Annotated in this window: 50 protein-coding genes and 1 tRNA gene (1 of these 51 only partly in view); 22 read left to right on the top strand and 29 right to left on the bottom strand. The window is 71.9% G+C overall.

All coding sequences use genetic code 11. The features are described from left to right. The 6 genes from K7787_RS21435 to K7787_RS21410 all read right to left on the bottom strand — a co-directional run. Window positions 1-188, bottom strand: the start of a protein-coding gene (locus tag K7787_RS21435; RefSeq protein ID WP_223002597.1) for a DedA family protein. Its footprint begins 967 nt before the window's first position; the window shows 188 of its 1,155 coding nt (coding positions 1-188); the start codon lies at window positions 186-188; its stop codon lies beyond the left edge, outside the window. Window positions 189-371: 183 nt separating this feature from the next. Continuing rightward, window positions 372-1,133 carry a MerR family transcriptional regulator gene (locus K7787_RS21430; RefSeq protein WP_169439757.1) on the bottom strand — a complete coding sequence of 254 codons (762 nt, stop codon included), beginning with the start codon at window positions 1,131-1,133 and terminating at the stop codon, window positions 372-374. Window positions 1,134-1,260: 127 nt separating this feature from the next. Beyond that, window positions 1,261-1,902: a PadR family transcriptional regulator gene (locus K7787_RS21425; protein ID WP_223002596.1), complete on the bottom strand. Its 642-nt coding sequence runs from the start codon at window positions 1,900-1,902 to the stop codon at window positions 1,261-1,263. 155 nt (window positions 1,903-2,057) lie between these two features. After that, window positions 2,058-2,600: a DinB family protein gene (locus tag K7787_RS21420; RefSeq protein ID WP_223002595.1), complete on the bottom strand. Its 543-nt coding sequence runs from the start codon at window positions 2,598-2,600 to the stop codon at window positions 2,058-2,060. A 196-nt stretch (window positions 2,601-2,796) separates the two neighbouring features. Next, window positions 2,797-4,257: an aldehyde dehydrogenase family protein gene (locus K7787_RS21415; RefSeq protein ID WP_223002594.1), complete on the bottom strand. Its 1,461-nt coding sequence runs from the start codon at window positions 4,255-4,257 to the stop codon at window positions 2,797-2,799. 135 nt (window positions 4,258-4,392) lie between these two features. Next, window positions 4,393-5,229: a Sco1979 family transcriptional regulator gene (locus K7787_RS21410; RefSeq protein ID WP_504740003.1), complete on the bottom strand. Its 837-nt coding sequence runs from the start codon at window positions 5,227-5,229 to the stop codon at window positions 4,393-4,395. A gap of 341 nt (window positions 5,230-5,570) precedes the next feature. On the opposite strand from K7787_RS21410, the gene K7787_RS21405 reads away from it, so the two are divergent. Beyond that, window positions 5,571-6,053 carry an ATP-binding protein gene (locus K7787_RS21405; protein WP_009189860.1) on the top strand — a complete coding sequence of 161 codons (483 nt, stop codon included), beginning with the start codon at window positions 5,571-5,573 and terminating at the stop codon, window positions 6,051-6,053. Between the two features lie 344 nt (window positions 6,054-6,397). Here the strand turns inward: K7787_RS21405 and K7787_RS21400 are convergent, their stop codons facing one another. After that, entirely contained in the window at window positions 6,398-6,667 is a 270-nt protein-coding gene (locus tag K7787_RS21400; RefSeq protein WP_019982546.1) for a DUF397 domain-containing protein, read from the bottom strand. Window positions 6,668-7,637: 970 nt separating this feature from the next. On the opposite strand from K7787_RS21400, the gene K7787_RS21395 reads away from it, so the two are divergent. Together K7787_RS21395 and K7787_RS21390 are read left to right on the top strand one after the other, a co-directional pair. After that, entirely contained in the window at window positions 7,638-8,165 is a 528-nt protein-coding gene (locus tag K7787_RS21395; protein WP_223002593.1) for a hypothetical protein, read from the top strand. A 92-nt stretch (window positions 8,166-8,257) separates the two neighbouring features. Further along, entirely contained in the window at window positions 8,258-8,800 is a 543-nt protein-coding gene (locus K7787_RS21390; protein ID WP_223002592.1) for a DUF4232 domain-containing protein, read from the top strand. Between the two features lie 474 nt (window positions 8,801-9,274). On the opposite strand, the gene K7787_RS21385 is transcribed toward K7787_RS21390, so the two are convergent. Next, window positions 9,275-10,387, bottom strand: a complete 1,113-nt coding sequence (locus K7787_RS21385) for a DUF2786 domain-containing protein (RefSeq protein ID WP_223002591.1) — start codon at window positions 10,385-10,387, stop codon at window positions 9,275-9,277. Between the two features lie 215 nt (window positions 10,388-10,602). Between K7787_RS21385 and K7787_RS21380 the strand changes: the two genes are divergently transcribed. The 3 genes from K7787_RS21380 to K7787_RS21370 all read left to right on the top strand — a co-directional run bounded on the left by K7787_RS21380 (window position 10,603) and on the right by K7787_RS21370 (window position 14,556). Beyond that, complete coding sequence (locus tag K7787_RS21380) at window positions 10,603-11,469, top strand: Clp protease N-terminal domain-containing protein (RefSeq protein WP_223002590.1); 867 nt, start codon at window positions 10,603-10,605, stop codon at window positions 11,467-11,469. Between the two features lie 79 nt (window positions 11,470-11,548). Beyond that, window positions 11,549-13,267 carry a bifunctional 3'-5' exonuclease/DNA polymerase gene (locus tag K7787_RS21375; RefSeq protein WP_223002589.1) on the top strand — a complete coding sequence of 573 codons (1,719 nt, stop codon included), beginning with the start codon at window positions 11,549-11,551 and terminating at the stop codon, window positions 13,265-13,267. A gap of 329 nt (window positions 13,268-13,596) precedes the next feature. Then, window positions 13,597-14,556 (top strand): D-2-hydroxyacid dehydrogenase family protein, encoded by a 960-nt coding sequence (locus K7787_RS21370; protein WP_009189853.1) that lies wholly within the window; start codon window positions 13,597-13,599, stop codon window positions 14,554-14,556. A 154-nt stretch (window positions 14,557-14,710) separates the two neighbouring features. Here K7787_RS21370 and K7787_RS21365 read toward each other — a convergent pair whose 3' ends face one another. Then, complete coding sequence (locus tag K7787_RS21365) at window positions 14,711-15,064, bottom strand: hypothetical protein (protein ID WP_223002588.1); 354 nt, start codon at window positions 15,062-15,064, stop codon at window positions 14,711-14,713. Between the two features lie 565 nt (window positions 15,065-15,629). Here K7787_RS21365 and K7787_RS21360 point away from each other — a divergent pair. Both K7787_RS21360 and K7787_RS21355 read left to right on the top strand, forming a co-directional pair. Further along, entirely contained in the window at window positions 15,630-17,744 is a 2,115-nt protein-coding gene (locus K7787_RS21360; protein WP_223002587.1) for a KAP family P-loop NTPase fold protein, read from the top strand. 64 nt (window positions 17,745-17,808) lie between these two features. Next, window positions 17,809-18,597 carry an NUDIX domain-containing protein gene (locus K7787_RS21355; protein ID WP_223002586.1) on the top strand — a complete coding sequence of 263 codons (789 nt, stop codon included), beginning with the start codon at window positions 17,809-17,811 and terminating at the stop codon, window positions 18,595-18,597. On the opposite strand, the gene K7787_RS21350 is transcribed toward K7787_RS21355, so the two are convergent. Further along, a complete protein-coding gene (locus K7787_RS21350; RefSeq protein ID WP_504740002.1) occupies window positions 18,581-19,711 on the bottom strand; it encodes a helix-turn-helix transcriptional regulator in 1,131 nt (376 codons plus the stop codon). The genes K7787_RS21355 and K7787_RS21350 overlap by 17 nt on opposite strands. Before the next feature lie 703 nt (window positions 19,712-20,414). Between K7787_RS21350 and K7787_RS21345 the strand changes: the two genes are divergently transcribed. The 8 genes from K7787_RS21345 to K7787_RS21310 all read left to right on the top strand — a co-directional run bounded on the left by K7787_RS21345 (window position 20,415) and on the right by K7787_RS21310 (window position 26,140). Beyond that, window positions 20,415-20,684, top strand: a complete 270-nt coding sequence (locus K7787_RS21345; protein ID WP_223002585.1) for a DUF6284 family protein — start codon at window positions 20,415-20,417, stop codon at window positions 20,682-20,684. After that, the gene (locus tag K7787_RS21340) at window positions 20,681-20,983 is read left to right on the top strand and encodes a DUF6303 family protein (protein WP_308036420.1); all 303 of its coding nucleotides are present in this window, start codon (window positions 20,681-20,683) and stop codon (window positions 20,981-20,983) included. The genes K7787_RS21345 and K7787_RS21340 overlap by 4 nt, the downstream gene beginning before the upstream one ends. Continuing rightward, window positions 20,980-21,987: a DUF2637 domain-containing protein gene (locus tag K7787_RS21335; RefSeq protein WP_223002584.1), complete on the top strand. Its 1,008-nt coding sequence runs from the start codon at window positions 20,980-20,982 to the stop codon at window positions 21,985-21,987. The genes K7787_RS21340 and K7787_RS21335 overlap by 4 nt, the downstream gene beginning before the upstream one ends. Then, window positions 21,987-22,325, top strand: a complete 339-nt coding sequence (locus K7787_RS21330) for an RRQRL motif-containing zinc-binding protein (RefSeq protein ID WP_223002583.1) — start codon at window positions 21,987-21,989, stop codon at window positions 22,323-22,325. The genes K7787_RS21335 and K7787_RS21330 overlap by 1 nt, the downstream gene beginning before the upstream one ends. A 45-nt stretch (window positions 22,326-22,370) precedes the next feature. Then, window positions 22,371-22,871: a hypothetical protein gene (locus tag K7787_RS21325; protein ID WP_223002582.1), complete on the top strand. Its 501-nt coding sequence runs from the start codon at window positions 22,371-22,373 to the stop codon at window positions 22,869-22,871. Between the two features lie 18 nt (window positions 22,872-22,889). Continuing rightward, on the top strand, window positions 22,890-23,474 hold the full coding sequence (traA, locus tag K7787_RS21320) for a plasmid transfer protein TraA (protein WP_223002581.1): 585 nt from the start codon (window positions 22,890-22,892) through the stop codon (window positions 23,472-23,474). A 57-nt stretch (window positions 23,475-23,531) separates the two neighbouring features. Further along, window positions 23,532-25,532 carry a plasmid transfer protein TraB gene (gene traB, locus K7787_RS21315; protein WP_223002601.1) on the top strand — a complete coding sequence of 667 codons (2,001 nt, stop codon included), beginning with the start codon at window positions 23,532-23,534 and terminating at the stop codon, window positions 25,530-25,532. A gap of 158 nt (window positions 25,533-25,690) precedes the next feature. Further along, the gene (locus K7787_RS21310) at window positions 25,691-26,140 is read left to right on the top strand and encodes a hypothetical protein (RefSeq protein ID WP_223002580.1); all 450 of its coding nucleotides are present in this window, start codon (window positions 25,691-25,693) and stop codon (window positions 26,138-26,140) included. 49 nt (window positions 26,141-26,189) lie between these two features. Here K7787_RS21310 and K7787_RS21305 read toward each other — a convergent pair whose 3' ends face one another. Then, complete coding sequence (locus tag K7787_RS21305) at window positions 26,190-26,393, bottom strand: hypothetical protein (RefSeq protein ID WP_223002579.1); 204 nt, start codon at window positions 26,391-26,393, stop codon at window positions 26,190-26,192. Window positions 26,394-26,767: 374 nt separating this feature from the next. Between K7787_RS21305 and K7787_RS21300 the strand changes: the two genes are divergently transcribed. From K7787_RS21300 to K7787_RS21280, 5 genes are all read left to right on the top strand, one after another. Further along, entirely contained in the window at window positions 26,768-27,460 is a 693-nt protein-coding gene (locus K7787_RS21300) for a class I SAM-dependent methyltransferase (protein ID WP_223002578.1), read from the top strand. Continuing rightward, on the top strand, window positions 27,457-28,347 hold the full coding sequence (locus tag K7787_RS21295) for a bifunctional DNA primase/polymerase (RefSeq protein ID WP_223002577.1): 891 nt from the start codon (window positions 27,457-27,459) through the stop codon (window positions 28,345-28,347). Before K7787_RS21300 ends, K7787_RS21295 begins: the two co-directional genes overlap by 4 nt. Window positions 28,348-28,696: 349 nt before the next feature. Beyond that, window positions 28,697-29,842 carry a DUF3631 domain-containing protein gene (locus K7787_RS21290; RefSeq protein ID WP_223002576.1) on the top strand — a complete coding sequence of 382 codons (1,146 nt, stop codon included), beginning with the start codon at window positions 28,697-28,699 and terminating at the stop codon, window positions 29,840-29,842. A gap of 180 nt (window positions 29,843-30,022) precedes the next feature. After that, window positions 30,023-30,223 carry a helix-turn-helix domain-containing protein gene (locus K7787_RS21285; protein WP_164587031.1) on the top strand — a complete coding sequence of 67 codons (201 nt, stop codon included), beginning with the start codon at window positions 30,023-30,025 and terminating at the stop codon, window positions 30,221-30,223. 64 nt (window positions 30,224-30,287) lie between these two features. After that, window positions 30,288-31,673: a tyrosine-type recombinase/integrase gene (locus tag K7787_RS21280; RefSeq protein ID WP_223002575.1), complete on the top strand. Its 1,386-nt coding sequence runs from the start codon at window positions 30,288-30,290 to the stop codon at window positions 31,671-31,673. Window positions 31,674-31,717: 44 nt separating this feature from the next. Here the strand turns inward: K7787_RS21280 and K7787_RS21275 are convergent. The 11 genes from K7787_RS21275 to bldG all read right to left on the bottom strand — a co-directional run bounded on the left by K7787_RS21275 (window position 31,718) and on the right by bldG (window position 49,022). Next, a tRNA-Thr gene (locus tag K7787_RS21275) sits at window positions 31,718-31,794 on the bottom strand. A gap of 106 nt (window positions 31,795-31,900) precedes the next feature. Beyond that, window positions 31,901-33,514: an alpha/beta hydrolase gene (locus K7787_RS21270; RefSeq protein WP_223002574.1), complete on the bottom strand. Its 1,614-nt coding sequence runs from the start codon at window positions 33,512-33,514 to the stop codon at window positions 31,901-31,903. A gap of 128 nt (window positions 33,515-33,642) precedes the next feature. Further along, window positions 33,643-34,848: a DNA polymerase III subunit delta' gene (locus tag K7787_RS21265; RefSeq protein WP_223002573.1), complete on the bottom strand. Its 1,206-nt coding sequence runs from the start codon at window positions 34,846-34,848 to the stop codon at window positions 33,643-33,645. Between the two features lie 216 nt (window positions 34,849-35,064). Beyond that, a complete protein-coding gene (tmk, locus tag K7787_RS21260) occupies window positions 35,065-38,436 on the bottom strand; it encodes a dTMP kinase (protein WP_223002572.1) in 3,372 nt (1,123 codons plus the stop codon). Between the two features lie 172 nt (window positions 38,437-38,608). Further along, window positions 38,609-41,458, bottom strand: a complete 2,850-nt coding sequence (gene topA / locus K7787_RS21255; RefSeq protein WP_223002571.1) for a type I DNA topoisomerase — start codon at window positions 41,456-41,458, stop codon at window positions 38,609-38,611. Window positions 41,459-41,716: 258 nt separating this feature from the next. Further along, window positions 41,717-41,965 (bottom strand): hypothetical protein, encoded by a 249-nt coding sequence (locus K7787_RS21250; RefSeq protein WP_372456669.1) that lies wholly within the window; start codon window positions 41,963-41,965, stop codon window positions 41,717-41,719. 306 nt (window positions 41,966-42,271) lie between these two features. Then, window positions 42,272-43,792 carry a DUF7059 domain-containing protein gene (locus tag K7787_RS21245; protein ID WP_164387462.1) on the bottom strand — a complete coding sequence of 507 codons (1,521 nt, stop codon included), beginning with the start codon at window positions 43,790-43,792 and terminating at the stop codon, window positions 42,272-42,274. 258 nt (window positions 43,793-44,050) lie between these two features. Continuing rightward, window positions 44,051-44,674 (bottom strand): oligoendopeptidase F family protein, encoded by a 624-nt coding sequence (locus K7787_RS21240; protein ID WP_164387463.1) that lies wholly within the window; start codon window positions 44,672-44,674, stop codon window positions 44,051-44,053. Between the two features lie 235 nt (window positions 44,675-44,909). Next, window positions 44,910-47,321, bottom strand: coding sequence for a sodium-translocating pyrophosphatase (locus K7787_RS21235; protein ID WP_009189844.1), 2,412 nt, complete (start codon window positions 47,319-47,321; stop codon window positions 44,910-44,912). A gap of 821 nt (window positions 47,322-48,142) precedes the next feature. Next, window positions 48,143-48,574 carry an ATP-binding protein gene (locus K7787_RS21230; RefSeq protein ID WP_223002570.1) on the bottom strand — a complete coding sequence of 144 codons (432 nt, stop codon included), beginning with the start codon at window positions 48,572-48,574 and terminating at the stop codon, window positions 48,143-48,145. A gap of 106 nt (window positions 48,575-48,680) precedes the next feature. Continuing rightward, complete coding sequence (bldG, locus tag K7787_RS21225) at window positions 48,681-49,022, bottom strand: anti-sigma factor antagonist BldG (RefSeq protein WP_009189842.1); 342 nt, start codon at window positions 49,020-49,022, stop codon at window positions 48,681-48,683. 82 nt (window positions 49,023-49,104) lie between these two features. Here bldG and sftH point away from each other — a divergent pair, with 82 nt between their 5' ends. Then, window positions 49,105-51,609, top strand: a complete 2,505-nt coding sequence (gene sftH, locus K7787_RS21220; protein ID WP_223002569.1) for a DEAD/DEAH box helicase — start codon at window positions 49,105-49,107, stop codon at window positions 51,607-51,609. Here the strand turns inward: sftH and K7787_RS21215 are convergent. From K7787_RS21215 to ssd, 7 genes are all read right to left on the bottom strand, one after another. Then, window positions 51,606-51,920, bottom strand: a complete 315-nt coding sequence (locus tag K7787_RS21215; protein WP_308036417.1) for an Rv3654c family TadE-like protein — start codon at window positions 51,918-51,920, stop codon at window positions 51,606-51,608. The two genes, sftH and K7787_RS21215, sit on opposite strands and share 4 nt — an antisense overlap. Window positions 51,921-51,967: 47 nt before the next feature. After that, window positions 51,968-52,360 (bottom strand): TadE family type IV pilus minor pilin, encoded by a 393-nt coding sequence (locus K7787_RS21210; RefSeq protein WP_223002567.1) that lies wholly within the window; start codon window positions 52,358-52,360, stop codon window positions 51,968-51,970. Then, window positions 52,347-52,547, bottom strand: coding sequence for a DUF4244 domain-containing protein (locus K7787_RS21205; protein ID WP_009189838.1), 201 nt, complete (start codon window positions 52,545-52,547; stop codon window positions 52,347-52,349). The genes K7787_RS21210 and K7787_RS21205 overlap by 14 nt, the downstream gene beginning before the upstream one ends. Before the next feature lie 174 nt (window positions 52,548-52,721). Next, window positions 52,722-53,516 (bottom strand): type II secretion system F family protein, encoded by a 795-nt coding sequence (locus K7787_RS21200; RefSeq protein ID WP_223002566.1) that lies wholly within the window; start codon window positions 53,514-53,516, stop codon window positions 52,722-52,724. Continuing rightward, on the bottom strand, window positions 53,513-54,364 hold the full coding sequence (locus tag K7787_RS21195; protein WP_027758193.1) for a type II secretion system F family protein: 852 nt from the start codon (window positions 54,362-54,364) through the stop codon (window positions 53,513-53,515). The genes K7787_RS21200 and K7787_RS21195 overlap by 4 nt, the downstream gene beginning before the upstream one ends. A gap of 31 nt (window positions 54,365-54,395) precedes the next feature. Beyond that, a complete protein-coding gene (locus tag K7787_RS21190) occupies window positions 54,396-55,676 on the bottom strand; it encodes a TadA family conjugal transfer-associated ATPase (RefSeq protein ID WP_247721140.1) in 1,281 nt (426 codons plus the stop codon). Then, a complete protein-coding gene (ssd, locus tag K7787_RS21185; RefSeq protein WP_223002565.1) occupies window positions 55,673-56,776 on the bottom strand; it encodes a septum site-determining protein Ssd in 1,104 nt (367 codons plus the stop codon). The genes K7787_RS21190 and ssd overlap by 4 nt, the downstream gene beginning before the upstream one ends. Window positions 56,777-57,345: the final 569 nt, after the last annotated feature.

The following is a 57,345-nucleotide window of genomic DNA, read 5'->3' as shown; positions in this document are numbered from 1 at the left end:
AGCGGGAAGTCCAGCTGGTTCGAGGTGATCAGCAGCCCGCAGGTGAACAGCAGGGAGTCTCCGGGCAGGAAGAAGCCGATCAGCAGGCCCGACTCGGCGAAGACGACGAGGAGCAGGCCCCAGATGCCGAAGGTGTCTAGGAGGTAGTTCGGATCAAGCCAGCTCGGGCCGAGGGCGAGCGTCGTCACGGTACCGGGCTCCTGAGGGGGTGAGGAAGGACGGCGGCGCTGCGGCCCCCGTGGTACTGCCGCACAACGTATCAACGGATGGTGTACGGCCCAGGTTCCACCGCCTTCGCGGGGACCCGCTGTGCGCCGGCCGGGTCCCCGCTGTGCGCCGCCGCCGTCCCGTCCTCTCCCCCAGCCCCGCCGTCAGCCCCCGTGGCGGGCGGCGTTCGCGAGGATCGCGTCCTTCAGGTGCTCGGCGAGACCGGGCCGCAGGGAGTCGTAGAACGCCTTGAACCGCTCGTCGGCGACGTACATCTCCCCCAGGCACCGATGCATCTCGTACGGGCATGCGAAGTAGTACGTGCCGATGTGCCGGCGGTGCTCCTCGGCCAGGTCCATGGCCGCCTCCCCGGCCGGCGGCTCACCGGCGGCCACCACGGCGGCGTACCGCTGTCCCCACCCGTCCGCCTCGGCCTTGATCCGCTTCCAGTCCTCCTTGGTGTAGCGGGCCGCGCGGCGCTGCGACTCCGCGTACGCCTCGGTGCCGCCCCAGCGCCGCTCGGCCTCCTCCGCGTACTGCTCGGGGTCCTTGTCCCCGAAGACCTCGAACCGCTCCTCGGGGGTGAGATCGATGCCCATCCTGCGTGCCTCCATGGCCTGCTCCACGGCCGCGGCCATCTTCCGCAGCTTGTCGATCCGGGCGGTCAGCAGTTCGTGCCGGCGGCGCAGATGCGCGCGCGGGTCCGCGTCCGGGTCGTCCAGCAGCGCCGCGACCTCGTCGAGCGGGAAGCCCAGCTCCCGGTAGAACAGGATCCGCTGCAGCCGTTCGAGGTCGGCGTCGTCGTAGCGCCGGTGCCCCGCGTGGCTGCGCCCGCCCGGTACGAGCAGGCCGATCTCGTCGTAGTGGTGCAGGGTGCGCACCGTCACCCCGGCGAAACCGGCGACCTGTCCGACGGAGTAGCTCACTTCCGCTCCCTTCTCGGTACGCCGTCCACGGTCGGCCCTCACGCCGCGTGAGGTGCAAGCCGGAACGGCCGGCCGCCTGCCGTCGCCGCCAGCCGTCGCCGCCAGCCGTCGCCGTCAGCGGTCGTCGTCAGCCGTCGTCGCCGGGGTGCCGCTCGCCCGTCGCGTACGGGTTCTCCTGGCCGTCCGCGAGGACGCCGACGAACGGCTCGCCCTCGCCCGCGAAGGTGTAGGCGCCGCGCTCCAGACGGTCCACCAGGCCCTGGGTCCAGGCGGCCTCGGAGTCCGCCGTGTGCACCCACAGGTTCATGATCTCGCCGATGTGACCGAGCTGTTCGGGACCGCCCTCGGGGACGTAGTGCTCGGTGACCTCCGACCGCCACCGCCCGATGCGCCGGATGCGCTCCTTGAGCAGGGCGATCGCCTCGTCCCGGGGCAGGTCGACCAGGAAGCCGATGGCGGCGGAGCGGACGTCCGTGCGCTGGTCGTAGGCCACGAGGGCCTCGCGCAGCAGCCGGAAGTACTCCTCGGCGCCCGCGTCGGTGATCTCGTACTCGGTGCGGGGCGGGCCGCCGGCCGTGGAGGGGGCGGTCTCGTGGGCGAGCAGCAGTCCCTGCTTCGCCAGCTGCTTCAGCGCGTGGTAGACCGAGCCGGGCTTGGCATTGGACCACTCGTGGGCGCCCCAGTACTCCAGGTCGCCGCGCACCTGGTAGCCGTGGGCGCGCCCGTGCTGGCGGACGGCGCCCAGGACCAGGAGGCGGATCGCTGACATGCGGTCCAGGTTATGGCCGGGACCCGGCCCCGTTCACCGCCGGGGCCGGGTCGGGCTGGACAACGGGACCGGATCGTGCCCTCGTGCCGTCGGCGGCGGGCCGCATCGCGCCCTCGGCTGCCGACGGCGGGGCCGGATGACGCCGTGCGGGTGGGTCAGTCCTGCTGCTCCGCCAGGGCCACCAGCTCGTACGCCGTCTTCCCGTCCAGCGACTCCCGGATGATGTCGGCGTGCCCCGCGTGCCGGGCCGTCTCCCGGATCAGGTGCAGACACAGCCAGCGCACCGAGACCGCCTCGTCCGGCGGGAACCAGGGGTCGTTCGGCAGCGGGAAGGTGTCGTCCAGGCTGGGGACCGAACGGACGTACGCCTCCGTCTCGGCGGCCACCTTCTCCCAGTACGCGAGCTGCCCGGCGACCGTCTCGTCCGCGCCGAGCACGAAGCACTCGTGCCAGTTCGACGCGTCGCGCCGCACCTCCGGCGGCTCCTGCTTCGCCCGCGCGATCCAGCCCTGCTCGACCTCCGCGACATGCTTGAGCAGCCCGCCGAGGGACAGCTCGCTCGCGCTCGGCCGCTGCCGCGCCTGCTCCTCGGTCAGCCCGAGCAGTGTCCGCCGGATGCCGCCGCGCTGCTCCTCCAGGAACGCCAGCAGCGCCCCGCGCTCGTCGCCCCGCTCCTCGGCACGCACATGAGTGACCATGACGGCCCGCCCTTCTTCCGTATCGCGTCTCGCCCGTACCGCCCGTATGGGCGTCGCCGGCGCCCTCTCGCCCCGACACAGATCACGCTACGGACCCTTGCGGTCAGGTTCTGTCCGCAAGGGTCCGGGCGGGAAGGGTCAGCAGGAAAAGGGCCGAACGGGAGGGTCAGGGCGGGCCGGGGTCAGGCGGGACGGGTCAGAACGGGAAGCCGCTGCGGCCGTGCTGCACCGAGATCCACTTGATCGTGGTGAAGGCGTCCACGGTCGTCTCCCCGTTGAGCCGGCCGATGCCGGAGTGCTTCTCGCCGCCGAACGGGACCAGCGGCTCGTCGTGGACCGTGCCGTCGTTCACGTGGAACATGCCGGTGTCGATCCGCTTGGCGAAGGCGACACCGCGCTCGATGTCCGCCGTGTGCACGGCCCCGCTGAGGCCGTACGGGCTGTCGTTGACGATACGGACCGCCTCCTCCTCGCCGTCGAACGGCACGAGGAAGGCGACCGGGCCGAAGATCTCCTGCTGGAGCAGCGCGGAGCCGGCGGGCACGTCCGTCAGCACCGACGGCTCGACCAGGTTGTCGGTGACGGCGCCGCGCAGCAGGGCGGTCGCGCCCTCGCTGATCGCCTGCTCCACCGCGCCCGAGATCGCGTTCGCCTGGGCGGAGTTGATCACCGGGCCGATGACCGTCTGCGGGTCGCGCGGGTCGCCGGCCTTCAGCGAGGCGACCTTGGCGACGAACTTCTCGGTGAACTCCGCCGCGACGGACCGGTCCACCAGGACCCGGTTCGCGGCCATGCAGACCTGGCCCTGGTGCACGTAGCGGCTGAAGACGGCCGCGTCGACCGCGTAGTCGAGGTCGGCGTCGTCCAGGACCACGATCGCGCTGTTGCCGCCCAGCTCCAGCACCGAGCGCTTGAAGTGGGACGCGCAGACGGTGGCCACGTGCCGGCCGACCGTGTCGGAGCCGGTGAAGGAGATGACCTTGGGCACGGGGTGCTCGATGAAGGCGTCGCCGATCTCGGCGATGTCCGTGATGACGACGTTGAGCAGACCGCCCGGCAGCCCCGCGTCCTCGAAGATCCTCGCCACCAGGGAACCGCCCGCGATCGGCGTGTTCTGGTGCGGCTTGAGCACCACGCCGTTGCCGAGCGCGAGCGCCGGCGCGACCGACTTGACGGACAGCAGGAAGGGGAAGTTGAAGGGGCTGATCACTCCCACGACGCCGACCGGGACACGGTAGACGCGGTTCTCCTTGCCGTCGGTCGGGGAGGGCAGGATCTTCCCCTCGGGGGCCAGCGCCAGATGCACCGCCTCGCGCAGGAACTCCTTGACCAGGTGCAGTTCGAAGGCCGCCTTGAGGTGGGTGCCGCCCAGCTCGGCGATGATCACCTCGGTGATCTCCCGCTCGCGCTCCTCGACCAGCCGCAGCGCCTTCTCGAACACCGCGCGGCGGGTGTAGGGGTTGGTGGCGGCCCACTGCTTCTGCGCGCGCTCGGCGCTGCGGTAGGCCTGATCGACCTCGTCGACCGTGGCTATGGTGATCGAGGCCAGCTTCTCGCCGTCGTACGGGTTGAAGTCGATGATGTCCCAGGACCCGCTGCCGGGACGCCACTCGCCGTCGATGTACTGCTGGGCCAGGTCGGTGAAGTAGGACGACATGGTGATCCCTCGTATCCCAGGCTCGCACTGTCTGATGGGACGTCATCGTACGCGCGCGGTCCGGGAGTTGAGACGCATATGCCACCGGCAGCCGGGCGGGCCGGAGCGCCGGCGGGCCGGGAGCCGGCGGGGCTGTTACGAGAGCTGGAGGAGGCCGCGCAGCAGGTCGCGGCTCTCGTCGGGGCCGGGGCTGTCGCTCTGGAGTTCCTTGAGCGCCTTCTCGTACTGGGCGACGTCCTCGGCCTTGTCCAGGTAGAGCGCGCTGGTCAGCTGCTCCAGGTAGACCACGTCCGACAGATCGGACTCGGGGAAGCTGAGTATCGTGAAGGCGCCGGACTCGCCCGCGTGCCCGCCGAAGCTGAACGGCATGACCTGCAGCCGCACGTTGGGCCGCTCGGAGATCTCGATCAGGTGCTGGAGCTGGCCGCGCATCACCTGGCGGTCGCCGTAGGGGCGGCGCAGGGCGGCCTCGTCCAGGACGATGTGCAGCTCCGGGGCGTTCTCGGCGACGAGGTACTTCTGCCGTTCCAGGCGCAGCGCCACCCGCCGCTCCACGTCGGCCTCGCTCGCGCCGCGCATGCCCCGCCGGACCACCGCGCGGGCGTACTCCTCGGTCTGCAACAGGCCGTGCACGAACTGGACTTCGTAGACGCGGATCAGCGACGCCGCGCCTTCCAGGCCCACATAGGTGGGGAACCAGCTCGGCAGGACGTCGGAGTAGCTGTGCCACCAGCCCGCGACGTTGGCCTCCTTGGCGAGCGAGAGGAGCGAGGTGCGCTCCGCCTCGTCCGTGATGCCGTACAGGGTCAGCAGGTCTTCCACGTCCCGGGTCTTGAAGCTCACCCGGCCCAGTTCCATCCGGCTGATCTTCGACTCCGAGGCGCGGATCGAGTACCCCGCCGCCTCCCGCGTGATCCCCCGCGACTCCCGCAGTCTCCTGAGTTGCGAGCCGAGCAGCATCCGCCGCACCACCGATCCGGGCTCTCCCGCGCTCACGTTCGCCAGCCTCCCCAACCGTCCTAGGCGCCGCAGTCTGCCACTAAATCACTTCGAGCTGTACTCGCCCGATTACGGAAACGGAAAGAGATCGCAGAAATCGTGCAGCCCACGGCAAGAAGGAGGCATGAGACGGACGCGGGGATGGCGGAAAAAATGGCCAACAAGCGGTACGTGAGGGTCCAATTCGGTCACGTGCACGTGCATCTGCCCTTGCATCTGCTGTGCGCATCCGAAACCATGGTCCCGCACCACCGCTGCATCGCAACGACCGCGGATTATCGGGAGTGCCTCGCATGGCAACGAATGGATCGACCATGCTCCAGCCGTTACGGCAGGGCCTTCCCCCGCTGGACCCCGCGGCCGTGTCGGACGCCGCCTCCTGCGCCCTGCCCGCGCGGTACGAAGCCGTGCGCGAGGCCAGGCGGTTCACCCGCGGGACGCTGGACCGGTGGGAGCTGGGCGAGCGTTTCGACGACGTCTGCCTCGTGGTCTCCGAACTCGTCACCAACGCCCTGCGGCACGCGCTGCCGGCCGCGACGGCGGTACGGGCGGGCGAGCAGGGCTCGGCGGTGCGGCTGCATCTGATGCACTGGACCGAGCGGCTCGTGTGCGCGGTGCGCGACCCCAGCCAGGACAGCCCGGTGGCGCGCGAGGACACCGAGGACTTCTCCGCCGAGTCGGGCCGGGGGCTCTTCCTCGTCGACTCCTTCAGCGACAGCTGGGGCTGGCACCCGATGGCCGGCGGGCTCGGTGGCAAGGTCGTCTGGGCCCTGTTCCGCCTCCACCCCGCCGACTGATGCCGCACACCCTTGCACGTTGAGGATCTACGCGCGTCACTGTGCGCGGCGGGTGGTTCACCGTGTGTATGGGGACTGCGGGGGGTGTGGACGGGGGCTTCGCCTGTGTATGGGTGCCGCGGTGGGCGTACGGCTGCTTCGGCCGTGCGGCCGTGCGTATGGGTGCTGCGAGGGGGCGTAACGGGTGCCTCGCCGTGTGTACGTGAGCGAACCGGCGGGACTGCGGCGGTGGTTCGGCGGCGCGTCGACGCCGGGGGCGGGTGGCCGCCTCTCGGCGGACCGGTCGCTCTCGCTCCGGGGCGGAGGGGCTTCTCGGCACCCGGGCGGCGGCGAACCGATTCTGCTCAGCCCGCGACGAGGTGGTCGAACTCCCCGTCCTTGACGCCCAGCAGCATCGCCTCGATCTCGGCGCGCGTGTAGACCAGTGCGGGCCCGTCGGGGAACCGCGAGTTCCGCACCGCCACGTCACCGCCCGGCAGCCGCGCGAACTCCACGCAGGAACCCTGCGAGTTGCTGTGTCTGCTCTTCTGCCAGGCCACTCCGTGCAACTGCGTGGCAGCCATGCCGTTGTGCACGTCGCACTCCCCGTACACGCCCTCGACGTCGTGGTTCACAGGTCGCTCCCCGGTGGTGCACTGGCTGATGTGGCCATTGATGCATCGATCAACTGACCCGGATCATAACCTTGTTCATGTGCAGCTGCATGAGCAGATGCACGTGCACGCGGAGTGTCTCGGCGGTTACAGCTTTGACGAGCGCTTTACCGAAGCCGTTTCCTGCGCCTGCCCCCGAACGCGTCGGCCATGCCTGTGCGAGTGAACGCCCGCCGTACGCACGCCGCGTGCACTAGAGAGAGACGCAAGCGGCCCCTCACCTGTTCCGGCGTCGGCCGGGCAGTTGCGGAACGGGTTGTTCGGGGCCGGGGGCGGATACCGGTGGCGGGCGGCGGGAAGCGGTTTCGTCGGCCGAACGCCGGGGGTCGGCCGACGGGAGTGCGAAGTAGGCGGGCAGTAGGGCGAGTTCGGCGGGGCGTGGTTGCGGGGATGCATCTGCAACGGTCGCGAGCGACCGTCGGCGGACGTCTGGAAGCCTCCCACAAGGGGTGCGGGCGTCTTGCGGCAGGTGGTCCGTAGGTCTCCTGGGGGTGGTCAGCGGGCTCCTGGGGGTGGTCGGCGGGCTCCTGGGGGTGGTCGGCCGGCCCTCGGCCGTGGTTCGCCGGCCTTCCGTGCTCGGGGCCTGCGGGCCTCGGACGCGTGGACTGCGGGTTCTGGACGTGTGGACTGCGGGTTCTGGGCGCGTGGACTGCGGGTTCCGGGCGCGTGGCCGGGCAGACCCCGGACGCGTGGTTCGCGAGCCCTGGGCGCGTGGCTCGCGGGCCTCCCGAGTCGGGCGTAACCACTGGTAACTTGCTGCGTTCGTACCGGTCGCCGGACGGCCGGTTCCAGCTCGGGGTGCTTGGGGGTTCCAGTGACGAGGGCGACGAGGGCGACGAAAGCGACGGACGCGCCGAGGACGGCGGACGCGACGAGGACGGCGGGCGCGACGAGGACGCTGAGCACGGCAGGGGCGCGGAGCGCGCCGGGGGTGGCGGCCGTCCGGCGGGCGGGGCGGATCGCGGCGGCCGGCCTGGTCGGGGCGCTCGCGCTGACCGCGTGCGACAGCGGCGGGGGCTCGGACTCCCCCGCCGGCGCGCACTCGGGGTCCGGCGCGGCGTCCGGCTCCGGTCCCGACGGCTCCACCGCGCCCAGCGCGACCGGGTCCGCGTCCGCGAGCGGGGGCGCCGGGTCCGACGGGAGCGCGAAGGGCGCGGCGCTGAGCGGCAGTTGGCTGGCCACCACCGGGGGCAAGGAGGTGGTCCTGATCGTCAACGGCGGCAAGGCGGCGCTCTTCTCCACCGACCGGACCACCTGCGCGGGAAGCGCGGCCGAGGAGGGCGGCAAGCATGTGCTGCGCCTCTCCGCGTGCAAGGCGCGTACGACGGGCACGGTGGACTCCGTCAACAAGACCACTCTCCGCGTTACCTGGGAGGGTGGACTCGGCACGGAGACCTACACGCGGGCGGAGGGCGGGGCGATACCCTCGGGGCTCCCCACGGCGAGTCTCGGCTCCTGAGCGTTCCGGAGCCCGATGGCGGGGCGGGCAACCGCGCCGCACCCTCGTACGTGATGATCCTTGAGCATCGTCACGACCCAAGGAACCACCTCATGCGCGCCATTCCGATCACCGTCACCGCCCTCGCCGCGGCCCTCCTCCTGACCGCCTGCGACAGCGGCGGCAGCGACGGCAAGGCCACCGGCGCCGACACCGGGAGCAAGAACACCGACAGCACCGCCTGCCGGATCGGCGAGGTCGGCCTCCAGGTCGGCCCCGCCAACGCCGCGCCGGCCGCCGGGGACACCGGCAACGTCCCGGTGACGCTGACCAACCAGGGCGCCCAGTGCACCCTGGACGGCTTCCCCGGCCTCACCCTGGCCGCCGGGAGCAGCACGGCGACCGTGCCGGCCGACGAGGCGGGGCAGGCGCAGAAGCTGACGCTCGCCAAGGGCGACACCGCGTCCTTCACCCTGACGTACGTCCGCGGCAAGGCGGGCGACGCGAAGAGCCTGGCGGCGACCTCGCTGAAGATCGCGCTGCCGGGGGCGTCGGACGCCCAGAGCTTCGCGTGGTCCTACGGCCCGGTCCAGGGCAAGAGCGACGCGGCCCACCCGGACGCCTCGGTGACGGCGTTCCAGCAGGCCGGGGACTGAGAGACGCGGGGCCTCACGCCGGCGTCGCAGCCCTGCGGACGCGGAGGCGCAGCCGAAGGCACGGCTCCGTCCCGTACGCGGCGGAGCCCAGCGCAGCGTCACCCGGCCACGGCGAAGCCCCGCGCCTGACAGGACCGACACGGGGCGGAGCCCCCAGCGCTGCCGAGCCGGTGCGCGGCGCACCGCAGCGTCAGCCGACGCACGCGGTGGGTGGACTCCTCGGCGCTGCGAGGCCGACGCACACGGTGGGCTCCTCGGCGCGACGAAGCCGAGGCACGCGGTGGGCTCCTCGGCGCTGCGAGGCCGAGGCGACGGACTCCCCCGGCACCACGCAGGCCGCCGCACGGCGAAACCCCCGCGCCGGAGTCGTGCGGCACCCCCGCGCCGGGGCCGCAGGGAACCCTGGCACCGGGGCCGTAGGGAACCCTGGCGGTCGGGCCGTGCGGAACCCGGCGGCGGAGCCTGCGTCCCGGCTCAGCCCAGCCGCGGCCGGTGTCTCATCTGCGCACGGTCCGCCGCCTCCGCGCCCTCCGTCCAGCCCGCCGCGTCGCTCACCCCGCGCAGGCGGGTGGTGGTCGTGTCCGGGAACATCCGGTCCAGCCGGTCGGTGACCGCCACGTCCCGGCTCGCCAGGACGGGGAGCAGATCCTCGGTGACCTGGCGCTCGGCGACGGCCGCGAGGCGCGTGCCGATGCGATGGGCGTAGGCGGCGAGGAAGGACTGCCGGAAGGTCTTGGTCCGCTTGCGTCCGCCCGCGCGCTGCGCGGCCTCGGCACGGGTCATCGCGGTGGTGGCCTGGACAAGGAGTGAGGTGTACAGCAGTTCGACCACCTCCAGATCGGCCTCGAAGCCGACGACGGTGGAGAAGCCGAGGGGTTCGTTCCACACGGCCCGGCAGTGGTTGGCGGTGGCGACGGCGTCCAGCAGCACGGCCTTGGCCTGCTCGTACGGCGGTTCGACACCGATCCGGCAGGCGCCGGGCGCGTCGGGCGCCGGCGCCCGCGCGGCGAGCAGCGCCTCGTCGATGCTGTGCCGGGCCATCAGCTCCTGCGCCTTGGCGCTCAGCGCCTCCGCCTCCTCCGGGAACCCGGTCGCCTCCGCCTTGGCGAGCAGCGCCCGTATCCGGCCGAGCAGCCGCGCGTCGCCCTTGGCGGCAGGAGCGCCGGGCGCGGCGAGGTCGTCCAGCGTTTCGAGGGTGGGCAGCCGCAGCAGCAGGCGGTACAGCTCCAGCACGGCGGTGGCGTACGAGAAGCGGTCGCCGGCGGGCGCCTCCTCGGTGGTCAGCTCGGCGAGCTGCGCGGCCCAGCGCCGGCCGCGCGGCCGGTCGTGCGGCGCCTGCGCGCGGACGAGGGCGGCGACGATCCGGACGTGGCCGTCGCCGAGTTCGCGCCGGACGAACCGTACGAGATCGCCGGGCTGCCACCCCCGCTGCCAGGCCGCCGCGACGAACTCCTCGCCGCGGCGCGCGAGTTCGGCGTCCGCCGCGGGATCGGCTGCGAGCATCGAGGCGCCGGCGTCGAGGGCGTCGTCGGTGGCGGCGTAGAGGGCGGCCGCGAAGGCGCGGTCGACAGTGCTGGACGTGGTCACGGCCCGATCCTGCCATGTCGCCCGGAATCACCGTCCACACCCTGTGGATAACTTTCGGCGAGCGGACGTACGACGCCCCAGCAGGCGAAGCGAGGGCGGCCGACAGCCGAAGCGACGGACGAAGCGGCCGGAGAGGCAGCGGGCAATGCGGCGACCCCGCACCCGACTGTCAACCACGGGTTGACACCCCTTCACTGTCAACCTACGGTTGCGCTATGACGAACCCGAACCCCGCCATCAGGTCGTCCGTCCGCCTCGACGACCTCATCTCGGCGATCAAGAAGGTCCACCAGGAACCGCTCGAGCAGCTGCAGGACGCCGTCCTCGCCGGGGAGCACCTCGGCGAGGTCGCCGACCACCTCATCGGGCACTTCGTGGACCAGGCACGACGCTCCGGCGCCTCCTGGACCGACATCGGCAGGAGCATGGGCGTCACCCGGCAGGCCGCGCAGAAGCGGTTCGTGCCCAAGGAGTCCAACGATCTCGACCCCAGCCAGGGCTTCAGCCGCTACACGCCCCGCGCGCGCAAGGTGCTGATGGCCGCCCACGACGCCGCCAAGGCCGCCCGCAACGCCGAAGGACTGCCCGCGCACCTGATCCTCGGGCTGCTCACCGAGCCGGAGGCGCTGGCCGCGAAGGCCGTACAGCACCAGGGCGTGCCGCTGGAGACGATCCGCGAGGCCGCGACCGCCGCGCTCCCGCCGGCCGTCGCCGACGCCCCCGAGCTGGTCCCGTACGGCCCCGCCGCCAAGAAGGCCCTGGAGCTGACCTTCCGCGAGGCCCTGCGTCTAGGCCACAACTACATCGGCACCGAGCACATGCTGCTGGCCCTGCTGGAGCTGGAGAACGGCGAGGGCGTCCTGAGCGGCCTCGGCATCGGCAAGGACCGCACCGAGGAGTTCGTGGTGACGACGCTCGCGGAGTTCCTCGACACCAAGCAGCAGGAGAAGGCCCCCGCCGAGCAGGAAGACACGCAGCCCGGCCCGCCCCGTCCCGGACAGGCGGGTGACGGAACGGCGGGCGACGGAACGGCGGAGAACGAAGCGGCGGGCGACGGCGCCGCTGAGGACGGCGCCTCCTGACCCGGGCGGCGGCCGGGCAACGGACAACCGAACCCGCAGCTCACCCGCACTGTCAGACCCCCCTGCGACACTCGACCGCATGACCGACCGGTGGGCGCTGGCGCCGACCGAGGGGGGTGGCGCGGAGGTCGCCCCCCTCGGTCCGGACGGGCTGCCCGCCGGGCCGGTGCGCCGCGAACCGGACCTGGCCGGGGCCGTCCGCAACCGGCCCCACGTCACACGCTGGGTGTGGCGGTCCACCGCCGAGATCTACCCCCGGCTCCTCGCCGCCGGGGTGCGCGTGGAGCGGTGCTACGACATCGAGGACGCCGAGACCCTGCTGCTCGGCCACGAGGGACACCATGGCGAGCCCCGTTCGGCCGCCGCCGCGCTGGCCAGGCTGCGCGGCGGACCCGTACCGCCGGATCCGCCGCAGCGGCCCGCCGAACCGGGCGCGCAGTCCCCCCTGTTCGAACCGGAGGGCGTCCACCTGCCCCTGGAGGACCTGATCGCGGTCCACGCCGAGCAGCAGCGGCGGCACGACCGGACCGCGCACCCCGACCGTATGCGGCTGCTGACCGCGGCCGAGTCGGCGGGCATGCTGGTGGCGGCCGAGATGAACCGCGCGGGCCTGCCCTGGCGCGCGGACGTGCACCGCCAGGTGCTGCACGATCTGCTCGGCGAGCGCTACGCGGGCGGCGGCGAGCCCCGGCGCCTGGCCGAGCTGGCCGACGAGGTGTCCGTGGCCTTCGGCCACCGGGTGCGGCCCGACCTGCCCGCCGAGGTCGTCAAGGCGTTCGCCCGCGCCGGCGTCAAGGTCCGCTCCACCCGCCGCTGGGAGCTGCGGTCCGTCGACCACCCGGCCGTCGAGCCCCTGCTCGAGTACAAGCGGCTGTACCGGATCTGGGTGGCGCACGGCTGGTCGTGGCTCCAGGACTGGGTGCGGGAGGGGCGGTTCCGGCCGGAGTTCCTGGCGGGCGGCACCGTCACCGGCCGCTGGGTGACCAACGGCGGGGGCGCGCTGCAGATCCCCAAGGTCATCCGCCGGGCCGTGGTCGCCGATCCCGGCTGGCGGCTGGTGGTGGCCGACGCCGACCAGATGGAGCCGCGCGTGCTGGCGGCGATCTCCCGCGACCCCGGCCTGATGGAGGTGGCCGGCCGCACCTCCGACCTGTACCAGTCGGTCTCCGACCGCGCCTTCGCCGGGGACCGCGCCCAGGCCAAACTGGCCGTGCTCGGCGCGGTCTACGGCCAGACCTCGGGCGACGGCCTGAAGAACCTCGCCGCGCTCAGACGCCGCTTCCCGCGCGCGGTGGCCTACGTCGACGAGGCCGCCCGGGCCGGCGAGGAGGGCCGGCTCGTCCGGACCTGGCTCGGCCGGACCTGCCCGCCGGCCGCCGCGAACTCCGAGGACGCGACCCAGGAGGCGGGCCTCCCCCAGGACGACCCGGCCGAGCGGCCCGGCGGCGGAAGCGGCGACCGTACGAACGGCGACCGCGGCTGGCTGCCGGGGTACGCCTCCTCCGACGCGCGCGCCCGCGGCCGTTTCGCCCGCAACTTCGTCGTCCAGGGCAGCGCCGCCGACTGGGCCCTGCTGCTGCTCGCCGCGCTGCGCCGCACCTGCCGGGACATGGCGGCCGAACTGGTCTTCTTCCAGCACGACGAGGTGATCGTGCACTGTCCGAAGGAGGAGGCCGACACGGTGGTGGAGGCGATCCGGGAGGCCGCGGAACTGGCCGGCCGGCTGACGTTCGGCGACACTCCGGTGCGGTTCCCGTTCACGACGGCGGTGGTGGAGTGCTACGCGGACGCCACCTGACGCCGAATCACCCGCGAACGGCCACCTCCCCCGCGTCGCCGCCGCCTCCCCGGGCGGCGAAGGAGCACACCGGACGACGCAGTCACACGAGGCACCCTCTGGCGAAGGCGCCCCCTGGCCCCTGCCCCCCTGGTGAAGTCGCCCCTGGCCCGCTGGCCCCCTGGCCCCCTGGCCCCCTGGTGAAGTCGCCCCCTGGAGGACCGCCCGCCCCGAGCCGGAGAGAAGATCGAACAGACAGGAGAGACACAGCACCGACAACACCGACCGATCCCCTGGCCCCGCGCGATCCGGCCGGAACCGGGGGATCCCGACCGAGGGGGAGCCCCGGCATGCGACTGCGCTGCGCGGTACTGGACGACTTCCAGAACGCCGCGACCACCTTCGCCGACTGGTCACCGCTGAGCGACCGGGTCGAAGTGGTCACGTACGACGAACACTTCACGACCGAGGACGCGCTGGCGGCGGCGATCGCGGACGCCGACATCGTCGTGACCCTGCGCGAACGGGTGCCGTTCCCGGCCTCGCTCCTGGACCGCCTCCCCCGGCTGAAGCTGCTGATCGCCTCCGGCATGCGCAACTCGGTGATCGACTATGCCGCCGCGCGGGCGAACGGCGTGACCGTGTGCGGCACGGAGAGCGCGGGCACCCCGCCGGTGGAACTGACCTGGGCCCTGCTGCTCGGCCTGGCCCGCGGGATCGTCCAGGAGAACAACGCGCTGCGCGCCGGCGGCCCCTGGCAGTCCACCGTGGGCGCCGATCTGCACGGCCGCCGCCTGGGTGTGCTGGGACTCGGCAGGATCGGCAGCCGGATGGCCAAGGTGGGCCTGGCCTTCGGCATGGAGGTCACGGCCTGGAGCCACAACCTCACGAAGGACCGGACGGACGAGGCCGGAGTCACCCTGGCCCCCACGAAGGAGGACCTGCTCGCGACCTCGGACTTCGTCTCGATCCACCTGGCCCTCGGCGACCGCACCCGGGGCCTGATCGGCGCCGCCGAACTGGCCCTCCTCCAGCCCACGGCCTACCTGATCAACACCTCCCGCGCGGCGATCGTGGATCAGGACGCGCTGCTCACCGCGCTGCGCGAGGGCCGCATCGCCGGCGCGGGCATCGACGTCTTCGACACGGAACCCCTCCCCGCCGACCACCCGATGCGCACGGCCCCCCGCCTCCTGGCCACCCCTCACCTCGGCTACGTCTCCCGAGCCAACTACGAGCGCTACTACGGCCAAGCGGTAGAAGCCATCACCGCCTACCTCACCGGCACCCCGACCCGCGTCCTGCCCTGACCCCACGGGCCGGGCCCCTCCAGCTGCCCACCGGCCCACTGAACGCCGAAAGACCAGCTAGGAATGTCCCTAGCTGGTCTTCGCAGTCAAGCGGCTTCCGCATTCAACACCGAAATCCAAGCAACCGAGTTGGGCGGCTTTCCGGCACGAGGTCTCATCGACCACGGCCGCTCTCCCCGTGGTCCCCCGTCGTCCCGCGCTCGATCCGGTCCACTTGCGCCGTGGCAGCCGCGTCCTCACCCGACGCGGCCGAACGGTCGGCTTCGCCGTAGAGGTCCGCGCGGAGGCGCTCCTTGGCCGCTTCGAGCCGCGGACCGTAGTCGGGCATGAACACCTCACTCAGCGCTTTGTCCAGCGTCCCTGAGATCGAGTAGATCGGCGACCATACGGCTCGGTCGTGCACGATGCCTTGCAGGTCGTCGGACCGGAACATGACCTGGTACAGCCAGTCCGACAGGACGAACGCCTGATCGCGCGTGAGTCTGATGGTGATCGCATCCTCGTCCACGCACCCAACCTAGCCCTCGAACGAGTTCCTCCACCCGCCCGAACGCCGCGTCCGCCACCTCCACGGCCACGTACAGCTCGGCCACCCGCGCGCCCGGCGTCGTAACCGTGCCCGCAGAACGACGAAAGACCAGCCAGGAACATTCCTAGCTGGTCTTCGCAGTGGAGCCGCTTTCGGGATTCGAACCCGAGACCTACGCATTACGAGTTGTCCGATCTTGGTCCGGGCGCATCCGCAGGCGTCCAGGAGGGGGGCTTCGCGCCTGGTCAACACAAGGAAGCAGTCCTTCACGGACAGTTGCGGACGGATATGGAATGAGCGGTAATCGAGCCCACCGCTGAGACCACGCCTTCCTAAGGCTCGCGCTTCCAGGTACACAGGGGACACCTGAGTCGGTCGGTTCGCTATCCGTCCACACGGGCAACCGAGCCCTGCCGCACCCCTCGTCACCCAGGTCTGCTCCGCCACTAAGCCGACCCGATCATGGCGCCTCAGCAGCCTTCCGCAGCTGTCTACTCTCGCGACGAACCAGACACCCAGCCAAGGACGCCGTTACCCTCTGCGCATGAGCCAGCGTTTCTACTTCCGTGATGCGCCCGACCCGCAGACCGACACACTTGAGCGTCGGCAGTTCGCAGAGCGCGCAGTGCGAGCCCTCCGGGAGGTCCGGCGGCAGAGCGAGAGCAGTGTGGCCGGACTGATCGCACCTTGGGGTGCAGGAAAGTCAACTGCGCTCTCCATGATTGTCGAAGGGCTCAAGGAGCACGACCCCGATCCATGGATCGTCGTTGACCTCAACCCGTGGCTCTACAGCGATGTAGATTCGCTTCAGCTTGGGTTCTTTGTCGCTCTCCGTGAAGCCCTTCCATCAGGGAACAAGTGGAAGCGCAGCAGAGAGCACGTAGGAAACTTCTTCACAGCCATTTCTCCGGCAGGGAAAGTCAACGGATTGGTAGGGGTGGATGCGAGTTCCGCTCTAGAGGCCCTTGGCAAAAAGATTGCTGGCGATACGAGCGCAAACGCACTCAAGGAAAAAGCCGAGGAAGCACTCAAGGGGCTGGAAAAACCGATCCTATTCGTAATGGACGACTTGGATAGGTTGACTCCCGATGAGCTTCTCATGGTTTTCAAACTGGTACGACTCGTCGGTCGCCTCCCAAACGTCTACTACCTACTCGCATATGACGAGAAGACTCTTTTGGATCTTGTCCAACAGACCAATATTGCATCTGGCAACAGAACGCGCGCCCGCGACTATATGGAAAAGATCATCCAGGTGCGACTTGATGTGCCGGCAATGCGCCCCGAGCAGAAAGCAGAACTAATTAATTCCGCCATGGCGGAAGTCATGGGCAGATATGAGATCGAGGCCAGCGAAGAGGACAACGAACTATTCAGCAGAGCTTACAGGGGCTACATGAGCAACACCCTCACGACCCCTCGGGCAATCAATCGCTACTTCGCACAAATTGACGCCTTGTACGAGACGCTAAACAAGGAGGTTAACTTTATCGATTTTTCCTTGATTACATTCATCAGGACCTTCGAACCAGAGGTTTACAAGAATCTGACCGGTCCTTGGCGTGCGGAAATCATGGGCGAGCTTCAAGCGTATATCAAAATCCGAAAAGAGGGTGCCGCAGAAAGGGAAGCGCGATGGCATGAATTGCTGCTGAGTGCACATGTTAACCCGTCCGATCTCTCGGGCCTGTACGAGCTATTGACCTCCCTGTTCCCTAACCTGAGGCCAGAACTCTCTTCTTCCCAGGTACGCGAAGTCACCGCACAGCGCCGCGGTATCGGTGACCGAGATTACTTCGAGCGCTACTTCGCTTTCGGCGTTCCCGGTGGTGACATCCCCGACACTGCGCTGGAGAACCTGATCCAAGGCATGAATGAATCGCCCGACGCAGAAGGAATTAGAGCCATCCTTGTGGCCCTCAAATCCAACACCGCCAGGGCTTGCCGTAAACTACGCCGTTGCCTTCCTGGCAATCGAGAGGCTGCTGCTCAGCTGTTGCCTCACCTTGCAGATATTTATGCGAGCACGCTCCATGAATTCTTCTCAGTTGACGGCAGCCCGATGATCAATTTGGAGCAGACGGCCCAACTAGCACTGTCCGAAATCGCCGTCGAGAAAGTCGAAGACACAATCAACGCAATGAACGCTTTTCCCTTCGGCGCAATACTTGCTTCCAACGCTGTTCAACGACTCAAGGAAGAGCCAAGCTCTAACTTCGATACGCTTCTCCTCTACACATCACGCGTACTGGAAGAGCGCGTTGGAAAGTTGCTCACGCGCGATCTTGCGACTGTATCCACTCACGACTTCAGGCATGTCTTCCACTGGCGAGCCATTGCAGGGAAAGGCGTCACTGATCCTAGACTAAAGAGCGCGCTTGTAGACGGCCCGTGGACCGCTCTTGACTTCGCCGCTCGCAATATCTCTGTGGCAACCAGCGGTCAAGTGGAAACTCTTGCAGACCTGAGCTTCGAAATCCTCGACGAAGTGATCGGCCTGGAATATTTCTATCGCGAATTGGCGGATGCTATCGATGCAACAGACGAACCAGTCCTGAGGCATCACTATAGCGATACGATCGACAATCGACGCTTGTTGGCGCTAAGCTTTCTGCGACATCGCCGTGATAGTGCCCCACATATGCCTGGCAACGACTAGTGAGCACGCGGGATTGATGCCCACCACTTGCTATCAGCGCGACCAGAGCGGAGATGAAAATAAAATGGGGCCTAAGACAACCAAGGTTTATGAAACGCTACGTGAGCGTCTCGCGACCGGCGAGTACGCCCCCGGGGACAAGCTCCCTTCGGAGCGCACGCTGGTCGAAGAGCTGGGCATCGGCCGGACAGCGCTTCGGCAAGTGCTCGCTCGTCTCGTCGCTGAGGGAGCGCTGGAGGTACGGGGGCGCAGTTCGTACCGGGTCCCGGGTGCGGTGAGCGTCGAACGGCCGGAGGGGCTGGAGCCGTGGCGCATCCATGGTGAGCGGGACCTGTACGACAACCGGTGGGTCAAGCTTCAGCTCTGGGACGTGCAGCCGCCTGGTATGGAGCCGTTCGAGCACCACGTGGTGAGGCTGCACCACGTGGCGGTGACCGCGGTCCTGGACGATCAGGACCGCGTGCTCATGATGTGGCGGTACCGATTCGTCCCCCAGCAGTTCGGCTGGGAGCTCCCCGGCGGCATCGTTGACGAGGGCGAGGACCCGGCGGACACAGCCCTACGCGAAGTAGTCGAGGAAACCGGCTGGCGGCCGAAGTCGCTGGAGCACGTGGTGACCTACCAGCCGATGGTGGGCATGGTGGACTCGCCCCACGAGATCTTCGTAGGTCACGGGGCCGAGAAGGTCGGCGAGCCCACTGATCTTGAGGAAGCCGGGCACATCGAGTGGGTTCCCCTCGCCGACGTTCCTGGGCTGATGGCTCGCGGTGAGCTGATGGGGTCGGGCACCCTCGTTGCCCTGTTGCACATCCTGGCGAGCCGGCGCGGGCCTGGGGTCACAACCGGGCGCTGAGAAGGTCGATGCGACGGCGCTGCCGCACCGAACCAGTGCGGCTCGCCAGTAGCCGCGCTTGACGCAGGTGGGTGTTCGCGTCGTCGTATTCCGCTCGGGTGAGGTGTGCGTGGGCCAGGTCCGCGTGCATCCCCGCCCGCGCCCGTACGAACGTCGGGTCAACCACTTCCAGAGCGGCGTACAGGTCGGTCACGGCGTCGTCGTCACCCAGCAGGCTGAGGACGTTGCCGCGCCATCGAGTGAGGTGGGCGCCGTTCAGGAAGATGCTCAGCATGTCGGGATCCCGGTCCTCTGGCCCTGAGGGGATCTGCCCCATGGCCGCGTCCAGAGCCTGCCTGGCCTCGTCCGGCAGGCCGGCGTGCGCGCACAGCTCTGCCTCAGCCGCGTGGAGCCACGCCCACAGCCGCGGTGAGCCACCGCGGCCTAGTACCCGCTGAGCGTCGCGGATCAGTTCCAACCCCAGCGCCGGCCGGCCCGCCTCGCACAGCACGTACGCCTGCTCCCCCATGGCGTGCGCGAGGTACATCGGCGCCTCTGCGTCGCGCGCCGCCCGCTTCGCCAACTCGTAGTGCCGCCAAGCACGCTCGACCGCGCCCGCGTCGATGGCCTGCCACGCCGCCAGTGTCGAGGCACCAGCCAGTGCCAGCGCCACCGGCCGGCGGGCGTTGGGGAGCACGGCGAAGTTCAGAGCGTCTTCGAGCGCGGACAGGTGGCCCGTCATCTGGTCGATCAGGTGGGCGGCGCCCAACTGTCGGTCCATCGTGCGGAGCAGCTCCGTTTGGTCGTTGAACGCCTTGACCATGGGCTCACTCACGCTGCTGGCCGAGTCGATCCGGCTGAGAAGATCGTCGTATCCGTCCGTGACCGGCATCGAGGTGATCGCCGGCGCGTCCCTCAGCTCAGCATCTGTGACGCCGAGAAGCTGACGCAGGATCGCCGCGTAGTGGTCTGAGATCTTGCGCTTGCCGTTCTCCCACTCGGACACGTACACCCGCAGACTCGCGGTGGATGCGACATCGGTGATGTGCCGCCGGGCGTACTGCTCGATCTCGCGAACCAGTCGCTCCTGCGACCAGCCGCGCGCCGTTCGCGCGCTTCGAAGTCCTGTGCTCACAGGCCACCGTCCGGCGATCGTTCCTGTCAACTGACCCTCCCAGCATGCCGCACGTCAGTGCAGGTCAACAGGGGTTAACCAGACGGGAGTTAAGTCCTGTTGGCTACCACTCCCCCGCCTCGAACGGTCTCCTGGAGATGCACAGCGGAGGGCGATCGTCACTCGAATTGGCGAGACACCTTGACTCTGGTGCGCACCAGATGCAATCTACTGGTGCGCACCAGTTACAGCCTCACGGCCGGTCGCTGGTGCGCACCGAGCGAGCCTCAACGGCGCGGTCGGTACAGGGCGGAGGACGCTGCAAGACCGCCCGGCAAGGCCAGGGGACAGGGCTTCGACCCGACTGGCGAGGTGGCCCGGTGACCGCGAGCAACGGCCGGAGGGTGGGGCTTTAGGCCCCCTTGCAGTGTGTTTTCCCCCTTCCGCCGAGCGACAGGAGATCTCCGATGCTTCAGCGAATGCTTTGGGCGCCGCCGTGATGGACCGGCCGGCGGCGCCTGCGAGGTAGTTCGGTCCGTTCCTGAACCGCAGCGCTGACGCTGCGGCCGGCTGCCTCTCCCGTCCGTCCGGATCGCGCACTGCGCGGGGCCGTACGGGCGGGAGCGCGGGGAGCCGGATGTTCCGACTCCAACGGCGAGCGGCCCCCGGGTGGCACCCCGGGGACCGCGTTCGGGCCGTTCCCCTGCGAGAGGAACCACGACCCATGAACGACATCGTCACTGTTCAGGACGCTGTTACGGCGTTCGCGGACTGGATCGAGCCGACGGCTGCGGAGCTGGACGCGGTCGAGGCGGAGATGCCCGTCATCCTCGCGGACGTCGAACTGCTCGACGCGCACATCGTCACTCTCGACCGCACCCCGACCGAGCTGGACGCCCGCCGCATCCGCCGCGCCCGCCGCCGGGCGCTGGCCGCCCGCGTCGCGCTGCTCAACCGCGCGGCCGGCATGAGCGTGCCGGGCGGTGCGGCGTGAGTGGACAGGAGACGCCGCGCAAGTTCACCGCGCAGATGTCCGTACGCGCCGGGCGCTGGCGTCTGTACGTGGTCCTGCTGAACACGACCGAGCGGTGGCCCGAGCACTGCTTCAGTCGTCCGCTGCCGGTGCCGACGTTCACGGAGCGCGCGGACGCGCTCAAGGTGCTCGGGTTCGAGCCGGCGCCGGGTGCCGAGTGGGCCTGGACCGAGGACACCGAGCGGCCGGATGACCCGGCGTCGGCGGTTGTGCTGATCGCCGCGACGCGGGTGCGTTCATGGACAGGGGCGGGCCAGTGAACGCCGCTCATGTCCGTTCAGCGGAGCGCGCTTTGTCGGCCGGTACGTGGCTGATCGTGGGCGGCGCAATGCTGTATTCGATCCTCACGGTCACCCCGCTCGCTGCGGCGCACACGCCGGACGAGTGGGACTGGACCGCGCCGATTCTGCCCCTCGTGGTCGATGCCGCGGTCGTCATCGTCGTCCGTCTGGACGCCGTCCTGGCCCGGCTCGGAGGGCACGGTGGCCGCTGGCCCGTCGCCCTGCGATGGATGACCGGCGCGATGACCCTCGCGCTCAACATCGCCGACTCCGCGCTGAAGAAGGACCTGGTCGGCGTGGCCGTGCACGCGGTGGCACCGCTGCTGCTGATCGTCACCGCAGAGACTGGGTTGGCCTACCGCCGCGCCATCGCTGCCGCCGTCACGGCACTGGAGGAGCGGCAGCGCGCCGAGCGCGAGCGGGCCGAGGAGGCTCGTCGCGAGCGAGAGGAGGCCGCCCGCCGGCAGGCCCGCGAGGAGCGCGAGCACGCCGCGGCCCTGACGCGTGAACAGCGTGAGCACGAAACCCGGCTCGCCCGCGAGCAGGCAGAGCGGGAAGAGCGGCGCCGGCGCGAGGAACGCGAGCAGCAGGCCGCCCGCGAGCAGGCGGAGCGGGAGGAGCGTGAACGCCGTGAACGCGAGCGTGAACAGCGTGAGCGAGAGCGCGAGCGGGCCGAGCGGGAAGCCGCCGAACGCCGCGAGCGAGAGCGCCGCGAGCACGAGGAACGTGAACGCCGTGAGCGCCAAGCTCGTCAGGAGCGGGCCGAGCGTGAACGGACCGCGCTGCTGGAGCGTGGGCCGGCTGCGGGCAAGCTTCCGGAGGACGAGGCGCGGGCGATCGTGGCCGCCGCGTTCGGCGCCGGGCTGCCGGTACGGGCCGCGGCCGAGTTGTGCGGCTGGTCGGTGGGGTGGGTGTCTGCCCGTTACGCCGAGCACCGCGACCCGGCGGCGCGCAGTGCTGAGCTGGCCATCGCGAGCGGCTGATGGGCGCCATCCCGGTCTACCGGTGGCGGCTCGCCCCGGACGGGTTGGCCACCCGTCGCCAGCTGCGCGCGGCCGGTTTGCGGCCCGGCGGTCAGGACGTGGCCGCTCAACTGGAGCGCCCGCGCCGGCGGCGCGGTCCGCTGATCGCCTACCTCTACCGCATCGAGCAGGCCAAGCCCGTACGGCCGATGACGCCCGCGAGGTGGGCGGCGCTCGCCAAGGCGAATGCCGCCCGCCGTACCTGCCCGCAGTGTGAGCAGGACGCCGGATACGTCATCCCGCCGTCGCTCGGCACGTGCGTGAGCTGCGCTTATCCCGGCGGCCGAGTCGCCGCCTGACGCGCGCCGCACCCCTCCCCTTCTGCTCCGACGAGGAGTTTTGCTGTGTCCAGTCGTATTCGTGCCCGCGGCGCGAAGACCGCCGCGAGCGTCCACACCGTCCACATCCCGCGGCAGCGTGGCCGCCGCGGTGCTCAGCCGTTCGTGGTCGTCGTGCCTGAGCGCCCGTCCTTGATCCGCGAAGCGCTGGGCGCGTTCGGCCGTGTGCTGTGGCGGTTCCGCGGCGCGCTCGCCCCGACCACGCTCGCCGTGCTGGCCTGGCCCCTGACCGCCATCCTGCACGCGGTCGCCTGGTGGTCCGGGCTGCTGCTCGCCCCGCTCGCGGTCCTGCCGCTGCTGTGGCTGCTGGTCATGCAGCGCCGTCGCCCCGCCCGCGCCGCCGTTCTGGCTTGGCGAGGCGGGCTCGCCTCTCTGGCCGCCGTCGCCGGCGCGTGGGTGGCGCTGGCCGCCGGGTTCGGGCCGCTCGCCGGACCGCTGGCGCTGTTCTGGCTGCTCACGTGGCTCACCGCGCAGACCGCCTGGCTCATCGTCCGCCGCACGCACTGACCCGAGGAGACAGGTCTTATGGCAAACAACGCTTCCGCCAACCGCCAGGCCCGTCAGGGTCGGCAGGCGAGCCGCCCGCAGACCAATGCGAACAGCAACAAGAGCGACAAGTTCGCGAGCGCCGGCGCCGCCGCGGGCGGCTTCATCGGCGGGCTGGGCAGTTCCTTCGCCCCGCCCATCAACATCAACGTCAACCGCACCGTCAACAACCACGGCAGCGGCTCGGGCGGCACCGGTCGTCCGCACGCCGAAGCGCTGCTTCCCGCCCCGGAGTTCACCTCCCCGGCACAGGTGCGCAACTACTGCAACAGCCTGCGCGCCGCCGCGGTGACGCTGTCCATCGAGGTGGCGATGGGCTCCGAGATCCTCAAGGGCGTGCTGGCCGCGGTGCCGGACCCGCAGGGCCGCGCGTTCGGCTCCCGCCTGCGGGCGCAGAAGGTGGCGCGCAAGATGCAGCGCTCCGCGGACGCGCTGCGGGACGCGGCGAAGAACGCCGCCGCCTGCTACGCGGTCTTCCAGCAGGAGTACGAGGAGGAGATCAACCGCGTGCGCCACCGTGCCCGTCGGCCGCAGGTCCCGCAGATCAACTGGGCTCAGCAGTAAGGGGGCTGGCAGATGGTTGAGCGTACGCAACAGCAGCAGCTCGCCGAGCTGCTGGAGATGCAACGCCAGGGCGGCTCGGACGCGGGTGGGGTGGGCAAGTACCTGCTGCACCGGGCCAAGCCCCACCTGCCCCCGTGGCTCGGCTGGGCCGGTACCGGTCTGGCCGGCGCGGTGGGGCATTGGCGGTGGGCCGACAGCGCCGCCGCCGGCGTCGGACTCACCCTCGCTTCGGTCGCGCTGAGCGGGGCGGCCTGGTGGGCCGGCAAGGGCACGAGTCAGCAGCGGCGCCTGCACTCGGCCATCACGGTGGCCGCCGGCTCCGCTTGGGTCACCGCCGCTTGCCTGGCCGGGCCGACCGCAGGTCCGATCGATGACCTGTACCTGATGGCCGGTCCGGCTCTCGCCCTGTCGTGGAACGTCCGCATGGTCCTGCGCCACAGCCCTGACACGGTCGCCGGCGAGAGCGGGGACAAGGGGCTGCTGGAGAAGGTGGGGCTGGCACGGGCGCAGATCGGCGCAGCCAGGGTGGAGCCGAACCGGGTCACCGCGCCGGTCGCGCTGGAGGCGGGCGAGCAGACCAACGACGACGTGACCAAGGCCCTGGCCCGGATCGCATCCGCGTTGGACCTGCCGACCTCCGCCGTCCGCTACACCCCCAACCCTGCCTCCGCCCGCCGTGGCGAGCTGGTCATCGTCCCCGAAGACATGCTCGCCGAAGTCGTGGAGTGGGAAGGGCCGTCGAACCTGGGCGGCTCCATCGCCGAGCCGCTGAACGTGGGCCGCTACGACGACGGCGCCCCGCTCGAACTCTGGCTCCCGGGTGACCCGGAGGCGGGCCGCAACTCCACCCACCTGCTCATCGCGGGCGGCACCGGCTCCGGCAAGGGCGACGCTGCCCTGAACCTGTTGACGGAGATTCTGTCTCGCCGGGACGTGCTCGTGTGGTTCTCCGACCCGAAAGCGTTCCAGGACTTCGCCCCGCTGCGGCCCGGCATGGACTGGTCTGCCGAAGGCGGTACCCAGACCGAGGTCCTGGTGGCCGCGGTCGAGGCCGCCATTCCCGCGCGCACGCGCTGGCTGGGTGCCCACGGCTACCGGCAGTGGGCCCCTGCCGCCGCGCAGGTGCAGAGCGACCCGGAGCACACCTGCCGGCCCGACGGCCGGCCCTGCGGCTGCCCCGGCATGCCGTTCCTGGTCGCATGGTTCGAGGAAGCCGCCAACACCTTGCGAGCGCTGGGAGACGACGCCTTCACCGGGATTGCTCAGGAAGCCCGCTCTGCCGGTATCTCCCTGATCGTCTCCCTTCAGCGGCCGTCCTACGACCAGATGTCCACCAGCACCCGCGCCTCTTTGCCCTCCGTGGTGGCGCTGGGCTGCGACGCCCGCGACGAGGGGTTCGCGCTGCCGGACGAGGTACTAGCCGCCGGCGCCCACCCGGGCGCGTGGGGCAACCGCAGGCCCGGCTACTGCTACGTCGTCTCCCCCGGCATCCCCGAGGAGCGCTACCCCTCCCCCGGCCGCACCCGCCGCTTCACGCACCGCGCCGTGCCGGTCATGGAACTGCTCGCCACCTGGGCGCAGCGCAACGGCGCCACCGCCGACCCTGTCACCGCCGGCGCCGCCACCGGCGTGGCCGGCACTGCCTACACCGGCCACACGGCCAACGCCGACCAGCAACCGGCCGCGCTCCGGGCCGTCGAGGAGGACGACATGGACCACGGCGGGCTGCTGGTGGACCCGGAAGACCAGCACATCGACCCCGAAGCGGACCTTCCCGAGGACGAGCCGGGCGACGACGCCCCGCTGTTCGCTCCGGAGCCGGGCCGCAAACCCTCCCCCGAGGAGGCCCGCCGGCTGTTCGCCCGCGCGCTGGAGGACTTCGAGCAGCAGGGGCAGATGATCGTCGGTCCGAAGGACTTCATGGACTGGTGCGAGCGGCACAACCTCTCCCGCCCGTGGGTGTCCGAGCGGCTGAAGGAAGCCGCCATGGACGGCCGCCTGGAGCCGACCAACACCACCGGCCGGTGGCGCATCGTCCCTGCCCTGACGGCCGCCTGACACCTGACACCGTCACGCCCGCCTGACAGCCAAACCCCTAGGCAAACCCGCTGTCAGAAACGCGTGACGCCCCCTCCGTGACACCCCCTGACACCTGGCGCCTGCCGGCCCGCGCCCTTGCGCGCCGCGGACCGGCAGGCGCTCCCGAAGGGAGCACCATGCACCGCTCCGAGCGACCCGCCGCAGTCGAGATCCACCACCCCCAGACCATCGCCCCCACCGTCCACCCCGCGCACGTTGTGCCCGTCCAGCCGGGCGCCGTGCCAGCGGTGGCGAGCGTCGTCCTGCCGGACGGGCGGGTCGTCACCGGCTACGCCGTCCACCCCGCACAGCCCGAACCCGTCGCGGTCAAGCCGGCCGTCTCCCGCACGGCCGTGAACATCGCCCTCGGCGGCATCGGCTTCGGCGCGGTCTGCGGCGGGCTGTTCCTCCTGACCGCCTTCATCGCCGCGCTCACCGCGTTCATCACCCAGCTCATCATCCTGGCCGCCGTCATCTTCGGCGGCTGGATCGCCGTGCAGGTCTTCGGCCACCGCTCCCGCAGCGGAGCCGGGACCACGGTGAACATCCGTAAGGCCGTGATTAAGCGCAACCAATTTCACGGCTGATACAACTTGGCGCCCCGGCGGGCGGCGCCTACCGCCGGGGCGCCGATCATTAGTCCCCCGCCGCACCGGTCTTGCGGACGATCAGCACCGAGATGGCGCGGGCATGGTTAGCCATCGCGCGCAGGTGGTCAGTGATGGTCTCCGCCGGCTGCTTCGCCGACGTGCCGCACGGCGCCACAGGGTCGGACGCGAGAGCGATGAGCGAGAAGCACCCCACCGTGACGGGCACGGTCTGGGCAATCAGGTCAAACATGGGTTCCCCCCTTGAGTGGCGTGAATAGTGATGTGCCGGGCGCCTCGGCACACATTCAGGATCACCATCGGGAAACCAAGATCGCAAACAGCCTTTTTCGCAATCGCGGAGAGTTTTCCAGGGGGTTGAGGGTGGTTACGGTCGTAGACCGTAACCACCCTCAACCCCCTGGATCTCCGCGACGCACCGGAAAGCGCCATAACGGTTATGTAACAGCTAACTGGCCGTCAAGTTGCCGCAGTTCAGAGCGGTTTAACGTCCAGCGGATTTTTCGACGTCCCTCTTGGCATACGCCAAGGGCGGCCCCCCATTCCGCCAAGAACCGGGGCCGCCCTCGTCCACTTGCCCTCAACAGACCTGTGGAGGTCTCCAGCATGACCCAACCCACCCCGATCCGGCGAGTGCCCGGCCGCAGGCCGAGCCTGCTAGACCTGTACTGCTGCCAGGGCGGCGCCGCCAAGGGCTATGCGGATGCCGGGTTCGACGTGACCGGCGTCGACAAGGACCCCCAGCCTCGCTACCCGTACCGGTTCGTCCAGGCCGACGCCATCGCCTACGCCCTGGAGCACGGTGCGGAGTTCGACTTCATCCACGCCTCCCCGCCGTGCCAGCACGACACCGACTGCCAGCGCATCCAGGGCCGCGAGCACCCGGACCTGATCGCCCCCACCCGCGCCGCCCTGGAAGCCGCCGGGCGGCCGTGGGTGATGGAGAACGTGGGCGGCGCGCGGCCCAAGCTGCACTCTCCGGTGATGCTGTGCGGGCAGATGTTCGGTCTGGCCAACTACCGGCACCGGTTCTTCGAGTCCGGCGGCGGCTTCACCCTCACCCAGCCCGATCACCCCGCGCACACGGTGCCGCAGGCCAAGATGGGCCGCCCCATCCCGCCCGGCCACTTCGGCCAGTTCGTCGGCAACTTCTCCGGCGTCCCCCTCGCCCGCAAGGTGCTGGGGGTCCCGTGGATGAACCGCGACGGCATCCGCGAGTGCATCCCGCCCGCCTACACCGAGCACATCGGCCGCGCCGCCCTCGCCCACCTCGCCACCGCGCTGGGGGTGGCCGCATGAGCGGGCACCTGATGCACGCCGCGTTGGAGGCTGCCGCACGCGCCTGGCACGTCTTCCCGCTGCGCCCCGGCACCAAGCGGCCCGCCCTTCACGGGGAGACCTCCTGCCCCCACACCGGGCCGTGCGCGAGCGGCCACCTGAAGTGGGAGCAGCGGGCTACCACCGACCCGGACCGCATCCGCGCCGCCTGGTCGCGTGCCCCGTACAACGTCGGTATCGCCACCGGCCCCTCCGGGCTGGTGGTCATCGACCTGGACACGCCAGAGCACAAGGGCTATTCGGACGCACCTGACGGCGCGACGACCTTTATGGCGCTCTGCGAGCGCGCCGGACACGCCGTCCCCGACACCTACCGCACTCGGACCGCCAGCAGCGGAATGCACCTGTACTTCACCGTCCCGGACGGAGCGCGGTTGACCAACACTGCGGGCACCGTTGCGGACTCGGTGGACACCCGCGCGTGGGGCGGCTACGTCGTCGCTGCCGGCAGCGTGCTCTCCGCCGGCACTTACGAGGCCCTGAACAGCGCCGCGGCCATCGTTCTGCCCACCTGGCTGCACGCCGTTCTCCAACCTGCCCCCACCACTCCCTCGGGACCGCTCAGGCTTCCCGCGGTGGACGGGAGCCGCGCGGCCTTGGCTGCACTTGAGGCGGAGTGCGCGGTGGTCGCCGCCGCTCCGGACGGGCTCCGCAACGTCACGCTGAACCGGTGCGCGTTCAAAGTGGGACGGTTCGTCGCATGGGGCGACCTCCCCCGGCAGGTGGTAGAGGACGCCTTCCAAGGGACGGGAGAGGCCCGGGGGCTGACCGCTGCCGAGTGCCGCGCCACGATCCGCAGCGCCCTGGACAGCTCCCTGCGCAAAGCCCGTCCCCGGGAGGCGGCATGAGCCCCCGTCCAACCTCCCCCTTGGAAGGCCAGTCCTTCACCCCCGCCGGCCCCCATGCCGCCGAACCCGCCGTATCCGCGGTGGGCATGGGCGAGCCGAAAGGCGCCGCCCGTCAGGGCGTCCCTTCTGCTGTTCGTCCTGACTCGCGCCGGGGAGACGACCGGTACCCGGTGGCATGGCTGCACATCAGCGCGCCCAAAGGCGCCGTACCCACCGCGACCTCGCGGTGTCTGTGCGGGCGGGACCGTAGCGCCATCGGCCACCGCCGCGTCCTGGACCTGATCGCAGCCCACACCGCCCACCGCGACACCTGCCCGCTCCGCATCACCCCGGAAGGGAGGGCCGCCGCATGACCGACACCATCGACGGGGCCAGGCTGCTCGATGAGGTGGAAGCCTTCCACCGGCGCTTCAACGTCTTCCCGCACGAGGCCGCCTACGTCGCCGTCACGCTGTGGGACGCGCACGCCCACCTGCTCGACTGCTTCGACTCCACCCCGCGGCTCGCTTTCCTGTCCCCGGAACCGGGGTCGGGGAAGTCGCGGGCGCTGGAGATCGTGGAAACCCTCGTGCCGCAGCCGATGACTGCGGTCAACGCGTCCGCCGCCGCCCTGTTCCGGTCCGTGTCTAACCCCAACGGCCGGCCGACGATCCTGTTCGATGAGATTGACACGGTCTTCGGGCCGAAGGCGGGGGACAACGAGGAACTGCGCGGCTTCCTGAACGCCGGCCATCGCCGAACCGGGGTCACCTACCGGTGCATCGGCGACGGCGGCAATCAGACCGTGCAGGCGTTCCCCTCGTACTGCGCGGTCGCGGTCGCCGGACTCGGCTCCCTCCCGGACACGATCATGACCCGCTCCGTCGTCATCCGCATGCGCCGCCGGGCAAGGAACGAGCGGGTGGAAGCCTTCCGCGCCCGCGTGCACGAGGCAGAGGGCCACAAGCTCCGTGACCGGCTCGCCCAATGGGCCGAGCGCGCCCGGGAGTCCGTCATGGGCGCCTGGCCCGAGATGCCCGACGGCGTCTCCGACCGGCCGGCGGACGTGTGGGAACCCCTGCTCGCCATCGCCGATGCGGTCGGCGGCCACTGGCCTGACCGAGCACGCGCCGCGTGCGTCAGTCTGGTGACCGCGTCCAAGGCCAACGACAAAGGCAGTCTCGGGATCAGGCTGCTCACCGACCTGCGTGACCACGTCATGGTCGGCATCGACCGGCTTCCCACCGTCGCGATCCTGGACCGGCTCAACGCCATGGACGACGCCCCCTGGGCCGACCTGCACGGCAAGTCGCTCGACAACCGGCGCCTGTCCCGGATGCTCGCCGAGTACATGACGGCGGACAACGAGCCCATCACCTCCCGCAACATCAAGACCGCCGGGAGCGTCCTGAAGGGCTACTACGCCGCCGATCTGCACGACGCCTGGGCGCGCTACTGCCCCCCTCCCCCCGAAAGTCCGCTACCTCCGCTACCCGGCACCGAAAAGACGGTCTGACCAGCACCGATGCGGTAGCGGAAACCGGCCCTTGGTGCCGCTACCGCGCCGCTACTCATCCGCTACCGCTACCCCTTCCCGCTACCCCGGACAGGCCCCTGACCTGCACGGTAGCGGCGGTAGCGGAAGTAGCGGCCCTCAGAGAGGCACCCCGAAGGACAGCCCCGGAGGAGTCACCGAATGAGCACCGCCGTCGCCCCCGTTGACCGCCTGCTCTACACCCCGGAGGAAGCCGCCGAAGCGCTCAGCTTCGGTCGCTCCACCGTCTACGAGCTGATGGCGGCCGGGGAGCTGAAGTTCATCAAGCGAGGACGGTCCCGCCGTATCCGGCGAAGCGACCTCGAAGAGTTCGTCAACGCGCTGGAACCGCAGTCCCACTGATCTGAACCCGCGCGGTGTGGCCCCGGACGGACTGTCCGGGGCCACACCGCGTCCGGAGGAGTGCATGAGCCCCCGCAAGGCCAACATGGAGTCGTCCATCTACCTCGGGTCTGACGGCTGGTGGCACGGCCGCGTCACGATGGGCGTCAAGAACGACGGTAGCCCCGACCGTCGCCACCGCCGGGCGAAGACCCAGACGGAAGTGCGCCGCAAGGTCCGTGAGCTGGAGGCGCTGCGCGACAAGGGCCGCGCCCCGAAAGCCGGACGTAAGCCCACCGTCGCGCAGTGGATGGAGACGTATCTGACCGAGATCGCGAGCCTGAAGCTCAAGCCGCGATCGCTGGACGACTACTGGTCGAAGACCCGCAACGACATCATCCCTGGCGTGGGACAGCACCGGCTCGACAAACTGGCCCCGGAGCACTTGGAGCGGATGTACCGCGCCATGCTGGACGAGGGACACGCCCCCTCGCACGTGCTGAAGGTCCACCGCATCCTGTCGCGGGCACTCAAGATCGCCCATCGTCGCCGGATCATCAGCGAGAACGTGGCAACGCTGGTCGACCCGCCCACCGTCGATGAGACCGAGGCCAACCCCTTCACCACCGAAGAGGCCAAGGCGTTCCTGGAGGCCGCGGCGAAGCGACCTACCTTCCTGCGGTGGTGCGTCGGCGTCGGCATGGGCTTCCGGCAGGGCGAGACGCTGGGCCTGCGGTGGACGTACGTCGATCTGGAGAACGAACTGTTCCACCCGCAGTGGCAGCTCCAGCGGCTCACGTGGCGCCACGGCTGCAAGGACCCGCACGCGTGCGGTGCCCGGCTCCACCGGTTCGAGCCGTGCCCGCCGGACTGCTCGACACACAAGGGCTACAAGCGCGGGTGTCCGAAGCCGTGCCCGAAGCGCTGCACTCGGCACGCGAGCACCTGCCCGGAACGCAAGGGAGGCGGGCTCGTCTTCACCCGGCCCAAGACCAGGAAGAGCCGGAACCCCGTGCCGATCCCGCCCCCGTTCATCCCCTACCTGGACGAGCACAAGGAACAGCAGGACGCCCTGCGTGCGGCGGCCGGCGACTCCTGGCAGGAGTGCGGTGCCGTCTTCACCCGGCCGGACGGACGCCCCATCGACCCGCGGGCCGACTGGGCGGAGTTCAAGGAGCTGCTGGCGGAAGCCGGGATCGATGACCGTCGTCTGTACGACGGGAGCCGTCACACCGCCGGCACGATCCTGAACGAGCTGGGGGTGGACATGCCGACCATCATGGAGATCCTGCGGCACACCCAGATCAGTCAGACCCGGCGGTACGTGAAGGGCCGCTCGCATCTGTCGAAGGACGCGATGCGCCGCATGGGTGACACCTTCATGCCCCGCCCGGAAGCCGCGTCTGAGACCAGAACTGAGACCGCCGACAGCCGCGCGGCCCGCGCACGGCGTCGTCGTCGGGTGCGCTGAACGCCGAAAGACCAGCTAGGAGCGTTCCTAGCTGGTCTTCGCAGTGGAGCCGCTTTCGGGATTCGAACCCGAGACCTACGCATTACGAGTGCGTTGCTCTGGCCATCTGAGCTAAAGCGGCGTGCTGTCCGCACCATGGTGCGATCGGCAACGTCGGTAAGTCTACACAGTTTCCGGGGGTGCTTCGTACCCGCCCCGGAGTGGGGGCTCCGGGGCGGGTGGCGGGGCTACGAGCAGCGTTTTCCGGTCGGCGGCGGGGTGCCGTTCAGGAGGTAGGCGTCGATCGCGGAGTCGATGCAGCGGCTGCCGCGGCCGTAGGCGGTGTGGCCGTCGCCGTTGTAGGTGAGCAGGCGGCCGGAGGAGAGCTGGTGGGCCAGGGCCTGCGCCCAGCGGTACGGGGTCGCCGGGTCGCGGGTGGTGCCGACGACCAGGATGGGGGCCGCGCCCTTGGCCTCGATGCGGTGCGGCTCGCCGGTGGCCCTGACCGGCCAGTACCCGCAGTTCAGAGCCGACCAGGCCAGGCCCTCGCCGAAGACCGGGGACGCCTTGCGGAAGGCCGGCAGGGCCTTCTTCACCTCTCCGGGCGAGGAGAAGGCCGCGGGCAGGTCCAGGCAGTTCACGGCCGCGTTGGCGTACATCAGATTGCTGTAGCTGCCCTTGGAGTCGCGTTCGTAGTAGCTGTCGGACAGGGCCAGCAGGCCCGCCCCGTCGTTCTTCTTCATCGCCGCGTTCAGCGCGTCGCGCAGTTGCGGCCAGGCCGACTGGTCGTACATCGCCGCGATGACGCCCGTCGTGCCCAGCGCCTCCCCGAGGCGGCGTCCGCCCGGGTCGCCGGTCGGGACGGGGTGGGCGTCCAGCTTGTGGAAGAAGGCCGCCAGGTTCTCCCCGGCCTGCTGCGGTGTGGTGTTCCGGTCGCCGATCGGGCAGTCGCTCTGCCGTACGCAGTCCTTCGTGAACGACTGGAACGCCGCCTCGAAGCCGGACGCCTGGTCGATGTTGATCCGCCGCGCGGACAGGGTCGGGTCCATCGCGCCGTCCAGGACCAGGCGGCCCACGCGGTCCGGGTACAGCCCGGCGTACGTCGCGCCGAGGAACGTGCCGTACGACGCGCCGACGTAGTTCAGCCTGCGGTCGCCGAGGACGGCGCGCAGGATGTCCATGTCCCGCGCCGCCTCCACCGTGGACACGTGTCGCAGCAGCGTCGGCTCGTGGGCGCCGCAGCCCTCCGCGAACTTCTGGTACGCGCCGATGAGCGCGTCGGTCTCCTTGTGGTCGTCGGGCGTCACGTCCGTCTGCGTGTACGCGTCCATGGCCCGGTCGTCCAGGCATTCGACGGGTTCGCTGCGGGCGACCCCGCGCGGGTCCATCGCCACCATGTCGTAGCGGGCGCGGATCTCGGCCGGGTAGCCCAGGGCGGCGTACTGCTGGAGGTAGCCGATGGCCGAGCCGCCCGGTCCGCCCGGGTTCACCAGCAGCGAGCCCAGCCGCTTGCCCGGGCCGGTGGCCTTCTTGCGGGCCACCGCCAGGCGGACGTCGCCCGCGGACGGCTTGGCGTAGTCGAGCGGGGCCTTCATCGTGGCGCACTGGAAGCCGGGGACCCCGCAGTCCCGCCAGGACAGCTTCTGGTCGTAGTACGGCACCAGGGCGGCCGGCGTGGACCGCGGCAGCGCGGCCAGCACCGCCTCCGCCGCGGGGGTGGTCCGGTGCTGGGTGCTTCCGGAGGAGCAGGCCGAGACGAGCAGGACCGCCGCCGCCAGGAAGGAACCGCCCGTGCGGGCGGTCCGGAGGCGTCGGCTGCTGCGCGGAGGGCTGTCCGGACGGGGGGCGCGCCTGAAGTACATCCAGCGATCGTAACTCTCTGCGATCATTTCGCCGCGCTCCGCGCTCAGAGGGGCTCGTACGAGTGATGCCGTCAAGGGCGGCTGACGCACCTCGCCGGGGGCGGCTCTCCCGCGCCGGAGGCCCGCCGTCAGCCCGCTCTCAGCGCCATCGTCATCGCCTCCACCGCCAGCAGCGGCGCCACATTGCGGTCCAGCGCGTCGCGGCAGGCCGCGATCGCCTCTATCCGGCGCAGGGTGGACTCCGGGGAGCTGCCCCGGGCGATGCGCTCCAGGCTGTCCTCGACGTCCGCGTTGGCGATCGCCAGACGGGAACCGAGCTGGAGGGCGAGCACATCGCGGTAGAAGGCGGTGAGATCGGTCAGGGCGAGGTCGAGGCTGTCGCGCTGCGTGCGCGTGCGCCGGCGCTTCTGCTTGTCCTCCAGATCCTTCATCACGCCCGCCGTACCACGCGGCAGCCGGCCGCCCTGCGCCGCGCCCAGCGCCGCCTTCAGCTCCTCGGTCTCCTTGGCGTCCGTCTCCTCGGCCAGCGCCTTCGCGTCGTCCGCCGCCGCGTCCACCAGCTGCTGAGCGGCCTTGAGGCAGCCGCCGATGTCGTCGAGGCGAAGCGGGAGCTTCAGGACCGCCGCCCGGCGCTCGCGCGCGGCCGGGTCGGTGGCCAGGCGGCGGGCCCGGTCGACATGGCCCTGGGTGGCGCGGGCGGCGGCCACCGCGACCTCGGGCTCGACGCCCTCCCGGCGGACGAGCATGTCGGCCACGGCGTCCACGGAGGGGGTGCTCAGGTTCAGGTGGCGGCAGCGGGAGCGGATCGTGGGCAGGACGTCCTCGATGGAGGGCGCGCACAGCAGCCAGACGGTGCGCGGCGCCGGTTCCTCGACCGCCTTCAGGACGGCGTTGGCGGACTTCTCGTTCAGCCGCTCGGCGTCCTCCACGAGGATCACCTGCCAGCGGCCGTTCGCCGGGGAGGTGAACGACTTGCGGACGGTGTCCCGCATGTCCTCGGCGAGGATCTGCGTGCCCACGGCGGCGACCGTGCTGACGTCGGCGTGGGTGCCGACCAGGGCCGTGTGGCAGCCGTCGCAGAAGCCGCAGCCGGGGGCGCCGCCGAGGGCACGGTCGGGGCTCACGCACTGCAGCGCCGCGGCGAAGGCCCGCGCCGTCTGCGTGACGCCCGCGCCGGGCGGGCCGGTGAACAGCCACGCGTGCGTCATCTTGGACGCCTCCGGCGGCGGGGCGGCGGTGGCGGCCGCCGTGACCAGGGCGTCGGCATCCCGGGCAGCGGCGCTCAGCTGCTCGCTGACCTTCTCCTGCCCGACGAGGTCGTCCCACACGCTCATGGGTCACGCCGCCCTTCCGTCATGTTTCGTGGTGCGGCATCCATTGTGCGGGCGACCACTGACAACCATACGGGCGGAGGACCCTGAAGCCCCCGAGGCCCGGGGTCTCAGCAGCCCTGAAGCCCCCGAGGCCCGGAGGCCCGGAGGTCCGGAGGTCCGGAGGCCTCAGGAACCCTGCAGCGCCAGAGGTCCAGGGCCCGGCGCCCCTGACCGCCCTCAGCGTCGCCGTCCGCCCCTCCTGCGGCCGTCCCCTCCGTCCGCGCCGCTGTCGGCGCCCCAGCCGTCGTCGTGCTCCTCGTCGTCCCCGCGCGGTCCCAGCAGCTCGTCCGCGAGCGTCGGGAGGTCGTCCAGCGGGGTCTCCTCGGCCCAGTCCGGGCGGGGCCGGCGGCGCGCGGGGCGGTCCGCGCCGTCCGCGCCGACCTGCGGCAGCTCGCGGGTGCGGTCGTCCGAGCCGTCGGGGCGGGCCGCCGCAGGACGCTCGTCCCGGAAGTAGCCCGGCGGCACCCGGTCCGCGGGATCGTCGCCGCGCCCCGGCACCGGACCCTCGTCCCGCACCGGAGGCAGCACGGCCGTCTCGTCGGCCGCGCCGCCGACCGGAGGCAGCTCGTCCCGCACCGGAGGCAGGACGGCCGTCTCGTCCGCCGCACCCGTGACCGGGGGCAGCACCGTCGTCTCGTCCGCCGCGCCCGGCACGACCGGCGGCACCGCGGGCTGCGGCAGCTCGGTCGTGCTCTCGGCCTCGGACTCAAACTCGGACTCGGACGCCGACCCGGCCCCGGACGCGCCGGAGCCGTGCGCGGAGCCCTCCTCGGAGGCGCCCTCGCCCCGGGCGTCGCGCACCGGCGGCAGCACCGCCGTCTCGTCGGCCGGGCCGCCCGCTGCGTTCGTCGGCGTCACGACCGGCGTCGGCACGGTCACCGCGTCCGACGGCGGTGTGACGGCGGCGGGCGGAACCGGCTTGGCAGGACCCGCCTGCGCGGCGGCCGCGGCCTCCTCGGCGGCACGGCGGGCCTCCTCGGCGCGCAGCAGCGCCTCCTCGGCCTTGCGCTGCTTCTCCAGCCGCCGCGCCTCGGCCTCGGCGTGCAGCCGGGCCTCCTCCTCGGCCTGCCTGAGCCGCCGTTCCTCCTCCGCCTTGCGCCGGGCCTCGGCCTCCGCGCGGGCCTGCTCCTCCGCGAGCAGCCGGGCCCGCTCCTCCTCGGCGCGCCGGCGCGCGTCCTCGGCCCGCTGCCGGGCCTCCTCGGCCTGCCGTTCGGCCTCGCGGCGCTGCGCCTCCTCCAGCTCGCGCCGCTTGCGCTCCTCCTCCTCGGCGCGCAGCCGGGCGAGCTGTTCCTGGCGCTCCCGCTCCAGGCGCTCCTCCTCGGCCTTGCGCCGGGCCTCCTCCTCGGCCTTCCTGCGGGCCTCCTCCTCGGCCTTCTTCCGCGCCTCCTCCTGGGCCTTGATCTCGGCCTCGGACAGGGGCAGCACCTGGTCGAGCCGGTGCCGGACGACCGTGGTCACCGCCTCGGGCTCCTGGCCGGCGTCGACCACGAGGTAGCGGCCGGGGTCGGCGGCGGCCAGCGCGAGGAAACCGGCGCGCACGCGCGCGTGGAACTCGGCCGGCTCCGACTCCAGCCGGTCCGGCGCCTCGGTGAAACGTTCGCGGGCGGTCTCCGGGGAGACGTCCAGCAGGACCGTCAGATGCGGCACCAGGCCGTTCGTCGCCCAGCGCGAGATCCGCGCGATCTCGGTCGGGGACAGGTCGCGGCCCGCGCCCTGGTAGGCGACGGAGGAGTCGATGTAGCGGTCGGTGATCACCACGGCGCCGCGCTCCAGGGCGGGCCGTACGACCGTGTCGACGTGCTCGGCGCGGTCGGCGGCGTACAGCAGCGCCTCCGCGCGGTGGGACAGGCCCTGCGAGGAGACGTCCAGCAGGATGGACCGCAGCCGCTTGCCCACCGGGGTCGCGCCCGGCTCGCGGGTGAGGACGACCTCGTGGCCCTTGGCGCGGATCCAGTCGGCGAGCGCCTCGGCCTGGGTGGACTTGCCCGCGCCGTCCCCGCCCTCCAGGGCGATGAAGAAGCCCGAGGACGCGGGAGCGGTCGCCGGGTCGTCGCCGCGCAGGGCGTCGACCAGGTCCTGCCGCAGCGGTACGCCGGAGCGGTCGTCGACCTTGGCGAGGACCAGCGCGGCCACCGGCAGCAGCAGCGCGCCGACCAGCATCAGCGTGAAGGCGGCGCCGCCGTGCGCGAACACGAACCTGCCGTTCTCCAGCCGGTGCGGGCCGATCCCGGCGGCGATCACGGGGGCGAGCACGGCGCCGAGGGCGACGAGGACCCGCACCACCGCGTGCAGGTGTTCGGTCATCCGGGGCCGACGGTAGTCCTCGGCCTCCAGGTCGAGCAGGGTGTGCCCGGTGTTGGCGGCGACGCCCGCGCTCACGCCCGCCAGGGCGAGCAGCAGCAGCACGGTGGTGACGTCCGGGACGAGTCCGGCGGCGAGCAGGGCGATGCCGGTCAGCGCGATGGCCAGCGCCAGCAGCCGGCGCCGCGACAGCGTGACGAGCGCCTTGGGCGCCGTACGGATGCCGGCCGCGACGCCGCCCGTCACGGCGAGCACCGCCAGTCCGTAGAGCACCGGGCCGCCGCCCAGGTCGGCGGTGTGCAGCGCGCACACGGAGACCGCGGCGGCGATCGCCCCGGCGACGGCCGCGGAGGCGAGCACGAGCAGCGGCACGGCTCCGGTGCGGCCCTTGTCGACGCCGGCGCCGGTCTTCGGGCGGCGCAGCCCCTCCAGCGGCGAGCGCGCGCGCGGGGTGCGCGTCGCGGGCAGCTCCAGGTAGGTCAGCACGGCGAGGGAGGCGGCGAACAGGCCGGCCGCGACGTACGAGGCGAGGGCCGCCTGGTGCTGGTCGAACCAGGCGAGGCCGGTGCCCAGCAGGTTGTTGAACAGGGAGGCGACGAGCAGGACGGCCGCGGCCAGCGGGATCGCCAGGAAGGTGGTGCGCAGCGACAGGCGGCGCAGCGCGTCGAGGTGGTCCGGCAGCGGGCGGACGGTGGCGCCCTCGGGCGGCGGGGCGGGCAGCAGCGCGGGGGCCGCGCTCTCCCGGCACACCGTCCACAGCCGCTCGGCGAGCCCGGTGACGAAGACCGTGACCAGCAGGAGGGTGAGCGCGTTGCCCGGGGTCCAGTCGATCCACAGCGGGGCGGCGATCAGCAGCAGGGCGCGCACGCCGTCCGCGCCGACCATGGTCCAGCGGCGGTCGAGCGGTCCCTCGGGCGCGGTGAGGGCGGTGAGCGGGCCGAGGAGGACCGCTCCGAAGAGCACCGTCGCCACTATGCGCGCGCCGAAGACCGTGGCCACGGCGAACGCGGCGCCCCGGTAGCCGCCGCCGAAGGAGCCCTCGGCGACCGCCGTCTGGAGGGTGAGGAGGACCAGCACCAGGAGCGCGAGGGTGTCCCCGACTCCGCCCACCAGCTGTGCGCTCCAGAGCCGCTTCAGCTGCGGCCGGCGCAACAGCGCGCGGACGGCGCGTTCGCGGGAGTCCGCCACCAGCGCGTCGTCCGGGGCGGAGGTGGTGGTGTGGGCCGTTGGCTGCTCGGCTCGCGTCATGCGTTCAGCCTATCGGGACGCACCGACAACACGTGGTGACCGTCCGAACGTGTGCACGCCCCGACACCAAAGTGATGCCGGGGCGTTCGTTCCGCGAACGAGTCGTGAAGAAACGGACCGGGCCGTCGCACCCGGCGTGTCTCCACGCGGCGCGTGCGCGGCCCGTCCCGGATCAGTCCTCCGCGGTGGTCGAGGACGTCGAGGAGGACGTCGCCTTCTTCGCGGCCGTCGCCTTGGCGGCGGTCGACTTCGCGACCGTCTTCTTCGCGGTCGTCGTCTTCTTGGCGGCGGTCTTCTTCGCGGCGGTGGCCGTGGTCTTCTTCGCCGCCGTCTTCTTGGCGGGCGCCTTCTTCGCGGTCTTCTTGGCCGGTCCCTTGGCGCGCTTCTCCGCCAGCAGCTCGAACCCGCGTTCGGGCGTGATCGTCTCGACGCTGTCGCCGGAGCGCAGGGTCGCGTTGGTCTCGCCGTCGGTGACGTACGGGCCGAAGCGGCCGTCCTTGACCACGACCGGCTTTCCGCTGACCGGGTCCTCGCCCAGCTCCTTCAGCGGCGGCTTGGCCGCGGCCCGGCCCCGCTGCTTGGGCTGCGCGTAGATCGCCAGCGCCTCTTCCAGCGTGATCGTGAAGAGCTGGTCCTCGGACTGCAGGGACCGCGAGTCCGTGCCCTTCTTCAGGTACGGGCCGTAGCGGCCGTTCTGCGCGGTGATCTCCTGGCCCTCGGCGTCGGTGCCCACCACGCGCGGCAGCGACATCAGCTTCAGCGCGTCGTCCAGGGTCACCGTGTCCAGGGACATCGACTTGAACAGGGACGCCGTGCGCGGCTTGACCGCGTTCTTGCCCGTCTTCGGGGTGCCCTCGGGGAGGACCTCCGTGACGTACGGCCCGTAGCGGCCGGCCTTGGCGACGATCGTGTGCCCGGTGGCCGGGTCGGTGCCCAGTTCGAAGTCGCCGCTCGGCTTGGCGAGCAGTTCCTCGGCCAGCTCCACGCTCAGCTCGTCGGGCGCCAGGTCGTCCGGGATGTCGGCGCGCTGGTGCTCCTCGGTGTCCTTCTCGCCGCGCTCGATGTACGGCCCGTAGCGGCCGACCCGCAGCACGATGCCGTTGCCGACCGGGAACGAGGACACCTCGCGGGCGTCGATCGCGCCGAGGTCGGTGACCAGTTCCTTGAGGCCGCCGAGGTGGTCCCCGTCGCCGTTGCCGGCGTCGGCCGCGCCGCCCTCACCGGTGCCTTCGCCGAAGTAGAAGCGCTTCAGCCACGGCACGGCACGGGCCTCGCCGCGCGCGATGCGGTCGAGGTCGTCCTCCATCCGGGCGGTGAAGTCGTAGTCGACGAGCCGGCCGAAGTGCTTCTCCAGGAGGTTCACCACGGCGAAGGACAGGAAGGACGGCACCAGAGCCGTGCCCTTCTTGAACACATAGCCGCGGTCGAGGATCGTGCCGATGATCGACGCGTACGTCGACGGGCGGCCGATCTCCCGCTCCTCCAGCTCCTTGACCAGGCTGGCCTCGGTGTAGCGGGCCGGGGGCTTGGTGGCGTGCCCGTCGACCGTGATCTCCTCGGCGCCGAGCGCGTCGCCCTCGGCGACCTGCGGCAGCCGGCGCTCGCGGTCGTCCAGCTCGGCGTTCGGGTCGTCGGCGCCCTCGACGTACGCCTTCAGGAAGCCGTGGAAGGTGATCGTCTTGCCGGACGCGCTGAACTCGACGTCCCGGCCGTCGGCGGCCCGGCCGCCGATCTTCACCGTGACGGAGTTACCGGTCGCGTCCTTCATCTGGGAGGCGACGGTCCGCTTCCAGATCAGCTCGTACAGCTTGAACTGGTCGCCGGTCAGACCGGTCTCGGCGGGGGTGCGGAAGCGGTCGCCGGAGGGGCGGATCGCCTCGTGCGCCTCCTGCGCGTTCTTCACCTTCCCGGCGTACGTCCGCGGCTGCGGCGGCAGGTAGTCGGCGCCGTACAGCTGCGTGACCTGGGCGCGGGCGGCGGAGATCGCCGTGTCGCTCAGGGTGGTGGAGTCCGTACGCATGTACGTGATGTAGCCGTTCTCGTACAGCTTCTGCGCGACCTGCATGGTGGCCTTGGCGCCGAAGCCGAGCTTGCGGCTGGCCTCCTGCTGCAGCGTCGTCGTACGGAACGGGGCGTACGGCGAGCGGCGGTACGGCTTGGACTCGACGGACCGGACGGAGAAGGCGGTGTTCTCCAGGGCGGCGGCGAGCGCTCGGGCGTTCGCCTCGTCGAGGTGGAGGGTGTTCGCGGTCTTCAGCTGCCCCAGCGAGTCGAAGTCGCGGCCCTGCGCCACGCGCCTGCCGTCGACCGACTGGAGGCGGGCGACCAGCGACGACGGGTCCGAGGGGTCGCCGGCGCGGCCGGTCGAGAAGGTGCCCGTCAGGTCCCAGTACTCGGCGGAGCGGAAGGCGATGCGCTCGCGCTCCCGTTCGACCACGAGCCGAGTCGCGACGGACTGCACCCGGCCCGCCGACAGCCGCGGCATGACCTTCTTCCACAGCACCGGCGAGACCTCGTAGCCGTACAGGCGGTCGAGGATGCGGCGGGTCTCCTGGGCGTCGACCAGCTTCTGGTTGAGCTGGCGCGGGTTGGCCACGGCCGCCCGGATCGCGTCCTTGGTGATCTCGTGGAACACCATGCGCTTGACCGGGATCTTCGGCTTCAGCACTTCCTGGAGGTGCCAGGCGATGGCCTCGCCCTCGCGGTCCTCATCGGTGGCGAGGAAGAGCTCGTCGGAGTCCTTCAGGAGGTCCTTGAGCTTCTTGACCTGGGCCTTTTTGTCGGCGTTGACCACATAGATCGGCTGGAAGTCGTGTTCGACGTCCACACCGAGGCGGCGGACCTCGCCGGTGTACTTCTCGGGGACCTCCGCGGCGCCGTTCGGAAGGTCGCGGATGTGCCCGACGCTCGCTTCGACGACGTAGCCGGGGCCGAGATAGCCCTTGATCGTCTTCGCCTTGGCAGGCGACTCGACGATGACGAGTCGGCGGCCGCCCTGTGCGGTCTCGCTGGTCGGGGACAACTTCGCTCTTCTCTCCGGTCGACGCTGGGTCTCGCTGGGTCTCCCCAGGCCGTGGTGGCACCCGGGGTCGGGTCGTGCTGACGCTGCGGAGTGTGACGGTACATCCCGCCCTCGTGTCAAACGGGAAAAGCCCGCAACGGCCACTCGAACGGTAACCCGACTACCGCCCTTCCTGCCGCCCGGACCGCTGACCGGCCCGTTCGGGCCGATGCGGAACGTGCTGCGCCGGTTACGGACACTGGAGGGCTGCGACGGTTCTCACAGACGAGTGAAGCACCAGACGCCGACGGCCAGGGACGCCAGCGCGGCCAGCGTCGCGAGGGCCGCCGAGGCCGCCCGGCCGACGCCGGCCGCGACCGGTTCACGACGCGGCACCCGGCTCGCCACCCATGCCAGCAAAGCCGCTCCGAACAGGGCGAACACCGTCCCCGTGAAGATCGCCGGACCGCTCTCCATGTACGTCCCCTCCCCGTCCAGGCCCCCCTGGTCGGCGAGGCTGGCACCCACGGACGACGGCCCGGCCAATCCCCGGTGAACGCCGGGCGACCGGGCCTGCGCGGACACGCGGCCGGGTCTGCTCGTTCGCCGAGCGGAACCGGCCGCGCACGGAACGGCACATGACCGAAAAATGGTGGAAGTCGGGGACTGGGTGATCTTGGGGTGCCCTTGGGGCCGCCCGGTCCGCCCTGCGCCGGGCTCCCTGGCTCGGGGACCCCGGCCCTCGGCTTCTCGGCCCGCCGAGCGTCAGCTCCCCGGCCCGCCGGGTTTCAGTTCCCCGGCCCGCCGAGCCTCAGCTTCCCCGGCCGCCGGGTTTCAGTTCCCCGGTTCGAGGAAGCCCTGCTCGACCAGGAGGCGGATCTGCGCGGGGGTGCGGTCGCGCAGCAGCACCGGGTCCTCGCCCACCAGCTGGGCGATGGCGTCCAGGATGCGGCCGGCGCTCAGCGTGCCGTCGCAGACGCCGGCGAAGCCCGCGCCGACCGTGTCCACCGTGGTGGCGCGCCGCATCCCGCGGTGCTGGCGCAGCACCACGTGCTCCGGGTCCTCCGCGCCGGGCAGCCCGACCTGCTCCTGCACGATCTCCCGGGCCAGCCGGAAGTAGTCGTCGAGCAGCGCCGCGTCGTCGTGGTCGCGCAGATACGCGACGCGCTCGAAGTGCGCGCGCACGGTGTCGCCGAGCGGCTGCTCCACCGGGTGCGGCCACTCCTCGACGGTGATCACGGGCTCGGCGGAGTCCGTCCGGCGCAGGGTGATCCAGCCGAAGCCCACCGCCTTCACCTTGCGCGCCTCGAACTCGTCGAGCCAGGCGTCGTAGCGCGCCTGGTACTCGGCCGGGTCGTCGCGGTGGTCGCCGGCGTCCCGGAGCCACAGCTCGGCGTACTGCGTGACGTCCTGCACCTCGCGCTGCACGATCCACGCGTCGCACCCGCGGGGCACCCATGACCTGAGCCTGTCCTGCCAGTCCTCCCCTTCCACGTGCTGCCAGTTGGCGAGGAACTGCGCGAACCCGCCCTCGTTCAGCCGCTCCCCCGACTGCTGAACGATCGTGCGGCACAGATCGTCCCCGCCCATCCCGCCGTCCCGGTACGTCAGCCGGGCGCCGGGCGAGATCACGAAGGGCGGGTTGGACACGATCAGGTCGAACGTCTCGCCCTCGCGCAGCGGTTCGAACAGCGAGCCCTGGCGCAGATCGGCGGCGGGGGCGCCGGACAGCGCGAGCGTGAGGGCGGTGATGTGCAGCGCGCGCGGGTTGACGTCCGTGGCGGTCACGCGCGTGGCGTGCCGGCCGGCGTGCAGCGCCTGGATCCCGGAGCCGGTGCCGACATCGAGCGCGGAGCCGACGGGCCTGCGGACCGTGATCCCGGCCAGGGTCGTGGAGGCGCCGCCGACGCCGAGGACGACGCCCTCCTCGCGGCTGCCGATGCCGCCCGCGCCGCCGACCGCGCATCCGAGGTCGGAGACGATGAACCAGTCCTCGCCGTCGAGCCCGCCGTACGGCCGCACGTCCACGGTCGCGGCGAGTTCGCCCTGACCGGCGCGCACCAGCCAGCCGGTCTCCAGGCACTCCTCGACGGGCAGGACGTCCGCCACGCGCGCGTGCGAGACGGGCTGTTGCAGCAGGAACAGCCGGACGAGCAGCTCCAGCGGGGTGTCGCCGCGGGTGGCCCGGAGCGCGGGCACGGTCTCGCTGCGGGCCAGCGCCGCGTACGCGGGCGCGCCGAGCAGGTCGAGCAGTCCGTCGGCGGTGAAGGAGGCGGCGAGCAGGGCGTCGCGGAGCCGGGCAGCGACGTCCGGACGGTCGGCGGCGGGCAGGGCGGTCAGGCGGGAGTCACTCACGCCCCCATTGTGTCGGCTCGCGACGACATCGCACGCGCGCGTGCTGGGCGGGCGGCGCGGCCGTACAACGGGCGGGAGTCGCCCATTTGCCAGGCGGGCGTCGCGCGCGTGCCGGACGGGCGCCCCGCCCCGAAGCGACCCCGGGGCGCGATCCCGCCCGTGCACGCGCGCGTGCCGGACGGGCGGCGCCCGCTTGCCAGGCAGGCGTCGGCCACGCGCGCGTGTGATGCGTCGCGAGATGCTCCGTCCGGCGTCGGGTCAGCCGTTCGCCGGTGAAGCCGAGGCGGGGGCGGAGGCCGTGGCGGAGGCGGACTTGCAGCTCGGCTGCTTGGCCATCGCCTGGCCGACGTCGCCCTCCTCCAGGTTCTTCAGCGCGTCGCTGCCGCTCTTGGAGAGCTTGTCCAGCTGGGTGGCGATGTCCTTGAGACCGTCGGCGAACTTGGCCTGGTCCTTGGTGGTGAGCTTGTCCACCTGCTGCTTGAGGGCCGCGTAGGAGGCGCCGAGGTCGTTCAGCTCCTTGACCGCGTCCTGCTGCTTCTTCTGGCCGTTGTCCACGTCGGGCGCGCCGGCCTTGCTCACGGCGGCGCCGATCGCCTTGTAGGCGTCGGACATGTCCTGGAAGGCCTGCGCGTCGGTCTTCTGGACGTCGGCCGGGCTGCTGTTGTCCGAGGTCTCCTTCTGGATCGCGGCGTTGGCGGCCTCGATCTTCTTCGCCTGCGGCTGCACCCCGTCGCACACCTGCTTGGCCCAGGTGTCGAGCGCGTCGTTCTTCTTGTCGTCGGCGCCGCTGCTGCTGGAGCACCCCGACAGTGCCAGTACCAGTACCGCACCGCCGGACAGTGCGGCCGCGAGCTTCTTGTTCACCGGTTTGGTCCCTTCCATGGCTCTCGGCCCCGGAACATACACGCCATCCGGGCGACGACCGCGGCCCATGCGTCCCGTACGTACCGTCTTGCAGCCATTTGCACCAAGCGAGAGAAGGCTCACGGGTACGCGGTGACCCCGGCGGGCCGGTGCACGCAGCGGGCGGGCGACGCGTCGGGCCGGCGCACGCAACGGGCGGGCGACGCGTCGAACGCGCCGCCCGCCCGCAGGCCGGGCAGATCCCCGGCGACCGCTACGAGACCACCGCGGGGTCGGCCGGTTTGGCCACCCGTTCGGCGTTGTCGTCGTCCTCGTCGCCCACGGCGATCCCGCGCCGCTTGGAGATGTAGACCGAGCCGACGATCACGAGCAGCGCGAGGGCCGCGATCAGGACCCGTACGCCGATGCTCTTGTGGTCGCCGTAGGAGAACTTGATGACCGCGGGCGCGATGAGCAGCGACACCAGGTTCATGACCTTCAGCAGCGGGTTGATCGCAGGACCGGCGGTGTCCTTGAAGGGGTCGCCGACCGTGTCCCCGATGACCGTGGCGGCGTGGGCCTCGCTGCCCTTGCCGCCGTGGTGGCCGTCCTCGACGAGCTTCTTGGCGTTGTCCCAGGCGCCGCCGGAGTTGGCGAGGAACACCGCCATCAGCGTGCCCGCGCCGATCGCGCCCGCCAGATACGCGCCGAGCGCGCCGACGCCGAGCGTGAACCCGATGAAGATGGGCGCCATCACGGCGAGCAGTCCGGGCGTGGCGAGTTCGCGCAGGGCGTCCTTGGTGCAGATGTCGACGACCTTGCCGTACTCCGGCTTCTCGCTGTAGTCCATGATCCCGGGCTTCTCGCGGAACTGCCGCCGCACCTCGTAGACCACCGAACCCGCCGACCGCGACACCGCGTTGATCGCCAGCCCGGAGAACAGGAAGACGACCGCCGCGCCGGCGATCAGACCGACCAGGTTGTTGGGCTGCGAGATGTCCATGATCAGCGTCATCGGCGCACCGGCCCCGGTGAGCTTCTCCCCGACGTCCTGCGCGCCGGTGGTGATCGCGTCGCGGTACGACCCGAACAGCGCCGACGCGGCCAGGACCGCCGTGGCGATGGCGATGCCCTTGGTGATGGCCTTGGTGGTGTTGCCGACCGCGTCCAGGTTGGTGAGCACCTGCGCGCCCGCGCCCTCGACGTCGCCGGACATCTCGGCGATGCCCTGCGCGTTGTCGGAGACCGGGCCGAAGGTGTCCATGGCGACGATCACGCCGACCGTGGTGAGCAGGCCGGTGCCGGCCAGCGCCACGGCGAACAGCGCCAGCATGATCGACGTGCCGCCGAGCAGGAACGCCCCGTACACGCCGAGGCCGATCAGCAGGGCGGTGTAGACGGCCGACTCCAGGCCGACGGAGATACCGGCGAGGACGACGGTGGCCGGGCCGGTGAGCGAGGTCTTGCCGATGTCGCGGACCGGGCGCCGGGTGGTCTCCGTGAAGTAGCCGGTCAGCTGCTGGATCACGGCGGCGAGCAGGATGCCGATGGCCACCGCGACCAGGGCGAGGACGCGCGGGTCGCCGTCCTTGCCGCGGATCGCCGCGTCGGTGACGCCGGTCAGCGCGGAGTACGACGACGGCAGATAGGTGTAGACGGCCGCCGCGACGAGGGCCAGCGAGATCACCGCGGAGATGAAGAAGCCGCGGTTGATCGCGCTCATGCCGCTGCGGTCGGCGCGGCGCGGCGCCACCGCGAAGATGCCGATCATGGCGGTGACCACGCCGATCGCGGGGACGATCAGCGGGAAGGCGAGGCCGTCGTTGCCGAAGGCGGCCTTGCCGAGGATGAGCGCGGCCACGAGCGTGACGGCGTAGGACTCGAAGAGGTCGGCCGCCATGCCCGCGCAGTCGCCGACGTTGTCGCCCACGTTGTCGGCGATGGTCGCGGCATTGCGCGGATCGTCCTCCGGAATGCCCTGCTCGACCTTGCCGACCAGGTCGGCGCCGACGTCGGCGGCCTTGGTGAAGATGCCGCCGCCGACCCGCATGAACATCGCGATCAGCGCGGCGCCGAGGCCGAAGCCCTCCAGCACCTTCGGCGCGTCGGCCGCGTACACCAGCACCACGCAGGAGGCGCCCAGCAGGCCGAGCCCCACCGTGAACATGCCGACGACGCCGCCGGTACGGAAAGCGATCTTCATCGCTTTGTGCGAGACGGTGGTGAGATCCTTTTTCGGCTCGCCTTCCGCGGGAGTCGCTTCCCTGGCCGCGGCGGCGACGCGCACATTGCTGCGCACGGCGAGCCACATGCCGATATAACCGGTGGCCGCCGAGAACACGGCGCCGATCAGGAAGAACACCGATCGTCCGGCGCGCTGATTCCAGTTGTCCGCGGGCAGCAGCAGGAGCAGGAAGAACACGACGACGGCGAAAACGCCGAGCGTGCGCAGTTGCCGGCCCAGGTACGCCTTGGCGCCCTCCTGGACCGCTTCCGCGATCTTCTTCATGCTGTCGGTGCCTTCGCCCGCCGCGAGCACCTGGCGCACCAGGATTCCGGCGACCACGAGCGCGGCCAGCGCGACGGCCGCGATGGCCACCACGATGATCCGATTGTCGTGGGTCAGCACGGCGGCCGCGAGGGTTGTGGGGTGGCCAAACTGATGAGGGGTAGAAAGCCCCGCCATTCGTCCTCCTTGACGCTTGGGCTGAGCTCAAGATGTGGACGGATTGTAGGTAGCGGAACCCGATCTAAACAGTGTGCGGTAAATGGAATCGGCCTTCACCTGCTCCTCAGCAAATGATCGCCGGGCGTGTGGGGGCCTCGAAAGCGGTAACGCCTCAAAACCATTGACCGCTGATCCATTATCGGGCTATCGATCGTGAATGTATTCACGAAATAGGGGCGGGACTACTGTGGGCCTGCGTTTTTTCACCGGTTCGGCGGAACGGGCTCCCGGCGGCAGGCCGCCGATTCGACGAGGTGCTGCTCGACGAGGTGCTGCTGGATGAGCTGCTGGGGGGCGCCCCGGCGGGCCGGGGAGCCGGAGGCGGGGGGGCGGCTGCCGACGTCGGGGCGAGCGACGGCGCTGGATCGGGCCGGGAAGCCGGTGCCGGGGCGAGCGACGGCGCTGGATCGGGCCGGGCGACCGGTTCCGTGGCGAGCGGCGATGCTGGAGGCGGGCCGGGCAGCCGGTGCCGGAGTCAGGTCGGGCGCCGGAGTCAGGTCGAGTGCCGAACCGCCGACAGTTCACCTGAACGGCGGCCGTCGGGCGCGCCGCCGCTCGGGCGCGCCGCCGCTCGGGCGCGCCGCCGCTCGGCGGCCCGCCGAATCCGTCAGGCTCCGATACGGCAGACGGGTGGCCCGGAGACGGCCAGGCGCCGATACGGCGGACAGGTGACCCCGGCAGCCATCGGGCGCCGATACGGCACACGGGTGACCCCGGCAGAAGCGGAAAACAACGGGCCCCGCTCGGAAGCGGGGCCCGTCGGACAAGCATCTGTCGGCTCAGGACAGCATCACAGCCGGCGGAGTGGTCGGCCAGGTCATCTTGATCCGGCCGCCGCCCTCACCGCTGGTGACCTGCACGTCGTCGACGAGGCCGCTGATGACCGCGAGGCCCATCTCGTCCTCCTCGGACTCCGCCTCGTCCACGGCGTCCGGCGCGTCCCCGGAGTGATGCGGCACATGCGGGGCCTCGTCGCCGACCGCGATGGAGAACTGCTTCTCCTCCTCGGTCAGCGTCACCGTCACCGGCGCGGCGATGCCGCCGTTCCGGTGCAGCCCCACCGCACGGGAGCACGCCTCGCCGACGGCGAGCCGGACCTCGTCGAGGACGGCCTCGTCCACTCCGGCCCTGCGCGCCACCGCTGCCGCCACCAGTCGGGCGGTCCTGACGTGCTCGGGCTGCGCGCTGAAGCGGAGTTCGACGGTGGCCATGCATCCCCCTAGGAGGTACGGGCGTGCTGTCGAGGGGCCGGGCCGCCGAGAGCCCGGTCCCCCGCATGAACTTCTTCCGCCCCGGACACCGGCCCGGGGCCGGCGGTCAGTCGGTGGCCGCCACCGCTTCGTCGACCGAGGTGTGGATCGGGAACACCTTGGTCAGACCGGTGATGCGGAAGATCTTGAGAATGCGCTCCTGGTTGCAGACCAGGCGCAGCGAGCCCTCATGGGCACGCACTCGCTTCAGGCCGCCGACCAGCACGCCGAGTCCGGTGGAGTCGAGGAAGTCCACGCCCTCCATGTCGACGACGAGGTGGAAATTCCCGTCGTTCACCAGCTCGACCAGCTGCTCGCGCAGCTTGGGCGCGGTATATACGTCGATTTCGCCACCGACCTCGACGACCGTACGATCGCCGACGGTACGGGTCGACAGGGACAGGTCCACGGATCCTCCAGCACCTTGCTATCGAGCGGTCGCCCCTCGGGCACCTCGGCTTGAAGCCCCCCGGGACGGTTCGCCAGCCGCGATGGCATTCAATCACTTACCGGCAGGCGTGCACGACGCCTTGGCTCCATTGTCCGTCACGCCGGTGACACACTCGGTGCCAATGGCCAAGAATCACCGATCCGAAGGATCCCCGACGGACCCCGCCACCCGCCCGACGCCGGGCGCGGTTCTGGACCGGCTCGCCTCGGGGCCGAGCCGGGCTGCACGCATCACTCATACGGAGCACTTGCCCCCGCGGGCGGGTCGGCATGCCGTCTGGCCCGACCGGATTCGCCCGGAGGTCATCGCGGCCGTCCAGGCCTGCGGAATCGAACACCCGTGGGCCCACCAGGCACTGGCGGCCGAGCACGCCCTGGACGGCGACTCGGTGGTGATCGCCACGGGCACCGCGTCCGGCAAGTCCCTGGCGTATCTGATGCCGACGCTGTCCACGCTCCTGGACGGCTCCGAGGCCGCCAACGGCCGCGGCGCCACCGCCCTCTACCTGGCCCCCACCAAGGCCCTGGCGGCCGACCAGCGCCGCGCCGTGCGGGAACTCGCCCGCCCCCTGGGCACCGCCGTGCGCCCCGCCGTGTACGACGGCGACACCCCGGTCGAGGAACGCGAGTGGGTCCGCCAGTACGCCAACTACGTCCTCACCAACCCGGACATGCTGCACCGCGGGATCCTGCCCTCCCACCCGCGCTGGTCCTCCTTCCTGCGGGCCCTGAAGTACGTCATCGTCGACGAGTGCCACACCTACCGGGGCGTCTTCGGCTCCCATGTCGCCCAGGTCCTGCGCCGCCTGCGCCGGCTGTGCGCGCGCTACGGCGCCTCCCCCGTCTTCCTGCTGGCCTCGGCGACCGCGGCCGAGCCCTCGGTGGCCGCCGGGCGCCTCACCGGCCTGCCCGTCGTGGAGGTGGCCGACGACGCCTCGCCCCGCGGTGAACTGGTGTTCGCCCTCTGGGAGCCGCCCCTCACCGAGCTGCACGGCGAGCGGGGCGCCCCGGTGCGCCGTACCGCCACCGCCGAGACCGCCGACCTGCTGACCGACCTCACCCTGCAGGGCATCCGCTCGGTGGCCTTCGTACGCTCCCGGCGCGGCGCCGAGCTGATCTCCGTGATCGCCCAGGAACGGCTGGCGGAGATCGACCGCCCGCTGGCCCGGCGTGTCGCGGCGTACCGGGGCGGTTACCTCCCCGAGGAGCGCCGCGCCCTGGAGCGCGCCCTGCACTCCGGCGTGCTGCTGGGGCTGGCTGCCACCACGGCCCTGGAACTCGGCGTGGACGTCTCGGGCCTGGACGCCGTGCTGATCGCCGGATACCCCGGCACCCGCGCCTCCCTGTGGCAGCAGGCGGGCCGGGCGGGCCGCGCCGGGCAGGGCGCCCTGGCGGTGCTGGTCGCCCGGGACGACCCGCTGGACACCTTCCTCGTCCACCACCCGGAGGCGCTGTTCGACCAGCCGGTCGAGTCCACGGTCCTCGACCCCGACAACCCGTATGTCCTCGCCCCGCACCTGTGCGCCGCCGCCGCCGAGCTGCCCCTCACCGACGACGACATACAGCTGTTCGGGCCGGCGTGCGCGGATCTGCTGCCCCAGCTGGAGGCCGCGAAGCTGCTGCGCCGCCGGACCAGGGCCTGGCACTGGACGCGCCGGGAGCGGGCGGCGGATCTGACGGACCTCCGCGGCGAGGGCGGCCGGCCGGTGCAGGTCGTGGAGGCCGGCACCGGGCGGCTGCTCGGCACGGTGGACGAGGCCGCCTCGCACACCGCGGTGCACGAGGGCGCGGTCCATCTGCACCAGGGCCGTACGTACCTGGTGCGCTCCCTCGATCTGGACGACTCGGTCGCCCTGGTCGAGCAGGCGAACCCGCCCTACACGACGGTCGCCCGCGACACGACGGCGATCTCCGTCCTGGAGACGGACGTCGCCGTGCCCTGGGGCGACGGCCGCCTCTGCTACGGCTCCGTCGAGGTCACCAACCAGGTGGTCTCCTTCCTGCGCCGGCGGGTCATCACCGGTGAGGTGCTGGGTGAGACGAAACTCGACCTCCCTCCTCGTACGCTGCGCACCCGCGCCGTGTGGTGGACGGTCACCGAGGACCAGCTCGACGAGGCCCGGATCAACCCGGAGATCCTCGGCGGCGCCCTGCACGCCGCCGAGCACGCGTCGATCGGCATGCTGCCCCTGTTCGCGACCTGCGACCGCTGGGACATCGGCGGCGTCTCCATCCCACTGCACCCGGACACGCTGCTGCCCACGGTCTTCGTCTACGACGGCCACCCGGGCGGCGCGGGCTTCGCGGAACGCGCCTTCCACACCGCCCGCGCCTGGCTCACCGCCACCCGTGAGGCCATCGCCTCCTGCGAGTGCGACGCCGGCTGCCCGTCCTGCATCCAGTCCCCCAAGTGCGGCAACGGCAACGACCCGCTCCACAAGAGAGGCGCCGTCCGCCTGCTGACCGTGCTGCTGAAGGGCGCCCCGGAGGAAAACCCGGAAGAGAGACCGGAAGAGAGACCGCAGGAGAAGACGGAGGCGTCCTAGCCCGTCCGGGCGGGGGCGGGCCCCGCGGGCCCCGCTCTCGCCCGGACCCGCGCCGCGAACGGCTCCCGTCCCGACGCCGCCGTCACATCGGAGGTGTCGCCCACGATCGCGCACCGGACGAGCCGGGCGTGCTGTATCCGTGCCAGCCGCTCCGCTCTCCGGCAGGCGGCCGCGCCGCCCTCGGGCCAGTGGTCCGCGGCGGCCAGCGCCGCGAGGTCGGCGGCCCCGGCCGCGCGGTGCCGGGTGATCACGGCCTGCCCCAGGGCGAGGCCGGCGCCGAACACCACGCAGAGCAGGGCGATCGCCCCCACGCTCCACACGGTGGCGGAACCGCGGTCTCGCCCGGCGAGACGGCCTCTCACGATCCCACCCCCTCCGGTCGCGCCCCCACCGTCTCCTCCGCGTCCGCCACGGCCTCCTCCCTCAACTCGAAGGGCAGCGCCCCGAACCCCGGCGGGGCGGCCACCACGGCCACATGCACCTGTCCTCCCTTCCTCGTCACCGTGACCCTCGCCCCGTGCGGCGCGGTCGCCCGGACGGCCGCGACGACCGCGCCGTCCGGGTCCTGCCGCGCCGCGGCCCGCGCGCCCGCCCGGGCGGCGTCCACGCACTGGATCTGCGCGATCATGACCAGCAGTCCCCACACCAGCGCCACCACCAGCAGCACCAGCACGGGCAGGACCGTGGCGGCCTCCGCCGTCACGAACCCCCGGTCGTCCGCTCGCAGACGGCGGCGCTCACGTCCGGGCACTGAGCGCCCGCTTCACGATGTTCTGCAGCTCCGTCTTGACCTGCCCGCTCGTCACCACCTCGTACAGCAGCACGGCGAACGCCACCGCCGCGATGATGCCCATCGCGTACTCCGAGGTGACCATTCCCGCGTCCCGGCGCATCCGGCCCGCCAGGGCGCCCACTCGCGCCCGTACCTTCCCGTACATCCGAACCCCCGTGAGGTCTCGTTCCGTCGTTCCCGTCGCGCCGCGCCGTCCGCGGCGCGGTCGCCTTCCGCGCGGCGCACCCTGCGCCCCGCGTCCTATGCCGTACGCCTCTCGCGCACGGCCCGTCCTTCGCACGGCGCGCTGTCGTCCGCGCCGTCCGTCCACTCCGCCGTCTCAGCCACCACCCCCTCTCAGCGCCCCGCCCGCCAGGCCGATCACCACGGGCAGTACGCCGACCGCGACGAAGGCGGGCAGGAAGCACAGCCCCACCGGCCCGGTGACCAGGACGGCCGCCCTGCGGGCCCGGGCCGTGGCCGTGCGCGAGCGCTCGGCGCGGACGTCGGCCGCGAGGCGGGCGACCGGCCCGGCGGCGGGCAGGCCCGACTCGTCGGCCCGCTCCAGCAGCCGGGCCAGGGCGGCGGCTCCCGGTATCGAGGCGAGCCGACGCCAGGCGTCGGCCGGCGCCCCGCCGAGCCGCACCTCCGCCGCGCCCCGTGCCAGCGCTTCCCCGACGGGGCCGTCCAGGGCCTCTCCGACCGCCTGAGCGGCGATCACCGGACCGGCCCCGGCCGCGATGCAGGCGGCCAGCAGATCGGCGGCCAGCGGGAGTTGGCGGGCCGCCTCGACCGCGTCGTACTCCGCTTCGGGCCGGCCGAGGGCTCGCCGGCGCCACCGCCGCAGCGCGACCGCGCAGGCCAGTCCGACGGCGGCCCCGGTGAACCCGCCGACCACCGCCCACCCGGCGCCGAGGACTCCCGCCATCGGCAGCCACTGCCGCAGCGCGTCCGGGCCGGGAAGCCGGGGTCCGGCGCGCTCCGCCCGTAAGGCCGGCTCCCGGTCCAGCAGCGAGGCCAGCCGCCGCCGGGTTCCGCGCTCGTAGCGCACCGCCACCGCCCATCTCGCCGCCGCCCACAGGAGCGCGACGGCTCCCACGGCCGTCCCCAGCCTGTGGACAACATCCGCGCTCATGCCGCCTCCGCCCGTCGCACGATGCCCGACGCCCACCACAGGCCGGCGCCCTCCAGCACCCCGCCGACGACGAGGCAGCCCAGCCCCGCCCCGGTGTGCAGCAGCACGTGCAAGGGGTCGGCGCCCATGGCCGTACCGAGCAGCAGGCCGAGGACCGGCAGACCGGCGAGCATCACGGCGGTGGCCCGCGCGCCCGCCAACTGCGCGCGCAGGTCGCAGCGCTGGTCGCGGTCCGCGCGCAGGGCCGCTTCGAGCCGGTCGAGTCCGGCCGCCAGGCCCGCGCCCTGGTCCACCGCCACCCGCCAGCAGGCGGCGAGCCCGCGCAGCCCCTCCGCACCGGGTCGCCGGGCCGCCGCGGCGAGCGCGCCGGGCACGTCCCCACCGAACCGCGCCGCCGCCAGCACCGCCGCCTCGGCGGCCCCGAAGCCGCCGGAGTCCCGCGCGGCGCACAGCAGCGCCTCGCCCGGCTGTCGTCCGGCCCGCACCTCACCGGCGAGCGCCCCGCACAGGGCGATCACCGCGTCGGCCCGCCGCTCCCGCGCCCGGCGTGCGGTCCGGGCGCGCCGGGCCCGGCGCAGCACCGGCACCGCGGCCGCTCCCGCGACCACCGGCAGCACGGACGCGCTCAGCGCCGCCAGCAGCAGCCCGGCGGCCGGCGCCCACCACTCGGCCGCCAACCGGTCGCGCAGCCGGTGAAGTTCACGGCGCGCCCGGTCCCAGCCCGGCGGCCCGGCGCCCACCACTCCTCCGCCGGCGAGCAGCAACCGCGCCCGCCTCGCCCCGGCACGTCTCCCGCCGGCCAGCCACACGGCCACCCCGGCGCACAACACCACCGCCCCCGTGAGCAGGGACCTCACGGACGATGCGCCCACTACGGACTCACCCACTGCGCCCACCGTTTCCCTCCTGGTTCTCCGCCCGGAGCAGCCCTCGCAGCCGCTCCCAACCCCGTTCCGCCACGAAGGCGTCCGCGCCCCAGCGCAGCGCCGGAACGGTCCGCACCAGGCCGGTGGCGTCCCGTTCGAGCACGCGCACCTCCGCGATCCGCCGGCGTCCGGTGCGGTCCCGCACCAGATGCACCACCACGGACAGCGCGGCGGCCAGCTGGCTGTGCAGCGCGGCCCGGTCCAGCCCGGCGGCGGTGCCCAGCGCCTCCAGCCGGGCGGGGACGTCGGCCGCCGCGTTGGCGTGCACCGTGCCGCAGCCGCCCTCGTGGCCGGTATTCAGCGCGGCCAGCAGATGGACCACCTCGCCGCCGCGCACCTCGCCCACCACCAGCCGGTCCGGCCGCATGCGCAGCGCCTGCCGCACCAGGTCTTCGAGGGTGACCAGGCCGGCTCCCTCCTGGTTGGCGGGTCTGGTCTCCAGACGGACGACGTGCGGGTGGTCGGGCCGCAGTTCTGCCGAGTCCTCCGCGAGCACGATCCGCTCGCCCGGCCCGACCAGCCCCAGCAGCGCGCTGAGCAGCGTCGTCTTCCCCGTACCGGTGCCGCCGCTGACGAGGAAGGACAGCCGCGCCTCGATCAGCGCCCGCAGCACCAGGTCCCCGCCCGGCGGCACCGTGCCCGCCGCCACCAGCTCGCCGAGCGTGAAGGCGCGGGGCCGGACCACCCGCAGCGACAGACAGGTGCAGCCGACGGCGACCGGGGGCAGCACCGCGTGCAGCCGGGTGCCGTCGGGCAGCCGGGCGTCGACCCACGGCCGGGCGTCGTCCAGGCGCCGTCCGGCGACGGCGGCCAGGCGCTGGGCGAGGCGCCGTACGGCCGCCGCGTCGGGGAAGGCGACGGCGGCCCGCTCCAGTCCGCCGCCCCGGTCCACCCAGACCTGGTCCGGGCCCGACACGAGGACGTCGGTCATCATCGGGTCGGCGAGCAGCGGCTCCAGCGGCCCGCTGCCGATCAGCTCCGACCGCAGCCGCTCGGCCGCGCCGAGGACCTCCGCGTCCCCGAGCACCCGGCCCTGTTCCCGCAGCGCCTGCGCCACCCGGGCGGGGGTCGGCTCGGCCCCGCTCCGCGCGAGCCATTGCCGTACGCCGTCCAGCAGGTCGGTGGACAGACCTTGGCCGGGGGCCGCTTCGGGCGCGTCGGCCGGACCGGGTCCGCCGGGGGCGCCTGCCAAGGCGCCCGGCTCACCGGTGGGCCGCCACTGCTCCGCCCTCATGCGGCGCCCGCCTCGGCCAGTGCCCGCTCCCAGAACGCGGTGCAGAAACGGGCCAGCGGTCCGCGCGCGGCGGCGCCGGGCGGTGTCCGGCCCTCGCCGACCCGGCGCAGCCCGGACTCCACGGGCACCTCGCCCATCAGCGGCAGACCGAGCAGCCGGGCCACCTCGCGGTCGTCCAGACCGGGCGCGTACGGGCCGCGTACCGCCACGCGCAGGTCCCGCAGGACCATGCCGACGGCGGAGGCCACCCGGGAGGCGGCGGCCACGGCACGCAGTTCGGCGGGGACGACGAGCAGCCCGACGTCGAGCTGCGCCAGGACCTCGGCGACCCCTTCGTCCACACGGCGGGGCAGGTCCACCACCACGGCACCGCCGCGCCGGCGGGCCGCGGCCAGCACCGCCCGGACCGCCTGTGGCGGCACGGTGACACGATCGCCGCGGTCCCAGCTCAGCACCCGCAGGGAGTGCAGTTCGGGCAGCGACTCCTCCAGGGCGCCGCCGCCGACCCGGCCGCGGGAGGCGGCGAACGCGGGCCAGCGCAGTCCCTCGGCGCTCTCCCCGCCGAGCAGTACGTCGAGTCCGCCGCCCAGCGGATCGGCGTCCACCAGGAGCGTGCGCCGTCCCTCGCGGGCGGCCGTGACGGCCAGTGCGCAGGCCAGCGTGGACGCCCCGGCCCCGCCGCGGCCGCCGATGACGCCGACGGTGAGGGCGGGCCTGCCGACGCCCTCGGCGACGTCGGCGATCCGGTCGACGAGCCACTGCTCGCCGTCGGGCAGCACCAGCACGTGGTCGGCACCGATCTCGACGGCCCGCCGCCAGATGCCGGAGTCGTCCTGGTCGCGGCCGACGAGCACCACTCCGCGTCGGCGCGCGGCTCCGCGCACCCTTCGGGCGGCGTCGTCGCCGACCAGCACCAGCGGGGCGGCCTCCCAGCCGCCGCCGCGCTCGGGCACCGTGTGATGGACCTCCGGGGTGGCGCCCGCCGCCGCGCACAGGCGCAGCAGGTCGTCGAGGAGGTTGGCGTCCTCGGTGAGGATCAGCGGTCCGCCCTGGTGCCCCGCGGCACCGGGCGGCGGATCGTGTGTGACGGTTCCGGCCATGGGTGGGTCCCCCTATCGCTGCGTCCTGCGCGAGGCCCCTGCGGCCCCGCGAATCGGGAACATGTGAAGAACCGGCGAACGGCCTCCATATGGCGGCCGACAGAAACCGGCCATACGCGCCCGACAAACAGAACCGGCCATGAACTTCGCCGCCGGTGGAGCGCGCAGGAATCACGGTGCAGCGATCCGGGAAATCATGTGGATCTTGATCGAAATCTGTGGACAACTCGGCGGATGTGAAAATGGCCGTCACCCATACCGGTGACGCATCCACCGACTCGGCTGCGACTTCCGCAGAGCAGCGCTACAACTACACACGGTCACTGATCACGGAGACGGCAGCGGCGGCCGTACGGCACGGCGACGGCGGCACGCGGCCACGCGGGGAAGGGGCGAAACGCACCCGGACATGCGACGACCCCCGCCGGGGGGGAGAGCGGGGGTCGTCTCCACGGCCGACTCGGGGGGGGGGGGGGGGGGGAGGAGTCGGGCCGGGTTAGCACGGTCGCGAACGATCCGTGACTTCCATGGTGTACCCGAGACCCCTCCCAGCCAACCCCACGCCCCCC

Origin of the sequence: Streptomyces sennicomposti (assembly GCF_019890635.1) — a bacterium.
Classification (GTDB): Bacteria; Actinomycetota; Actinomycetes; order Streptomycetales; family Streptomycetaceae; genus Streptomyces; species Streptomyces sennicomposti.
Note: the sequence above shows the minus strand (reverse complement) of the source record. Positions and strands in the feature narration are given on the sequence as shown.

Bases quoted from the DNA above. Each gene is read 5' to 3' on its own strand.
- K7787_RS21305 (WP_223002579.1), bottom strand. From the start codon at position 26,393: ATGTTTGACCTGATTGCCCAGACCGTGCCCGTCACGGTGGGGTGCTTC.
- K7787_RS21280 (WP_223002575.1), top strand. From the start codon at position 30,288: ATGAGCCCCCGCAAGGCCAACATGGAGTCGTCCATCTACCTCGGGTCT.
- K7787_RS21330 (WP_223002583.1), top strand. From the start codon at position 21,987: ATGGGCGCCATCCCGGTCTACCGGTGGCGGCTCGCCCCGGACGGGTTG.
- K7787_RS21375 (WP_223002589.1), top strand. From the start codon at position 11,549: ATGACCGACCGGTGGGCGCTGGCGCCGACCGAGGGGGGTGGCGCGGAG.
- K7787_RS21295 (WP_223002577.1), top strand. From the start codon at position 27,457: ATGAGCGGGCACCTGATGCACGCCGCGTTGGAGGCTGCCGCACGCGCC.
- traB (WP_223002601.1), top strand. From the start codon at position 23,532: ATGCAACGCCAGGGCGGCTCGGACGCGGGTGGGGTGGGCAAGTACCTG.
- sftH (WP_223002569.1), top strand. From the start codon at position 49,105: ATGGCATTCAATCACTTACCGGCAGGCGTGCACGACGCCTTGGCTCCA.
- K7787_RS21370 (WP_009189853.1), top strand. From the start codon at position 13,597: ATGCGACTGCGCTGCGCGGTACTGGACGACTTCCAGAACGCCGCGACC.
- K7787_RS21405 (WP_009189860.1), top strand. From the start codon at position 5,571: ATGCTCCAGCCGTTACGGCAGGGCCTTCCCCCGCTGGACCCCGCGGCC.
- ssd (WP_223002565.1), bottom strand. From the start codon at position 56,776: ATGGCCGGAACCGTCACACACGATCCGCCGCCCGGTGCCGCGGGGCAC.
- tmk (WP_223002572.1), bottom strand. From the start codon at position 38,436: ATGACGCGAGCCGAGCAGCCAACGGCCCACACCACCACCTCCGCCCCG.
- K7787_RS21420 (WP_223002595.1), bottom strand. From the start codon at position 2,600: ATGGTCACTCATGTGCGTGCCGAGGAGCGGGGCGACGAGCGCGGGGCG.
- K7787_RS21230 (WP_223002570.1), bottom strand. From the start codon at position 48,574: ATGGCCACCGTCGAACTCCGCTTCAGCGCGCAGCCCGAGCACGTCAGG.
- K7787_RS21270 (WP_223002574.1), bottom strand. From the start codon at position 33,514: ATGTACTTCAGGCGCGCCCCCCGTCCGGACAGCCCTCCGCGCAGCAGC.
- K7787_RS21425 (WP_223002596.1), bottom strand. From the start codon at position 1,902: ATGTCAGCGATCCGCCTCCTGGTCCTGGGCGCCGTCCGCCAGCACGGG.
- K7787_RS21290 (WP_223002576.1), top strand. From the start codon at position 28,697: ATGACCGACACCATCGACGGGGCCAGGCTGCTCGATGAGGTGGAAGCC.
- K7787_RS21380 (WP_223002590.1), top strand. From the start codon at position 10,603: ATGACGAACCCGAACCCCGCCATCAGGTCGTCCGTCCGCCTCGACGAC.
- K7787_RS21310 (WP_223002580.1), top strand. From the start codon at position 25,691: ATGCACCGCTCCGAGCGACCCGCCGCAGTCGAGATCCACCACCCCCAG.
- K7787_RS21390 (WP_223002592.1), top strand. From the start codon at position 8,258: ATGCGCGCCATTCCGATCACCGTCACCGCCCTCGCCGCGGCCCTCCTC.
- K7787_RS21300 (WP_223002578.1), top strand. From the start codon at position 26,768: ATGACCCAACCCACCCCGATCCGGCGAGTGCCCGGCCGCAGGCCGAGC.
- traA (WP_223002581.1), top strand. From the start codon at position 22,890: ATGGCAAACAACGCTTCCGCCAACCGCCAGGCCCGTCAGGGTCGGCAG.
- K7787_RS21235 (WP_009189844.1), bottom strand. From the start codon at position 47,321: ATGGCGGGGCTTTCTACCCCTCATCAGTTTGGCCACCCCACAACCCTC.
- K7787_RS21415 (WP_223002594.1), bottom strand. From the start codon at position 4,257: ATGTCGTCCTACTTCACCGACCTGGCCCAGCAGTACATCGACGGCGAG.
- K7787_RS21265 (WP_223002573.1), bottom strand. From the start codon at position 34,848: ATGAGCGTGTGGGACGACCTCGTCGGGCAGGAGAAGGTCAGCGAGCAG.
- K7787_RS21190 (WP_247721140.1), bottom strand. From the start codon at position 55,676: ATGAGGGCGGAGCAGTGGCGGCCCACCGGTGAGCCGGGCGCCTTGGCA.
- K7787_RS21360 (WP_223002587.1), top strand. From the start codon at position 15,630: ATGAGCCAGCGTTTCTACTTCCGTGATGCGCCCGACCCGCAGACCGAC.
- K7787_RS21205 (WP_009189838.1), bottom strand. From the start codon at position 52,547: ATGTACGGGAAGGTACGGGCGCGAGTGGGCGCCCTGGCGGGCCGGATG.
- K7787_RS21345 (WP_223002585.1), top strand. From the start codon at position 20,415: ATGAACGACATCGTCACTGTTCAGGACGCTGTTACGGCGTTCGCGGAC.
- K7787_RS21240 (WP_164387463.1), bottom strand. From the start codon at position 44,674: ATGGAAGGGACCAAACCGGTGAACAAGAAGCTCGCGGCCGCACTGTCC.
- K7787_RS21355 (WP_223002586.1), top strand. From the start codon at position 17,809: ATGGGGCCTAAGACAACCAAGGTTTATGAAACGCTACGTGAGCGTCTC.
- K7787_RS21285 (WP_164587031.1), top strand. From the start codon at position 30,023: ATGAGCACCGCCGTCGCCCCCGTTGACCGCCTGCTCTACACCCCGGAG.
- K7787_RS21200 (WP_223002566.1), bottom strand. From the start codon at position 53,516: ATGAGCGCGGATGTTGTCCACAGGCTGGGGACGGCCGTGGGAGCCGTC.